General features: G+C 72.4%; 51 protein-coding genes, 2 tRNA genes and 1 riboswitch (2 of these 54 cut by a window edge). Of the genes, 25 read left to right on the forward strand and 28 right to left on the reverse strand.

Annotated elements, in window-relative coordinates; genetic code table 11:
• On the forward strand, positions 1-481 hold the 3' portion of the coding sequence (locus tag ACGFXC_RS25565; RefSeq protein WP_393716466.1) for a Clp protease N-terminal domain-containing protein. It extends 89 nt beyond the left edge of the window; 481 of the gene's 570 nt are visible here — the last part of the coding sequence; its start codon lies beyond the left edge, outside the window; the stop codon is at positions 479-481.
• 54 nt (positions 482-535) lie between these two features.
• Here ACGFXC_RS25565 and ACGFXC_RS25570 read toward each other — a convergent pair whose 3' ends face one another.
• The 3 genes from ACGFXC_RS25570 to ACGFXC_RS25580 form a co-directional block, all read right to left on the reverse strand.
• Positions 536-1,432 carry a helix-turn-helix transcriptional regulator gene (locus ACGFXC_RS25570; protein WP_393716468.1) on the reverse strand — a complete coding sequence of 299 codons (897 nt, stop codon included), beginning with the start codon at positions 1,430-1,432 and terminating at the stop codon, positions 536-538.
• 1 nt (position 1,433) lies between these two features.
• Complete coding sequence (locus ACGFXC_RS25575) at positions 1,434-2,354, reverse strand: DUF4097 domain-containing protein (RefSeq protein WP_393716470.1); 921 nt, start codon at positions 2,352-2,354, stop codon at positions 1,434-1,436.
• A 170-nt stretch (positions 2,355-2,524) separates the two neighbouring features.
• Entirely contained in the window at positions 2,525-3,457 is a 933-nt protein-coding gene (locus ACGFXC_RS25580; protein WP_393716472.1) for a LysR family transcriptional regulator, read from the reverse strand.
• A gap of 214 nt (positions 3,458-3,671) precedes the next feature.
• On the opposite strand from ACGFXC_RS25580, the gene snpA reads away from it, so the two are divergent.
• Complete coding sequence (gene snpA, locus ACGFXC_RS25585) at positions 3,672-4,331, forward strand: snapalysin (RefSeq protein ID WP_393716474.1); 660 nt, start codon at positions 3,672-3,674, stop codon at positions 4,329-4,331.
• A gap of 54 nt (positions 4,332-4,385) precedes the next feature.
• Here snpA and ACGFXC_RS25590 read toward each other — a convergent pair whose 3' ends face one another.
• The 4 genes from ACGFXC_RS25590 to ACGFXC_RS25605 form a co-directional block, all read right to left on the reverse strand.
• Positions 4,386-4,583: a hypothetical protein gene (locus ACGFXC_RS25590; protein ID WP_393716476.1), complete on the reverse strand. Its 198-nt coding sequence runs from the start codon at positions 4,581-4,583 to the stop codon at positions 4,386-4,388.
• Positions 4,584-4,696: 113 nt separating this feature from the next.
• Positions 4,697-5,290 (reverse strand): GNAT family N-acetyltransferase, encoded by a 594-nt coding sequence (locus ACGFXC_RS25595; RefSeq protein WP_393716478.1) that lies wholly within the window; start codon positions 5,288-5,290, stop codon positions 4,697-4,699.
• A gap of 141 nt (positions 5,291-5,431) precedes the next feature.
• On the reverse strand, positions 5,432-6,487 hold the full coding sequence (locus tag ACGFXC_RS25600) for a family 2 encapsulin nanocompartment cargo protein polyprenyl transferase (RefSeq protein WP_393716480.1): 1,056 nt from the start codon (positions 6,485-6,487) through the stop codon (positions 5,432-5,434).
• Positions 6,487-7,893: a family 2B encapsulin nanocompartment shell protein gene (locus ACGFXC_RS25605; RefSeq protein WP_393716481.1), complete on the reverse strand. Its 1,407-nt coding sequence runs from the start codon at positions 7,891-7,893 to the stop codon at positions 6,487-6,489. The genes ACGFXC_RS25600 and ACGFXC_RS25605 overlap by 1 nt, the downstream gene beginning before the upstream one ends.
• Positions 7,894-8,121: 228 nt before the next feature.
• Between ACGFXC_RS25605 and ACGFXC_RS25610 the strand changes: the two genes are divergently transcribed.
• The 4 genes from ACGFXC_RS25610 (at position 8,122) to ACGFXC_RS25625 (ending at position 11,622) form a co-directional block, all read left to right on the forward strand.
• Positions 8,122-8,601 (forward strand): RrF2 family transcriptional regulator, encoded by a 480-nt coding sequence (locus ACGFXC_RS25610; RefSeq protein ID WP_393716482.1) that lies wholly within the window; start codon positions 8,122-8,124, stop codon positions 8,599-8,601.
• A 124-nt stretch (positions 8,602-8,725) separates the two neighbouring features.
• A complete protein-coding gene (locus tag ACGFXC_RS25615) occupies positions 8,726-9,925 on the forward strand; it encodes a globin domain-containing protein (protein WP_393716484.1) in 1,200 nt (399 codons plus the stop codon).
• A gap of 135 nt (positions 9,926-10,060) precedes the next feature.
• Positions 10,061-10,651: an N-acetylmuramoyl-L-alanine amidase gene (locus ACGFXC_RS25620; RefSeq protein WP_393716486.1), complete on the forward strand. Its 591-nt coding sequence runs from the start codon at positions 10,061-10,063 to the stop codon at positions 10,649-10,651.
• Between the two features lie 62 nt (positions 10,652-10,713).
• Complete coding sequence (locus ACGFXC_RS25625; protein ID WP_393716488.1) at positions 10,714-11,622, forward strand: 1-aminocyclopropane-1-carboxylate deaminase/D-cysteine desulfhydrase; 909 nt, start codon at positions 10,714-10,716, stop codon at positions 11,620-11,622.
• A gap of 23 nt (positions 11,623-11,645) precedes the next feature.
• Here the strand turns inward: ACGFXC_RS25625 and ACGFXC_RS25630 are convergent, their stop codons facing one another.
• The gene (locus ACGFXC_RS25630) at positions 11,646-13,226 is read right to left on the reverse strand and encodes a Na+/H+ antiporter (protein ID WP_393716490.1); all 1,581 of its coding nucleotides are present in this window, start codon (positions 13,224-13,226) and stop codon (positions 11,646-11,648) included.
• A gap of 44 nt (positions 13,227-13,270) precedes the next feature.
• On the opposite strand from ACGFXC_RS25630, the gene ACGFXC_RS25635 reads away from it, so the two are divergent.
• The 3 genes from ACGFXC_RS25635 (at position 13,271) to ACGFXC_RS25645 (ending at position 15,170) form a co-directional block, all read left to right on the forward strand.
• The gene (locus ACGFXC_RS25635) at positions 13,271-13,531 is read left to right on the forward strand and encodes a UBP-type zinc finger domain-containing protein (RefSeq protein ID WP_393716492.1); all 261 of its coding nucleotides are present in this window, start codon (positions 13,271-13,273) and stop codon (positions 13,529-13,531) included.
• 215 nt (positions 13,532-13,746) lie between these two features.
• On the forward strand, positions 13,747-14,160 hold the full coding sequence (locus tag ACGFXC_RS25640) for an anti-sigma regulatory factor (protein ID WP_033218654.1): 414 nt from the start codon (positions 13,747-13,749) through the stop codon (positions 14,158-14,160).
• Positions 14,161-14,177: 17 nt separating this feature from the next.
• The gene (locus tag ACGFXC_RS25645) at positions 14,178-15,170 is read left to right on the forward strand and encodes an RNA polymerase sigma factor SigF (protein WP_393716494.1); all 993 of its coding nucleotides are present in this window, start codon (positions 14,178-14,180) and stop codon (positions 15,168-15,170) included.
• A gap of 21 nt (positions 15,171-15,191) precedes the next feature.
• Here the strand turns inward: ACGFXC_RS25645 and ACGFXC_RS25650 are convergent, their stop codons facing one another.
• A complete protein-coding gene (locus ACGFXC_RS25650) occupies positions 15,192-15,653 on the reverse strand; it encodes a hypothetical protein (RefSeq protein ID WP_393716495.1) in 462 nt (153 codons plus the stop codon).
• Between the two features lie 84 nt (positions 15,654-15,737).
• Here ACGFXC_RS25650 and ACGFXC_RS25655 point away from each other — a divergent pair, with 84 nt between their 5' ends.
• The gene (locus tag ACGFXC_RS25655; RefSeq protein ID WP_393716496.1) at positions 15,738-16,703 is read left to right on the forward strand and encodes a diacylglycerol/lipid kinase family protein; all 966 of its coding nucleotides are present in this window, start codon (positions 15,738-15,740) and stop codon (positions 16,701-16,703) included.
• A 320-nt stretch (positions 16,704-17,023) separates the two neighbouring features.
• Positions 17,024-17,281: a WhiB family transcriptional regulator gene (locus ACGFXC_RS25660; protein ID WP_004937597.1), complete on the forward strand. Its 258-nt coding sequence runs from the start codon at positions 17,024-17,026 to the stop codon at positions 17,279-17,281.
• Between the two features lie 150 nt (positions 17,282-17,431).
• Here the strand turns inward: ACGFXC_RS25660 and ACGFXC_RS25665 are convergent, their stop codons facing one another.
• Entirely contained in the window at positions 17,432-18,901 is a 1,470-nt protein-coding gene (locus tag ACGFXC_RS25665; RefSeq protein ID WP_393716743.1) for a sensor histidine kinase, read from the reverse strand.
• Between the two features lie 850 nt (positions 18,902-19,751).
• On the opposite strand from ACGFXC_RS25665, the gene nagB reads away from it, so the two are divergent.
• On the forward strand, positions 19,752-20,537 hold the full coding sequence (gene nagB / locus ACGFXC_RS25670; protein WP_393716498.1) for a glucosamine-6-phosphate deaminase: 786 nt from the start codon (positions 19,752-19,754) through the stop codon (positions 20,535-20,537).
• Between the two features lie 148 nt (positions 20,538-20,685).
• Here the strand turns inward: nagB and ACGFXC_RS25675 are convergent, their stop codons facing one another.
• The 4 genes from ACGFXC_RS25675 to ACGFXC_RS25690 all read right to left on the reverse strand — a co-directional run bounded on the left by ACGFXC_RS25675 (position 20,686) and on the right by ACGFXC_RS25690 (position 25,550).
• Entirely contained in the window at positions 20,686-22,176 is a 1,491-nt protein-coding gene (locus ACGFXC_RS25675; protein ID WP_393716500.1) for a glycoside hydrolase family 3 protein, read from the reverse strand.
• 6 nt (positions 22,177-22,182) lie between these two features.
• Positions 22,183-23,019 carry a carbohydrate ABC transporter permease gene (locus tag ACGFXC_RS25680; RefSeq protein WP_393716745.1) on the reverse strand — a complete coding sequence of 279 codons (837 nt, stop codon included), beginning with the start codon at positions 23,017-23,019 and terminating at the stop codon, positions 22,183-22,185.
• Positions 23,020-23,078: 59 nt separating this feature from the next.
• Entirely contained in the window at positions 23,079-24,092 is a 1,014-nt protein-coding gene (locus ACGFXC_RS25685; protein WP_393716502.1) for a carbohydrate ABC transporter permease, read from the reverse strand.
• A gap of 168 nt (positions 24,093-24,260) precedes the next feature.
• Positions 24,261-25,550: an extracellular solute-binding protein gene (locus tag ACGFXC_RS25690; RefSeq protein WP_351819596.1), complete on the reverse strand. Its 1,290-nt coding sequence runs from the start codon at positions 25,548-25,550 to the stop codon at positions 24,261-24,263.
• 295 nt (positions 25,551-25,845) lie between these two features.
• Here ACGFXC_RS25690 and ACGFXC_RS25695 point away from each other — a divergent pair, with 295 nt between their 5' ends.
• The 6 genes from ACGFXC_RS25695 (at position 25,846) to ACGFXC_RS25720 (ending at position 33,555) form a co-directional block, all read left to right on the forward strand.
• A complete protein-coding gene (locus ACGFXC_RS25695) occupies positions 25,846-26,610 on the forward strand; it encodes a GntR family transcriptional regulator (RefSeq protein WP_393716747.1) in 765 nt (254 codons plus the stop codon).
• A gap of 130 nt (positions 26,611-26,740) precedes the next feature.
• On the forward strand, positions 26,741-29,017 hold the full coding sequence (locus ACGFXC_RS25700; RefSeq protein ID WP_393716504.1) for a carbon starvation CstA family protein: 2,277 nt from the start codon (positions 26,741-26,743) through the stop codon (positions 29,015-29,017).
• Entirely contained in the window at positions 29,014-29,211 is a 198-nt protein-coding gene (locus tag ACGFXC_RS25705; protein ID WP_393716506.1) for a CstA-like transporter-associated (seleno)protein, read from the forward strand. Before ACGFXC_RS25700 ends, ACGFXC_RS25705 begins: the two co-directional genes overlap by 4 nt.
• A 108-nt stretch (positions 29,212-29,319) precedes the next feature.
• Positions 29,320-29,814 (forward strand): GNAT family N-acetyltransferase, encoded by a 495-nt coding sequence (locus ACGFXC_RS25710; protein ID WP_393716508.1) that lies wholly within the window; start codon positions 29,320-29,322, stop codon positions 29,812-29,814.
• Between the two features lie 57 nt (positions 29,815-29,871).
• Positions 29,872-30,002: riboswitch (cobalamin riboswitch) on the forward strand.
• Between the two features lie 143 nt (positions 30,003-30,145).
• Positions 30,146-32,542: a ribonucleoside-diphosphate reductase subunit alpha gene (locus tag ACGFXC_RS25715; RefSeq protein ID WP_393716510.1), complete on the forward strand. Its 2,397-nt coding sequence runs from the start codon at positions 30,146-30,148 to the stop codon at positions 32,540-32,542.
• Positions 32,542-33,555: a ribonucleotide-diphosphate reductase subunit beta gene (locus ACGFXC_RS25720; protein WP_393716512.1), complete on the forward strand. Its 1,014-nt coding sequence runs from the start codon at positions 32,542-32,544 to the stop codon at positions 33,553-33,555. The genes ACGFXC_RS25715 and ACGFXC_RS25720 overlap by 1 nt, the downstream gene beginning before the upstream one ends.
• 84 nt (positions 33,556-33,639) lie before the next feature.
• Here ACGFXC_RS25720 and def read toward each other — a convergent pair whose 3' ends face one another.
• The 8 genes from def to ACGFXC_RS25760 all read right to left on the reverse strand — a co-directional run bounded on the left by def (position 33,640) and on the right by ACGFXC_RS25760 (position 41,335).
• Positions 33,640-34,275, reverse strand: coding sequence for a peptide deformylase (gene def, locus ACGFXC_RS25725; RefSeq protein ID WP_393716514.1), 636 nt, complete (start codon positions 34,273-34,275; stop codon positions 33,640-33,642).
• 67 nt (positions 34,276-34,342) lie between these two features.
• Positions 34,343-35,353, reverse strand: coding sequence for a tetratricopeptide repeat protein (locus ACGFXC_RS25730; RefSeq protein ID WP_393716516.1), 1,011 nt, complete (start codon positions 35,351-35,353; stop codon positions 34,343-34,345).
• A gap of 104 nt (positions 35,354-35,457) precedes the next feature.
• Positions 35,458-36,738: an HD-GYP domain-containing protein gene (locus ACGFXC_RS25735; RefSeq protein ID WP_393716517.1), complete on the reverse strand. Its 1,281-nt coding sequence runs from the start codon at positions 36,736-36,738 to the stop codon at positions 35,458-35,460.
• Positions 36,735-38,321 (reverse strand): HD-GYP domain-containing protein, encoded by a 1,587-nt coding sequence (locus ACGFXC_RS25740; protein WP_393716519.1) that lies wholly within the window; start codon positions 38,319-38,321, stop codon positions 36,735-36,737. Before ACGFXC_RS25740 ends, ACGFXC_RS25735 begins: the two co-directional genes overlap by 4 nt.
• A 182-nt stretch (positions 38,322-38,503) precedes the next feature.
• Positions 38,504-38,806, reverse strand: coding sequence for a mycothiol system anti-sigma-R factor (gene rsrA / locus ACGFXC_RS25745; protein ID WP_136213975.1), 303 nt, complete (start codon positions 38,804-38,806; stop codon positions 38,504-38,506).
• Positions 38,803-39,447 carry a sigma-70 family RNA polymerase sigma factor gene (locus ACGFXC_RS25750; RefSeq protein WP_007266438.1) on the reverse strand — a complete coding sequence of 215 codons (645 nt, stop codon included), beginning with the start codon at positions 39,445-39,447 and terminating at the stop codon, positions 38,803-38,805. The genes rsrA and ACGFXC_RS25750 overlap by 4 nt, the downstream gene beginning before the upstream one ends.
• A 335-nt stretch (positions 39,448-39,782) precedes the next feature.
• Positions 39,783-40,427, reverse strand: a complete 645-nt coding sequence (locus ACGFXC_RS25755) for an alpha/beta family hydrolase (RefSeq protein WP_393716521.1) — start codon at positions 40,425-40,427, stop codon at positions 39,783-39,785.
• A gap of 83 nt (positions 40,428-40,510) precedes the next feature.
• A complete protein-coding gene (locus ACGFXC_RS25760) occupies positions 40,511-41,335 on the reverse strand; it encodes an SOS response-associated peptidase (protein WP_393716523.1) in 825 nt (274 codons plus the stop codon).
• 53 nt (positions 41,336-41,388) lie between these two features.
• On the opposite strand from ACGFXC_RS25760, the gene ACGFXC_RS25765 reads away from it, so the two are divergent.
• From ACGFXC_RS25765 to ACGFXC_RS25780, 4 genes are all read left to right on the forward strand, one after another.
• Positions 41,389-42,102 (forward strand): M50 family metallopeptidase, encoded by a 714-nt coding sequence (locus ACGFXC_RS25765; RefSeq protein WP_393716525.1) that lies wholly within the window; start codon positions 41,389-41,391, stop codon positions 42,100-42,102.
• Positions 42,103-42,155: 53 nt separating this feature from the next.
• On the forward strand, positions 42,156-43,508 hold the full coding sequence (aroA, locus tag ACGFXC_RS25770) for a 3-phosphoshikimate 1-carboxyvinyltransferase (protein WP_393716527.1): 1,353 nt from the start codon (positions 42,156-42,158) through the stop codon (positions 43,506-43,508).
• An 8-nt stretch (positions 43,509-43,516) separates the two neighbouring features.
• Positions 43,517-44,527: a ribosome small subunit-dependent GTPase A gene (gene rsgA / locus ACGFXC_RS25775; protein WP_393716529.1), complete on the forward strand. Its 1,011-nt coding sequence runs from the start codon at positions 43,517-43,519 to the stop codon at positions 44,525-44,527.
• A gap of 91 nt (positions 44,528-44,618) precedes the next feature.
• Positions 44,619-44,942, forward strand: coding sequence for a multidrug efflux SMR transporter (locus ACGFXC_RS25780; protein WP_030225858.1), 324 nt, complete (start codon positions 44,619-44,621; stop codon positions 44,940-44,942).
• On the opposite strand, the gene ACGFXC_RS25785 is transcribed toward ACGFXC_RS25780, so the two are convergent.
• On the reverse strand, positions 44,908-45,513 hold the full coding sequence (locus tag ACGFXC_RS25785; protein WP_393716531.1) for a TetR/AcrR family transcriptional regulator: 606 nt from the start codon (positions 45,511-45,513) through the stop codon (positions 44,908-44,910). The two genes, ACGFXC_RS25780 and ACGFXC_RS25785, sit on opposite strands and share 35 nt — an antisense overlap.
• Positions 45,514-45,650: 137 nt before the next feature.
• Here ACGFXC_RS25785 and hisN point away from each other — a divergent pair, with 137 nt between their 5' ends.
• Positions 45,651-46,454 (forward strand): histidinol-phosphatase, encoded by an 804-nt coding sequence (gene hisN / locus ACGFXC_RS25790; RefSeq protein WP_393716533.1) that lies wholly within the window; start codon positions 45,651-45,653, stop codon positions 46,452-46,454.
• 175 nt (positions 46,455-46,629) lie between these two features.
• Positions 46,630-47,022 carry a cyclic nucleotide-binding/CBS domain-containing protein gene (locus ACGFXC_RS25795; RefSeq protein WP_393716535.1) on the forward strand — a complete coding sequence of 131 codons (393 nt, stop codon included), beginning with the start codon at positions 46,630-46,632 and terminating at the stop codon, positions 47,020-47,022.
• Between the two features lie 71 nt (positions 47,023-47,093).
• Here the strand turns inward: ACGFXC_RS25795 and ACGFXC_RS25800 are convergent, their stop codons facing one another.
• Positions 47,094-48,566, reverse strand: a complete 1,473-nt coding sequence (locus ACGFXC_RS25800) for a catalase (protein WP_393716537.1) — start codon at positions 48,564-48,566, stop codon at positions 47,094-47,096.
• Positions 48,567-48,711: 145 nt separating this feature from the next.
• Here ACGFXC_RS25800 and ACGFXC_RS25805 point away from each other — a divergent pair, with 145 nt between their 5' ends.
• Positions 48,712-49,128 carry a Fur family transcriptional regulator gene (locus tag ACGFXC_RS25805; RefSeq protein ID WP_393716539.1) on the forward strand — a complete coding sequence of 139 codons (417 nt, stop codon included), beginning with the start codon at positions 48,712-48,714 and terminating at the stop codon, positions 49,126-49,128.
• A 137-nt stretch (positions 49,129-49,265) separates the two neighbouring features.
• Here ACGFXC_RS25805 and ACGFXC_RS25810 read toward each other — a convergent pair.
• The 4 genes from ACGFXC_RS25810 to ACGFXC_RS25825 form a co-directional block, all read right to left on the reverse strand.
• Positions 49,266-49,339 (reverse strand) — tRNA-Met (locus ACGFXC_RS25810).
• 70 nt (positions 49,340-49,409) lie between these two features.
• Positions 49,410-51,266: a sel1 repeat family protein gene (locus ACGFXC_RS25815; RefSeq protein WP_393716540.1), complete on the reverse strand. Its 1,857-nt coding sequence runs from the start codon at positions 51,264-51,266 to the stop codon at positions 49,410-49,412.
• 204 nt (positions 51,267-51,470) lie between these two features.
• Positions 51,471-51,544: transfer RNA gene (locus tag ACGFXC_RS25820), tRNA-Met, on the reverse strand.
• Positions 51,545-51,603: 59 nt separating this feature from the next.
• Positions 51,604-54,478, reverse strand: partial view of a UPF0182 family protein gene (locus tag ACGFXC_RS25825; RefSeq protein ID WP_393716749.1) — the 3' portion only. 20 nt of this gene lie beyond the right edge of the window; only the last 2,875 of its 2,895 coding nucleotides appear in the window; its start codon lies beyond the right edge, outside the window; it ends in the stop codon at positions 51,604-51,606.

Raw genomic sequence — 54,478 nt, forward strand, 5'->3', positions numbered from 1 at the left:
GGAACACCTGCTGCTCGCCCTCGTGGACCGGGGGGCACTGGACCCCCTCGGCGTGGACCGCCGGGCCCTGCGGACCCGGCTCGCCGAGTCCCGGCGCCGGGGCGGCATGTCCCGGGCCGACCAGGAGGCGCTCGCCGGACTCGGCATCGACCTCGAAGAGATCGTCGCCCGCGTCGAGGGGACCCACGGGGCGGGCGCCCTCGCGGCCCCGGCCCCGCGCCGCCGGACCCTGGGCACCTCGCTCCGCTCGGCCCTGGGCCGCCCGGAGCCGGACACCGGCGCGGGGCACCGCGTCCGCCTCACGGAAGGCGCCAAGAAGGTCCTGGAGCAGTCCCTGCGCATCGCCCTGGACCGCAAGGACGGCCACATCGCCACCCTGCACCTGCTCCTGGCCCTGCTGTCCCGGCCGGGCGCGGTGTCCGAGGCCCTCACGGACCACGGGGTCACCCGCGCCTCGGCCGAAGCGGCCCTGGCCGCCTGATCCCGGTCCGATCCCGGCCGGCCCGGCCGGCCCGGCCGGCCCGGGGCGGCGGCCCTACGCCCCCGGACGCAGGCCGGCCTCGATGCGGGCGGCGGCCGCGGCCAGGTGGGCGCGGGCCTCGGCCAGCTGGGCCGGGGTCACGCCGTGATCGCGGGCCGCGTCGCGCACGTCGTCGCGGAAGCGGTCCAGCAGCCGGTCGAGGTCCCGGGCCGGATCGGCGCCCGGCGTCAGGTCCTCGGCCCAGGCCGCACCCGAGGGCCCGGGCGCACCGGGCGTCTGCGCCGGTGCGGGGTTCGCGGCGCCCGCTCCGCCGAGCCAGGCTCCGGCCAGACTGCCCAGCCTGCCGCCCGACTTCGCGAACTGTTCCTGGAGCTGGGCGGCGATCCGCTGGACCTCCTCGCGGGCCCGCTCCTGGGCCTCCTTGGCCTGTCGGCGGGCCTGCTGGGCCTCCTCGCGGGCCCGGCGGCTCTCGTCCTTCGCCCGCCGCGCCTGCTCCTTCCACTCCTGCTTCGCCTTGCGGAGCTCCTCCTTGGCGGTCTTCCAGGACTCGTCCTCCACCTGGGTGGCCGTCGCGGAGGCCGCCGCCCGCATCTCGCGGCGCAGGTCGCCGGCGGCGCCGCGCACGTCGTCGCGGATCTCGGCGGCCAGTTCGGAGACGGAGTCGCGGATCTCCAGCTCCAGGTCGGCCAGTTCACCACCGCGGTCGGCCAGTTCGGCGCGCCCCGCCTCGGTGATGGAGTACACCTTGCGCCCGCCTTCGGTGGCGTACGTGACGAGTCCCTCCGCCTCCAGCTTCGCCAGCCGCGGGTACACGGTGCCCGCGGAGGGCGCGTAGAGGCCCTGGAAGCGCTCCTCCAGCAGACGGATCACCTCGTAGCCGTGGCGGGGCGCCTCGTCCAGCAGCTTGAGCAGGTAGAGGCGGAGGCGGCCGTGGGCGAAGACGGGCGGCATGTCAGAGCACCTTCTTGTCGAGCTGGAGGGGGGCGTCGGCGTCGGCCTGCGGGCGGCGCAGGAGGGCGATGGACCCCGAGACCGTGGTGGCCCGCAGGGTGCCCGCGCCGGTGCCGAGGGTGCCGGTGATCCGCTTGGCACCGAGCTGGCCGGAGACGCGCAGGTCCTCGAAGGCGTTGGAGACGCCGCCGGTGGCCGTGTTGGCCTCCACCTTGGCGTCGGCGGGGTGGGGCAGCCGGATGGCGACCTCACCGGAGACGGAGTTGAGGAAGATGTCCACCGGCTTCGGGGCGGCCGGGTCCGGGGCCAGGTCGATGAGCATGTCGCCGCTGACCGAGTCGGCCCGTACGCTGCCGCCCGAACCGTCGACGACCGTCAGGCCGCCGGAGACGGAGTGGAAGCCGAGCTCACCCGTGAGGGACTGCGCCTCGACGCTGCCGGAGACGGTGTGCGCCTTGACCCGGCCGGAGAGCCGTACGAGGGTCGCGTCACCGGAGACGCCGTTGACGTCGGTGGGGCCCGAGATGCCGGAGACGAACGCGGCGGCACTGACGGTGGCCAGCTGCACCCGGGTGGCGGCCGGGACGGTCAGCGTCACCGTGACGCTGCGCTCCCAGGCCTTGCGGCCCCCCTCGGACGAGCCCGACCAGGCCTTCCACGGCTTGCTCTCGAACCATTCCTTCAGCCCCTGGGTGCCGTTCCAGGGCAGGTCCTCGTACGACAGGGTGAGCACGCCCCCCTCCTGCACCACGTGCAGCGGCGGCCCGTCGACCTCGGACACCTCCAGGCGGGCCGGCCCCCCGTCGGCCGCGGCCACCACGTTCACGGTGCCGCCGACGACCCGGACGCGCAGGTCGGTCACCGGCTCCTCGAAGACCAGCTTCTGCGGTGCGGCGACGGACCACGTCATCTGCTCTGCCATGGTGCTGCTCCTCCTCGTGGACGCAACATATCGCGTCTTCTTCAGAACACGATATATCGCGGCAGACGGAAGTCAAGCGGCGCGGCACGCCCGGGCACCGGCCGGGGCGGGCCGGTGCTCCGGGGCCGAGCGGGGCGACGGCGGGCGCCGGAGGGGAACGCGGGAGGGGGCTAGGCCACCAGCAGCGGGCTCGCGTGGTGGCGCAGCCAGGCCCGGTAGGGCGGGGTGCTCAGGGCGGCTTCCCGGTAGGCGTCGCGGAGGTCCTCGTACGCCTCGGCGTGCGCGCCCGGCCGCGTCGCGAGCAGCAGCCGCACCGCGAGCGGGTCCCCGGACAGCGGCCGGATGGCCATGTCGTCACGGGGGCCGGAGGTGGGCTGGCAGGGGGCGACCGCCTCGCCGGAGACGATCAGCGAGGTGGCGGTGTGGTAGTCGGCGTGCAGGACGGGCGGGTCGAGCCCGGCCCCGGCGAAGACCCGGCGCAGGCCGTCCCATTCGCCGTCGACGGAGGGGTCGACCGTCCAGCGGTCCTGCGCCAGGTCCCGTAACTCCACCACCGGCGACCGGGCGGCCGGATGGTCCCGGGACATGGACACGAACTGCGGCTCGCGCTCCATCAGCACGCGCAGCTCCAGCCCCTCCGGGACCCGCAGCGGGCAGCCCTCGACCTCGTGCACGAACGCCACGTCCAGCTGCCCGGCGGCCACCATCCGCAGCAGCGCGTTCGCCGACACGTCGACCACCAGCGAGGTCTCCGTCTCCGGCGCGCGGCGGTGCAGCCGCCGCAGCCATCCCGGCAGCGCCCGGCTCGCGGTCGAGCCGATCCGCAGCCGGGGACCGCGGGCGACCGCCCGCGCCTCGGCGACCAGCGCCGCCATCTCGGCCAGCAGCGGCCGGGCCCGTCCGAGCACCGTGCGCCCGAAGGGGGTCGGCCTGCAGCCGGTGCGTTCGCGCAGGAACAGCTCGCCGTCCAGGGCCCGTTCGATCCGGCGCAACTGGGTCGTCAGTGAGGGCTGGCTCACGCCGAGCTGCCGGGCCGCCTTGTGCAGGCTGCCGGCGTCCGCGATGGCGCACAGTGCGCGCAGGTGCCTCACCTCGAGCTCCATGACCCGAGAGTAGGGCGGGGCCGGTGGACCGCACCAGCCACCGATAGCCCCCCGAATCCCGCCATTCTCACGCCAGTTGCCCTGTCGCAATCTTCCCGATAGGGCGGCGCTATCGGGCGCTGACATCATCCCCCGGCGCCTTCCGCTCCCTCAGACTCCGGTACCGGACGACCCATCCACCCCCCACCGCACCGGCTGAGTAGGAGCCCCCCACATGCGCCACTCCCGCAGGATCACGCTGTCCGCCACCCTGGGCCTCGGCCTCGCCGCCGCCCTCGGCGGCGTGGTCCCCACCGCGAGCGCCTCCCCCGCGCCGGCCGGCAACCCGGCCAGCTACGCCGCGTACGAGCGTTCGGCGGAGAACGAGGCCGCCAACCGCGCCTTCTTCGAGGCCGTGCGCCGCTCGGTCGCCGAGCAGCGGGCCGCCCACCCGGGCCTGCTGGCCGTCACCGTCACGTACAACACCCGCAACGCGCCGACCTTCCGCAGCGTGATCGCCCGTTCCACGCAGATATGGAACGGCTCGGTGGCGAACGTGAAGCTCCAGGAGGTGTCCTCGGGCGGGAACTTCTCCTACTACGAGGGCAACGACTCCCGCGGCTCCTACGCGAGCACGGACGGCCACGGCCGCGGCTACATCTTCCTCGACTACGCCCAGAACCAGCAGTACAACTCCACCCGCGTGACGGCCCACGAGACCGGTCACGTGCTGGGCCTGCCGGACCACTACTCGGGTCCGTGCAGCGAGCTCATGTCGGGCGGCGGACCGGGCACCTCGTGCACCAACCCGAACCCGAACAGCGCCGAGCGCTCGCGCGTCAACCAGCTCTGGGCCAACGGCCTGGTCGCCTCGGGCCTCGACGCCAAGGGCTAGGCCGTACCCGCCCGGCCGCCCGGTACCGTTCCGGGCGGCCGGGCCGGGGCGCGGCTAGGCCGACCCGGTGCCGTGGCGGGGGCAGGCCGGGTTCCGGCAAGGGCCCGGGCCCCACTGGGGTACGAAGATGCCGAGCGACTTGCGCCGCCGGACGACGGTGTCGACGGCGTTCCCGCAGGCCGGGCACGTGTGCTGCGCGTGCCCGGCCCGCGGGGCGACCGTCCCGTGCGCGTGCTGCTGTTCTGCGGCCATGCCTCCACGGTAGGCCGCCCAGCCGGGTTCCCGCGCGGCGCGCGGAAGGGCGTACGGGGTGACGGCCCGGCCGTCGCGGGGGCGGCGGGCCCGCCCGGCCCGGGGGCCCGGCCTCACCCCCGCGGCTTGCGCCACATCGGCCACATCAGCGGGCCGTCCGGCAGCCGCACCGCCGCGCCCGTGAATTCCCAGCCGAGCCGCTCGTAGAGGCGCATGCTGCGCTCGCTGCTCGCCTCCAGGTACGCCGGGACCCCCTCCCGGTCGCAGCGCTCCAGGACCGGTGCGATCAGAGCGCTCCCCAGCCCCTCGCCCTGCCGCCGCGGGTCGACCGCGATCATCAGCAGGTACTCGTGCTCCTCGCCCGTCGGGTGGACCTCCCCGGTCAGCCGCCCGACGAGCTCGCACCGCTCGTTGCCGGGATCGGCCACCGCGCGCATCTTCGCCGGGATCTCGTCCTCGCCCTCCGGTTCGCCCGCCGGGATCCGCAGCCACAGGGCCGCCGCCGAACCGTCGGCCGCGTAGTCGATCCGCCCCTCGGCCAGGGCCACGTCCACGAAGACTCCGAGGAAACGGCCGTGCACGGCGGCCCGGTGCTCCGGATCGGGGAAGACCCAGCTGCTCACCGGGTCACTGCGGAAGGCGACGTCCAGCAGCCGCGCGACGGCGTCCCGGTCCGACTGATCCGCCTGGCGTATCTCCAGCACCACAGGTCACACCCTTCACTCAAGTCTCAACAACCCTGAGTGATCCTAGAGTTGGGGCACCCGAGCGGAAAGGCCCGTTCCGGCGCCTCTCGGCACCGGAACGGGCCTGCGGCCTGCGGCCCGCGCACCTCCGTCTCCCCGCCCTCACTTCGTGCGGCGCGTCACGAACTCCGCCAGCGCCAGCAGCCCGCCCGCCGCCGCCAGGTCCGGGACGGCCCGCGACAGCTCCTGCACCGCCCGCCCCATCCGGTCGGCGGCATGGGCCTGCGCCCAGTCGCGGCCGCCCGCCCGCTCCACCGCCCGCGCCGCCGCGCGTACGTCGTCCTCCTCCATCGGGCCCGCGTACAGGGCGGCCAGCTCGCGTCCGGCCCCGGTGCCCGAGGTGAGGGCGGCCACGACCGGGAGGGACTTCTTGCGGGCGATCAGGTCGGCCCCCGCGGGCTTGCCGGTGTGGCCCGGATCGCCCCAGATGCCGATCAGGTCGTCGATCAGCTGGAACGCCAGCCCGGCCTCCCGGCCGAAGGCGTCCATGGCGTCGACCTCCTCCGGCCCGGCACCCGCGTACAGCGCGCCCAGGGCGCAGGCGCAGCCCAGCAGGGCCCCGGTCTTGGCGGTCGCCATGGTCAGGCACTCGTCCAGCGAGACGTCCGGCCGCCGTTCGAAGGCGCAGTCCGCCTGCTGGCCCGCGCACAGCTCGATCACGCAGGCCGTGAGCCGGGCCGCGGCCGCCGCGGCGGCCGGATGCGGTTCCTCGGCGAACAGCCGCAGCGCGAGCGCCATCATGGCGTCGCCGGTGATGATGGCGTCGGCCGTGCCGAAGACGGTCCAGGCGGTGGGCCGGCCGCGCCGACGGGTGTCGTTGTCGATGACGTCGTCGTGCAGCAGCGTGAAGTTGTGCGCCAGCTCCACGGCCACCGCCGCCCGCACGGCGGCGCGCGCCTGCGGGTCGCCGGCCCGCGGACCGCCCAGGGCCTGCGCGGAGGCCAGGACGAGCGCGGGCCGGATGGCCTTGCCCGCGCTGCCCGCCGCCGGGCGGCCGTCCTCGTCCTGCCAGCCGAAGTGGTACATCGCCACCCGCCGCATGGAGCCGGGCAGGCTCTCGACGGTCCGGCGCAGCTCCGGGTCGACCGTCCGCCTGGTGCGCTCCAGCAGGGCCGCCGCCTCCTGCCCCTCCCCCGCGGCGAGGGCGTTCGCGGTCATCAGCGCCAGCGGCCGATCTCGACGTTCTCCAGGACGCCGAGGGCGTCCGGAACCAGCACCGCGGCGGAGAAGTAGGCGGTGACCAGGTAGGAGATGATCGCCTGCTCGCTGATGCCCATGAAGCGCACCGACAGGCTCGGCTCGATCTCGTCCGGGATGCCGGGCTGGTGCAGGCCGATCACGCCCTGCTCGTCCTCGCCGGTGCGCATGCACAGGATGGAGGTCGTACGGGCGTCGCTGACCGGGATCTTGTTGGACGGGAAGATCGGCACCCCGCGCCAGGCCGGCACCCGGTGGCCGCCGACGTCCACGGACTCGGGGTAGATGCCGCGCTTGTTGCACTCGCGGCCGAAGGCGGCGATGGCCTTGGGGTGCGCGAGGAACAGCTTGGAGCCCCGGCGCATGGCGAGGAGCGCGTCGAAGTCGTCCGGGGTGGGCGCGCCGTCGTGGGGCTGGATGCGCTGGTCGTAGTCGGCGTTGTGGAGCAGGCCGAAGTCGCGGTTGTTGAGCATCTCGTGCTCCTGGCGCTCGCGCAGCGCCTCGACCGTGAGCCGCAACTGCTGCTCGGTCTGGTTCATCGGCTGGTTGTACAGGTCGGCGACGCGGGTGTGCACGCGCAGGACCGTTTGTGCAATGGACAGTTCGTACTCGCGCGGCCGTGCCTCGTAGTCGACGAACGTGCCGGGCAGGACGGCTTCGCCCTGGTGGCCGGCGGAGAGGTCGATCGCGGCCTCGCCGTACTTGTTGGTGCGCTGGGCGGGCATGGCCCGCACCTCGTCCAGGTGCGCGCGCAGCGAGTCGACGCGGTCGGCGAGGAGCTGGAAGTCCTGCCGGGTCAGGACGAGCGCGGTGCCGGAGGTGGCGGCGCGGGCGGTGTACTCCCAGATCGCCTCCGCGTCGGTGAGGGCGCCCTCGCCGAAGAAGGCGCCGTCGGCGACGGTGCGCAGGACGGCGTCCTCGCCGTAGGGGCCGGGGCCGATCTGGTCGATGCGGCCGTGGGCGAGCAGGAAGACCTGGTCGGCGGGGCTGCCGAAGGAGGTCAGTTCCTGGCCGGCCTCGAAGTCGACCTGGCGGCAGCGGGCGGCGAGCTCGGTGAGGGCGTCCTCGTCGTCGTAGTCGCGCAGGACCGGCAGCTCGCCGAGCTCGGCGGGGATGACCTGGACCTGGGTGCCGGTCTTGATGAACTCGACGATGCCGTTGCCGACCGAGTAGCTCAGCCGGCGGTTGACGCGGTAGGTGCCGCCCTGCACCGAGACCCACGGGAGCATCTTCAGCAGCCACCGGGAGGTGATCTCCTGCATCTGCGGCGCGGACTTGGTCGTGGTTGCCAAGTTCCGCGCGGCCGAAGTGCCGAGACTGCGCTGCGGTGTCTGGGCTTCGGATTCGGAACCTGCCTGGACCGACATGTCTTTCCCTTTCGATCACTCCATGGGTCTGCGGAACGGAACACTTCCAGCACGCATCGTGGTGGGACCATTACACAAAAGGGTGGGACTACTCCGTGTGGGTCTGGGCAACCTACGGAGTTCAACGTCGGGGCGCGGCCGCCGCGCCGCTCCCGCCGGTTCCGGCCATCGCGCCGGATCCGGTCCCCATAACTTGTATCTGCGATGCAAGTTTTCTACGCTGCCGTCATGCGGCTGACCCGATTCACGGACCTGGCGCTGCGCGTCCTGATGCGCCTGGCCGTCGAGGACACGGAGCTCCCCACCACCCGCGAGGTGGCGGCGACCATGGAGGTCCCGTACACCCACACGGCCAAGGTGGTCGCCCGCCTGCAGCATCTCGGGCTCGTCGAGGCGCGCCGGGGCCGGGGCGGCGGGCTCGCCCTGACCGCCGCCGGCCGGGCCGCCCGGGTCGGCGCGCTGGTGCGCGAGCTGGAGGGCGCGGGTGACGTCGTGGACTGCGACGGCGCGACGCCGTGCCCGCTGCGCGGGGCGTGCGTCCTGCGCGGCGCGCTGCGCCGGGCGCAGGAGGCGTTCTTCGCCGCACTGGACCCGCTCACGGTGAACGAGCTGGTGGCGGCCCCGACGGGACCGTTGCTGCTGGGCATCTCGGGCGGATCCGCAGGCCGGGCCGAAAGTCCCGGATTCCAGGGCCGGATGGCCGATTAGCTGCGCCGCCGTGCCCGCCTAGGCTGACCGGGGGAAGCCTTCCGAACGAACGTACGCATCTCGACGGCGCCCTCCGGCGGCCAAAAATACGCATCTCAGATACCAATTAAACGAGGAGTTCCGCATGCTGTCCGAGAAGTCGACCGCGACCGTACGCGCCACCCTGCCCGCCGTCGGGGCCGCCATCGGCGACATCGCGGAGCTCTTCTACGAGAAGCTCTTCGCCGCCCACCCGGCCCTGCTCCGGGACCTGTTCAACCGCGGCAACCAGAACGCCGGGCTCCAGAAGCAGGCCCTCGCCGGCTCGGTCGCGGCCTTCGCCACCCACCTCGTGGCCCACCCGGACACCCGCCCCGACGTCATGCTGAGCCGCATCGCGCACAAGCACGCCTCCCTCGGCGTCACCCGCGAGCAGTACCCGGTCGTCCACCGCCACCTCTTCGAGGCCATCGCCGAGGTGCTCGGCGACGCCGTCACCCCCGAGGTCGCCGAGGCGTGGGACGAGGTCTACTGGCTGATGGCGAACGCCCTCATCGCCCTGGAGGAGCGCCTCTACGCCGAGCAGCGGGTCACCGCCGGCGACGTCTGGCGGGAGTGGACCGTGGCCGCCCGCGTCGAGGAGACGGCGGACTGCACCACCTTCCACCTGATCCCCGCCGACGGGGCGCCCGCGCCCGCCTTCAGGCCCGGCCAGTACGTCTCCGTCCAGGTCGAACTCCCCGACGGCGCCCGCCAGATCCGCCAGTACAGCCTCTCCAGCGCCCCCGGCTCCCCGGTCCGCTCGATCACCGTCAAGCGGGTGCACGGCCCGGCCGCCGGCGGGGGTCCCGACGGGGAGGTCTCCGGCCACCTGCACGCCACCGTCCGCACCGGCGACACCCTGCGCGTCTCGGCCCCGTACGGCGACCTGGTGCTGCGGGACTCCGCCGCCCCGGTGCTGCTGGCCTCGGCGGGGATCGGCTGCACCCCGATGCTGTCGATGCTCGAACACCTCGCCGCCACCGGGCACACCGCGCCGGTCACCGTGCTGCACGCCGACCGCACCCCGGCCGACCACGCGCTGCGCGCGGACCACCGGGCCCTGACCCACAAGCTCCCCGACGCCTCGGCCCGCTTCTGGTACGAGGCCGACGCCGAGCCGGGCGACGCCACCGGCCTGCTCGACCTGGAGTCCGTCCCCCTCGCCCCGGGCACCCTGGCCTACCTCTGCGGCCCCCTCCCCTTCATGCGGTCGGTGCGCGCACAGCTGATCGCCAAGGGCGTCCCGGCCGCCGACGTCCACTACGAGGTGTTCGGACCGGACCTCTGGCTCGCCTCGGCCTGAACCCGCGCCCACTGGCCGGATTCGCTCGCACACCGTACGAAGGCCCTAGCGGCGGAACGGCTGCCTCCACTACACCGGTACGTAACGGTCCGGACACGCAGGGTGTCCGGCACGCACCGCAAGAAGGAGGCGGCCATGTCCGCACCCATGTCCGCTGACCGGTTCCTCGCCGCCTTGCGCGCCGAAGGCCTCACCGTCGTCGAGGTCGGCAACTGGCGCACCCACAACCGCAACCACAAGGGCCCCTGGGGGCCGGTGAACGGAGTGATGATCCACCACACCGTCACCCAGGGCACCGCCTACAGCGTGGAGCTCTGCCGCGACGGGGACTCCGCCCTGCCCGGCCCGCTCTGCCACGGCGTCATCACCAAGGACGGCCGCGTCCACCTCGTCGGGTACGGCCGCGCCAACCACGCCGGCGCCGGTGACGCCGACGTCCTGGCGGCCGTGGTCGCCGAACGGCGCCTCCCCCCGGACCACCACGCCGACACCGACGGCAACCGCCACTTCTACGGCTTCGAGTGCGTGAACCTCGGCGACGGCGAGGACCCCTGGCCGGCCGTCCAGCTCGACGCCATCGCCCGGGCGGCCGCCGCCGTCTGCCGGGTCCACGCCTGGGGCTCGCGCTCGGTCATCGGCCACCTCGAATGGCAGCCCGGAAAGATCGACCCCAAGGGCTTCACGATGGACTCGATGCGCAACCGCGTGGCCGAACGCCTCAAGTGAGCGCACCGCACTGCCCGCCGGTGCCCGGCGGGCAGTCCGGCGACGGACCCCACAATGGACGGGTGAACCGTCCCGTGAACCCCGCCCCGCTGCTCGGGCCGCGCCCGCCGTCCCCGTTGCAGGAGGTCCGCGACGAGCGGTTCGAGCGCCACGGCGTACGGCTGCTGCTGAAGCGGGACGACCTCGTGCACCCGGAGCTGCCCGGCAACAAGTGGCGCAAGCTCGCGCCCAACCTCCGGGCCGCCCTGGCGGCGGGCCAGGACCGGCTCGTCACCTTCGGCGGCGCCTACTCCAACCACCTGCGGGCCACCGCCGCGGCCGGCCGGCTGCTCGGCCTCGGCACGGTCGGCATCGTCCGCGGCCACGAGCTGGCCGGGCGGCCCCTCAACGACTCCCTCGTCCGCTGCGCGGCGGACGGCATGCGGCTGCACTTCGCGACCCGCGCCGACTACCGCCGCAAGGCCGAGCCCGCGACCCTGGCCCGCCTGCTGGAGGCGGCCGGGGCGGCCGCCGCCCACGTGATCCCCGAGGGCGGCAGCAACGCCGCGGCCCTCCAGGGCTGCGCGGAGCTCGGCCGCGAGCTGCGCGGAACCTGCGACGTGGCGGCGGTGGCCTGCGGTACCGGGGGCACCCTGGCCGGTCTCGCGGCCGGCCTGGCCCCCGGCCAGCGGGCGCTGGGCGTACCGGTCCTGGCCGGCGGGTTCCTCGCCCCGGAGATACGTTCCCTCCAGGCGGCGGCCTTCGGCGGCCCGGCCGGCGACTGGACCCTGGCCGAGGGCTTCGACCACGGCGGCTACGCCCGCGTCCCGGCGGCCCTGGACGCCTTCGCCGACGACTTCACCGCCCGCCACGGCCTCCCGGTGGAACGCGTCTACGTGGCGAAGCTGCTCTGGGCCCTGACCGCCCTGGCCGAAGCGGGCACCTTCCCCCGCGGCACCGCCCTCGCGGCGGTCGTCACGGGCCGCCCGTAACCCGCCCCCGGGCGTGGCGCCGCCTACGTCTCCTCCCGGTAGGCGGCCGCCTCCTCCAGGTCCAGCCTGCGCAGCAGCCCCCGCAGCATCTCGTCGTCGATCCGGCGCCGGTCGCGCAGGGACACGAACACCTCCCGCTCGGCCGCGATCATCTCCCGGGCGAGCCGCCGGTAGACGTCGTCCGCCGACTCCCCCGTCAGCGGGTTGACCTCCCCCAGCCGCTCCCACACCGCGTTGCGCCGCCGCTCCAGGACCGTGCGCAGCCGGTCCACCAGCGGCGGCGGCAGCGAGCTGTTCGCCGGGGACTCCAGCAGTTCCGTCAGCCGGTCCTCCGCCGCCCGCGAGGCCTCGCTCTGCGCCTGCGCCTCCGCGAGCGTCTCCGCCTGCTGGTCCTTCACCGGCAGCTTCAGCGCCCGGATCAGCGGCGGCAGGGTCAGCCCCTGCACGACCAGGGTCCCGATGACCGTCGTGAAGGTGAGGAAGAGGATGAGGTTGCGGTGCGGCACGCTCATCGGCACCGAGAAGGCGATGGCCAGCGAGACCACCCCGCGCATGCCGGCCCACCCCACGATCACCGGGGCCTTCCAGTCGGTGTCCGGCTCCCGCAGCCGGATCCGCTCCGAGACCCACCGCGGCACGAAGGTCGCCGGGAACACCCACAGGTACCGGGCCGCGACCACCGCGAGGAACACCACCAGCGCGTACCCCGCCGCGGCGAGGCCCTCGTACTCGCCCAGCCCCGTGAGGACCACCGGCAGCTGGAGCCCGATCAGCGCGAAGACCACCGACTCCAGCACGAAGGCGACGACCTTCCACACCGCCTCCTCCTGGAGCCGGGTCGCGAAGTCCACCTGCCAGTTGCGGTGCCCCAGGTACAGCGCGACCACCACCACGGCCAGCACCCCCGAGGCGTGCACCCGTTCGGCCGCCGCGTACGCCACGAAGGGGATCAGCAGCGACAGGGTGTTCTGGAGCAGCGGCTCCGTCAGGCGCTTGCGCAGCTGGTGGATCGGCACCATCAGCAGCAGACCCACCCCGATCCCGCCCACCGAGGCCAGCAGGAACTCCGCGATCCCGCCCGCCCAGCCCGCGCCGGTCCCCACCGCGGCGGCCAGGGCCACCTTGTAGGCGGTGATGGCCGTGGCGTCGTTCACCAGGGACTCGCCCTGCAGGATCGTCGTGATCCGGTTCGGCAGCCCGAGCTTGCGGGCGATCGCCGTCGCCGCGACCGCGTCCGGCGGGGCGATCACGGCGCCCAGCACCAGCGCCACCGGCGGCGTCAGCCCCGGCACCACCATGTACGCCACCCACCCGACGGCCAGCGTCGCGAAGAGCACGTACCCCACCGACAGCAGCGCGATCGGCCGGGCGTTGGCCCGCAGGTCCAGGTACGAGCTGTCCACGGCGGCCGTGTGCAGCAGCGGCGGGAGCAGCAGCGGCAGCACGATGTGCGGGTCGAGGGCGTACGAGGGCAGCCCCGGCACGTACGCCGCGATCAGTCCGACGGCGACCAGCAGCAGCGGCGCGGGCACCGGCGTCCGCCGCGCCAGCCCCGCCACGGCGGCGCTCCCCGCCACCAGCGCCACCAGCGGCAATACCTCCATGCCGATCCCATCCCCACTCGTCGCCCGCCCGTACGCTGGCCATCATGAGCGAGTGCACCCACGTTGCCGAACTGCCGCGCCCCGAGCCTGTCCCGCATGCGCCGACCTGCCCGGAATGTGAGGCGCTGGGGAGTCATCCCGTGCAGTTGCGCATGTGTCTCCAGTGCGGGTACGTGGCCTGCTGCGACTCCTCCCCGTACCGGCACGCCACCGCGCACCACGAGGAGACCGGGCATCCGGTCATGCGCAGCTTCGAACCGGGCGAGAGCTGGCGGTGGTGTTTTGTCCACGGTTCGATCGTCTGAAGCGGGGTAGGTCAACCCTCCGCCGGTTCCCCCGAATTGGGCCCGCACACCCCTAGCCACTGTGCGTACCCGAGGGCTTACCATCAGTCACCTGACCGGGGCAGGCCCGGCCCGGGCGCTCCCCGGACGGGCGCCACGAGGGGTGCCGCGACACGATCGCCCGGATCGCGATAGCGTCACCGGCGAACAGAGCTCGTACCACCTTGGAGGTGAGGGTGTCCCAGATCGCAGGCGAGCCCGGGACCCAGGACTTCGTGGAAGTCCGGCTGCCGGCTGCGGGTGCCTACCTGTCGGTGCTGCGAACGGCCACGGCCGGCCTCGCGGCACGTTTGGACTTCACCCTCGACGAGATCGAGGACCTCCGCATCGCGGTGGACGAGGCCTGCGCGATCCTGCTCCAGCAGGCCGTGCCCGGCTCCGTCCTCAGCTGCGTCTTCCGGCTGATCGACGATTCGCTGGAAGTGACCGTGTCGGCACCGACCACCGACGGGCGCGCCCCGGAGCGCGACACGTTCGCGTGGACGGTCCTGTCGGCGCTGGCCGGCAAGGTCGAGGCGACGGTCGAGGAGAACAAGACAGTGAGCATCAGCCTCTACAAACAGCGCGGCGCGGGGCCAGGCCCGGCGTGAGCGGCGGGGAGATCCCGGTGCGGGGCGGGGATCGGCCCCGGGTACGGCACGAGGTCGACGGGGGCATCCCGGAACAGCAGCACGCCCGGCCGCACCCGGCTGACGCGGATGCGGAAGACGGCTTTTTGGACTCGGCGGAGCGACGGGCGGGCCCTATGAGCGAGAACCAGCACGAGGAACCACAACCATCACAGCCACCGGCGGCCGCCGCCACGGCCCCGGCTCCGGCTCCGGCTCCGGCCGCACTGCCGGACCCGCGGGACCGCAGCGGCGCGCGGGCGCTGTTCTTCGAGCTGCGCGAGCTGCCCGAGGGCTCGCCGCAGCGGGCGGAGCTGCGCAACCGGCTGGTCCGGATGCACCTGCCGCTGGTCGAACACCTGGCGCGGCGGTTCCGCAACCGGGGCGAGCCGCTCGACGACCTCACCCAGGTCGCCACCATCGGCCTGATCAAGTCGGTGGACCGGTTCGACCCGGACCGCGGTGTCGAGTTCTCGACGTACGCCACGCCCACCGTGGTCGGCGAGATCAAGCGGCACTTCCGCGACAAGGGCTGGGCGGTACGGGTGCCACGGCGCCTCCAGGAGCTGCGGCTCTCGCTGACCACGGCCACGGCGGAGCTGTCGCAGCAGCACGGCCGCTCGCCCACGGTGCACGAGCTGGCGGAGCGGCTGGGGATCTCCGAGGAGGAGGTGCTGGAGGGTCTGGAATCGGCCAATGCCTACAGCACGCTCTCCCTGGACGTGCCCGACACCGACGACGAGTCCCCGGCCGTCGCGGACACGCTGGGCTCGGAGGACGAGGCCCTGGAGGGCGTCGAGTACCGCGAGTCCCTCAAGCCGCTGCTGGAGGGGCTCCCGCCGCGCGAGAAGCGCATCCTCCTGCTCCGCTTCTTCGGCAACATGACCCAGTCGCAGATCGCACAGGAGGTCGGCATCTCGCAGATGCACGTCTCGCGCCTGCTGGCCCGCACCCTGGCCCAGCTCCGCGAGAAGCTCCTCGTGGAGGAGTAGCCGGGAGGTGAGGCCCTCGGGCTATCGGGCCCCGTCCGCGGGCCCGATTCCGAGCGCCTCGGTCGCCGTCGGGTTCACCAGGAGCGCGGCGACGGCCACCGCGGCCAGGGCCAGGGCGACGGCGGCGAACCGTACGGCGCCGCCGGTGTTCCACAGGGTCCAGGCGACGGGCAGCGCCATCAGCTGGGTGATCAGTGCCGGGCCGCGGCTCCAGCGGCGGCCCCGGCGCAGTCCGCGCGCCGCGACCAGCGGGAGCACGGCGAGACCGAGCAGGGTGATGCCCCCGGTCTCGGCCTGCTGCGGGGAGTCGGGGCGGCCGGCGATGCCGACGAACAGCATGTAGACGCCGAGCCCGGCCAGGGCCAGGCCCTCCACGGCGGTGAGCACCGCGGCGGCGGTCAGCCGTCCGGGCAGCGGCGCCGCGGGTGCGGCGTCCGAGGGCGTCGGGGCGGCGGGGGTGCGGGGGGTCGGCTGTCTGCTCACCCCAGCAGCGTAGTCGGGTGCCGCCGGGCGCCGACGGTACGGTCGATAGCGATCGCATATGACGGGGTGGGTACTCTGGCGCTCATGCGTGCACTTCTCGTGGCCAACCCAGCAGCGACGACCACCAGTGCGCGCACGCGCGACGTCCTGACCCACGCGCTGGCCAGCGAGATGAAGCTGGAGGCCGTCACCACCGAGTACCGGGGGCACGCCCGCGACCTGGGGCGCAAGGCCGCGCACGACGGCGTGGACCTCGTGGTGGCGCTGGGCGGCGACGGCACCGTGAACGAGGTCGTCAACGGTCTGCTGCACGAGGGGCCCGATCCGGAGCGGCTGCCGCGGCTCGCGGTGGTGCCGGGCGGCTCGACGAACGTGTTCGCCCGCGCCCTCGGACTGCCGAACGACGCGGTGGAGGCGACCGGCGCCCTGCTCGACGCCCTGCGCGAGCGGCGCGAGCGCACGGTGGGCCTGGGTCTGGCCGCGGGGACGCCGGGGACCGAGGACGAATCGGTACCGGCCCGCTGGTTCACCTTCTGCGCGGGCTTCGGCTTCGACGCGGGCGTGGTGGGGCGGGTCGAGCAGCAGCGCGAACGCGGCAAGCGTTCGACGCACGCACTGTACGTACGACAGCTGATGCGGCAGTTCTGGGACGAGCCGAACCGCCGGCACGGGACGATCACCCTGGAAGCGCCCGGCGCGGATCCGGTGACGGACCTGGTGCTGTCGATAGTCTGCAACACCTCGCCGTGGACGTACCTCGGCAATCGTCCGCTTTATGCCTCTCCCGAGGCGTCGTTCGATACCGCGCTTGACGTATTGGCGCTCGACCGTTTGTCAACTCCGGCGGTCGCCCGGTACGCCACGCAGCTCCTGACCTCGACTCCTGAGCGCGGTCCGCACGGCAAGCATGCGGTGTCTCTGCACGATCTGACCGACTTCACCTTGCATTCGAAGGTTCCGCTCCCCTTCCAGATGGACGGGGACCACCTCGGGCTGCGCACCAGCGTTCGGTTCACAGGCGTACGCCGGGCACTGCGTGTGATTGTGTGAGTGGAAGGGCCCAAAGTCCTTTCACTCGAACGTTTACACGCCGGTCCACCCCTAGGAACTAGGGCTGTGACCTAGTCGACACCGACGAATCCAAAAAAACTTTCCGGAAGGGGTTGTATCCCCGTCCGAGGTTTGCGAATCTCTACATGGCGATCGGGACAGCCCGCAGAACCCGGCACCCATACAGACCGCCAGAACCCCTCCACGAATCTTCGGACCCCACCAGGCAACTGGGGGTCGGCCCTTCCCTCACGGGGGGATTCGTGAAAGCGTTCACATTCACAAGCAACCTGCCCGCAATACAAGGAGATGGAGCAGCCATGGACTGGCGTCACAACGCCGTTTGCCGCGAGGAAGACCCCGAGCTCTTCTTCCCCATCGGCAACACCGGTCCTGCGCTGCTGCAGATCGAGGAAGCCAAGGCCGTCTGCCGCCGCTGCCCCGTCATGGAGCAGTGCCTGCAGTGGGCGCTCGAGTCCGGTCAGGACTCCGGCGTCTGGGGCGGTCTCAGCGAGGACGAGCGCCGCGCAATGAAGCGCCGCGCCGCTCGCAATCGGGCGCGCAACGCCACCGCCTGACATCGACTTTCGAGCCTCGAGCCGCAGCGCGTAGTAACCGTATAAGCGCTCAGCAACGTGCTCTTGAGCCCCGGACCGAGAACCTTCGGTCCGGGGCTCAGTGCTGTTCTCGTCACCTTGCGTGACGGAGCGGGGGGCGGCGGGCGCCGGCTACTTCTGCGGGCTCGCCGGTATGTCGAGCACGACCCGGGTGCCGCGCGGCTCGGCGCGGACCATGTCGAAGGTGCCGCCGAGCTCCCCCTCCACGAGGGTCCGTACGATCTGCAGCCCGAGGTTGCCCGCCCGCTGGGGGTCGAAGCCCTCCGGCAGGCCGCAGCCGTCGTCGAGCACCGTGATCAGCAGCCGGGCATCTGCGCGGCCGGTGCCGGAGCGGGCCGCGGACACCTCGACCGTGCCGCCCTCCCCCTGGGTGAAGGCGTGCTCCAGGGCGTTCTGGAGGACCTCGGTCAGCACCATCGACAGCGGTGTGGCGACCTCAGCGTCCAGGATCCCGAAGCGGCCGGTGCGCCGGCAGCTCACCTTGCCGGGCGAGATCTCGGCGACCATCGCGATCACGCGGTCGGCGATCTCGTCGAACTGGACGCGCTCGTCGAGGTTCTGGGAGAGGGTCTCGTGCACGATCGCGATCGAACCGACGCGCCGCACCGCCTCGTTGAGCGCCTCGCGGCCGGTCTCCGAATCCATCCGCCGGGCCTGGAGCCGCAAGAGCGCCGCCACGGTCTGGAGGTTGTTCTTCACCCGGTGGTGGATCTCCCGGATGGTCGCGTCCTTGGTGATCAGTTCACGTTCGCGACGGCGCAGTTCGGTCACGTCGCGGCACAGGACGAGGGAGCCGATCCGGGTCCCCTTGGGCTTGAGCGGAATGGCGCGCAGCTGGATGACCCCGCCGTTGCCCTCGACCTCGGTCTCCCTGGGGGCCCAGCCGCTCGCCAGTTTGACGATCGCCTCGTCCACCGGGCCCCGGGTGGGGGCCAGTTCGGAGGTGGTGGTGCCCAGGTGCTGGCCGACCAGGTCCGAGGCGAGGCCGAGCCGGTGGTAGGCGGAGAGCGCGTTGGGGGACGCGTACGTCACCACGCCGTCGGCGTCGAGCCGCATCAGGCCGTCGCCGGCGCGCGGGGAGGCGTCCATGTCGACCTGCTGGCCGGGGAAGGGGAAGGAGCCCGCGGCGATCATCTGGGCGAGGTCGGAGGCGGACTGGAGGTAGGTCAGCTCCAGCCGGCTCGGTGTACGCACGGTGAGCAGGTTGGTGTTGCGGGCGATGACGCCGAGCACCCGGCCCTCGCGGCGCACGGGGATCGATTCGACGCGGACCGGAACCTCCTCCCGCCACTCAGGGTCACCCTCGCGCACGATGCGGCCCTCGTCGAGGGCGGCGTCGAGCAGCGGGCGGCGGCCGCGCGGCACCAGGTGGCCGACCATGTCGTCCTGGTACGAGGTGGGGCCGGTGTTCGGCCGCATCTGCGCGACCGAGACGTACCGGGTGCCGTCGAGGGTGGGCACCCAGAGCACGAGGTCGGCGAAGGAGAGGTCGGAGAGCAGCTGCCACTCCGAGACCAGCAGGTGGAGCCACTCCAGGTCGGTTTCACTGAGAGCGGTGTGCTGGCGTACGAGGTCGTTCATGGAGGGCACCCGGCGAGCGTACCCCGGGTACGGGGATGACTTTTCCCACGGCCGATACCCAGGAGTACCCAGGAGGGGCCCTGTCCGCGTACTGTTGGAGGAAGTGACGGGATTGCGGACCGCGTCATTGGATGGACAGAACAGATTGGTCTAGTCCACAATTGCATCAGGCTTCCGCCCTCCCCGCACAGGAGGACGGATAGAGGTAACCGCGCGCTCTGCCCTGACCGCGCAGGCACCTCCCAACCGGCCGTCGGGAACCGCACACCCGTCGGGCGGCAAGTACTCCGGGCTACGGTGCCGGGCGGGCTGAGGGTCCCGTCCAGCACCGTGGCCCAGAGGAAATGATCCGTCGCGGAACGTGTGCGGCGCGGGTCGAATTCCCTGATCGAATTCCCCGCCCGTCGCGATGAATGGCCGCGGAATTTCCCCACCGTCCGGATAGCGCCGCCGCCCGGCCGCCGTCCACCGCCGCCCCGCCGCCCGGCGGGGACCGCGGGCCGGGCGCGCACCGCCCCGCCCCCACCGCCTCCGGCCCTCGCCGGGCCGCCCCCCGTCGCCCCCCTGCCGCACCCGCGTGCGCAGGCCGCCGCCCGGCGGGACGGCGCCCGGCGCGTCCCGGGCTGCCCCCAGTGCGCCCTCCAGAGCGCTCTCCGGCCCGCCTGCGGCCACTCCGGGCGCCCGCTGCGCGTCCGCCGCTCCCGGCCGGGCGGGCGGGCGCGAACGGGACCACCATGGATGTGGACCGGATGCGGATCGATGCGGCACGGGCCCGCCACCGACGGGCAGGCTCTGCTAGATTGGTCTATACCACAAGTGTCCACACCCCTCTCAGATCGGCAGGCCCCGCGTGGAAGTTGTCATCGTCCCGGACGCCAAGGCAGGCGGCGAGCTCATCGCGGAGGCCATGGCCGCCCTGGTCCGCCGCAAGCCCGACGCCCTGCTGGGCGTGGCGACCGGCTCGACCCCGCTGCCCATCTACGAAGCCCTCGCCGCCAAGGTCGGGGCCGGCCAGGTCGACGCCTCCAGGGCGCGGATCTGCCAGCTCGACGAGTACGTCGGCCTGCCGGCCGGGCACCCCGAGTCCTACCGCGCCGTCGTGCTGCGCGAGGTCGTCGAGCCGCTCGGGCTGACGGAGGCCTCCTTCATGGGCCCCGACGGCTCCGCCGCCGACGTCCAGGCCGCCTGCGTGGCCTACGACCAGGCGCTCGCCGCCGCGGGCGGGGTGGACCTCCAGCTGCTGGGCATCGGCACGGACGGCCACATCGGCTTCAACGAGCCCTGCTCGTCGCTGGCCTCCCGCACCCGGATCAAGACGCTCACCGAGCAGACCCGCGTCGACAACGCGCGCTTCTTCGACAACGACATAGAGCAGGTGCCGCACCACGTCATCACCCAGGGCATCGGCACCATCCTCGACGCCCGCCACCTGATCCTGCTGGCCACCGGCGAGGGCAAGGCCGAGGCCGTCGCGCAGACCGTCGAGGGGCCGCTGTCCGCGCTGGTCCCCGCCTCCGCGCTGCAGCTGCACCGGCACGCCACGGTCGTCGTGGACGAGGCGGCCGCCTCGAAGCTGAAGCTGGCCGACTACTTCCGCCACGCCTTCGCCAACAAGCCGGCCTGGCAGGGCCTGTAGGCGCGAGGCGCTCCCCCGCGCACCGGCGTACGGCGAAGGGCCGGGCCCCCCTCCACGGGGGCCCGGCCCTTTCCTCATGCCCGTCCGGGACGGACGGCGCCGGGCGACCCCCGTGACGGGTGCCCGGCGCCGCGACCCGGTCCAGCCCCTAGCCCCCGGTGCCGGCCGCGATGACCTCGGCGGCGGCCTGCCCGCAGACGCGGGAGGCGCCGTGGGTGGCGACGTACAGGCCGCCGCGCGGCTCGGCGCGCGGCAGGCCCATCTCGACGACCACGGTGTCGGGCCGGGCCGCGACCAGCGCGTCCAGGACCTCGGTCATCCAGGGGTGGCGATGGGCGTCGCGGACCACGGCGACGACCGTGCGCCCGCCGGCGTCGGCCAGTACCCCGGCCGCGCCGGAGCCTTCGGGGTAGACGCCCGACTCCGTGCCCGGGACCAGGGCGGCGAGCTCCGCGGCCACCCCCCACGGGGTCTCGTCGCCCACCGCGATGTTCGCGACGGGGGCGAGCGTGGCCACGTACGGGGCGGACACGGGGGCCGCCGTGCCCGAGACGAGCAGCGCGCGGCGGGCGGCCGTCAGGCCGATGCCGGACGCGCGGCCCCCCTCCGGTCGCGCGTCCGGCCGTGCCCGGCGGGTCCATTCGGCGAGGGCACGCACCCGGGCGGCGGCGTCGGCGAGCCGTTCCTCCGGGAGCGTGCCCTCGCGTACGGCGGCCACGAGGGCGTCCCGCAGGGCGAGGACGGTCCCCTCGTCGGCCAGTCCCCCGCCGACGCAGATCGCGTCGGCGCCGGCCGCGATGGCCAGCACCGAGCCGCGCTCGATGCCGTACGTCCCGGCGATGGCGTTCATCTCCATGCCGTCGGTGACGATGAGGCCCTCGTAGCCGAGCTCCTTGCGCAGCAGGCCGGTCAGGATCTGCGGGCTGAGGGTGGCCGGGCGGGTCGGGTCCAGGGCGGGCACCAGGATGTGCGCGCTCATGACGGCCTTGCTGCCCGCCTCGATGGCCGCCTTGAAGGGGACCAGCTCGCGGATCTGGAGGGTGTCCAGGTCCACGTCGATGCGGGGCAGCGCGTGATGGGAGTCGACGTTGGTGTCGCCGTGGCCCGGGAAGTGCTTGGTGCAGGCGGCGACGCCGGCGGCCTGGAGGCCCTCGACGTACGCGGCGGTGTGCCGGGCGGCGAGCGCGGTGTCGGCGCCGAAGGAGCGGACGCCGATGACCGGGTTGTCGGGGTTGGAGTTGACGTCCGCGGACGGCGCCCAGTTGAGGTTGACCCCGCACTCGGCGAGACGGCGGCCCAGCTCGCGGGCCACCTCGCGGGTCAGCGCGGTGTCGTCGACGGCGCCGAGGGCCAGGTTGCCGGGGAAGGAGGACCCCTCCCTGACCTCCAGGCGGGTGACGTCGCCGCCCTCCTCGTCGATGGCGACGAGGACGTCGTCCCGCTCGGCGCGCAGCTGCGCGGTCAGCGCGGCGAGCTGGCCGGCGGAGACGATGTTGCGGCCGAACAGACCGACGGAGGCGAGGCCTTCGCCGACCAGGCGCAGCACCCAGGCGGGGGCGGTGGTGCCCTCGAAGCCGGGCTGGAGGACGGCGAGCGCGTCCCGGGTCAGGGTGTCGGTGTGGTGCGCAAGGACAGTCATGGGCCGTTATCCCTTCACGGCGCCGGCGGTCATGCCGCCGACGGCCTTGCGCTGGAGGAAGATGAAGATCAGCAGGACCGGTACGGCGAACAGCGAGGACGCGGCCATGGTGGCGCCCCAGTCGTTGCCGAAGGCGGTCTTGAACTGGGTCAGCCACAGCGGGAGGGTCTGCGCGGTCTTGTCCTTGTTCAGGATCAGGACCATCGCGAACTCGTTCCAGGCGGTGATGAACCCGAAGAGCGAGGTGGACATCAGTCCGGGGGCGAGCAGCGGGAAGATCACCTTGCGGAAGGCCTGGCCGCGGGTGCAGCCGTCGATCTGGGCGGCTTCCTCCAGGGTCACCGGGACGGCGGCGATGAAGCCGCGCAGGGTCCAGATGGTGAAGGGCAGGACCATCACGAAGTAGATCGCGGTGAGCAGCGGGAGGCTGTTCAGCATCTCGCTGTCGCGGGCGATCATGTACATCGCGATGACCATGACCTCCCAGGGGGCCATCTGCGCCATCATCACGGCGAGGACCATGCCCTTGCGGCCCCGGAACCGCATGCGGGCGATGGCGAAGCTCGCGGCGAGGGCGACGAGCAGGGCCAGCAGGACGGCGCCGACGGTGACGACGAGGCTGTTGGTGACGTACGTCCAGAAGTTGTGGACGCCGGTGGCCTTCTGGAAGTTGTCCATCGTCGGGGTGAAGACGAAGACCGGGTCCTTGGTGAGGATCTCGCTCGACGGCTTGAGGGCCGAGGCGAACATCCAGTAGACCGGGAAGAGGAAGAGGAGCGCCAGCAGCAGGGCGCCGAGGTTCTTGGCGACGGTGCCGGGCCGCAGCGGCCGGCGGGTGCGCAGCTGCTGCGCGGGCCGCTGGGTCGGGGCGGACGGGGCCGGCTTGGCGGCGGTGGTGGTGCTCACTGCTCCTCCTCCTGCTTCAGGATCAGGCGGAAGTAGAAGGACATGATGACGATCAGGATCAGGATCGTCAGGACGGAGATCGCGGCGGCGAGGCCGTAGTGCGACTGGCTCTGGCCCTCGACGTAGGCGAAGACCGGGAGGATCTCGGAGGCGCGGTCGGGGCCGCCCTTGTTCATGGCGTAGACCTGGGTGAAGGCCTTGAACACCCAGATCACCTCCAGGAAGGTGGTGATCAGGAAGAAGGGCTTGAGCTGCGGGAAGACGACCCGCCAGAAGGTCTGCCAGCCGTTGGCGCCGTCCATGCGGGCGGCCTCGTACAGTTCGGCGCCGACGGTGGTCAGCGCGGCGTACATGTTGAGGGCGACGAAGGGGATGGAGCCCCAGACCACCAGGACGGTGACGATCGTCAGGGTGGACAGGCCGGTCTCGAACCAGTTGTGCTGCTCGTAGCCGGAGAAGCCGGCGGTGCGCATCACCCAGTTCATGACGCCGAACTGCTCGTCGAACAGCCAGTAGAAGACCTGGACCGAGGCGACGATCGGCATGGCCCAGGCCATCACCAGCGCCATCGACAGGACCAGGCGCATCTTCTTGCCGAGCTTGTTGAGCAGGATGCCGATGAGGCTGCCGATCGCCATGATCAGGACGACGTTGGCGAGGGTGAAGCCGAAGCTGCGCAGGACGACGGTCCAGAAGTTCGAGTCGCCGAGCAGCTGGGTGTAGTTGTCGAAGCCCGCCGAGGGGTACTTGCGCTGGATGAACTCGATCTTGTTGATGTCCTGGAAGGACAGGATCACGTTCTTGATCAGCGGGTACACGAGCAGGACCAGCATGCTGAGCGCCGCGGGCGCGATCAGCAAGTAGGGCAGCCACCCCGTGGGGAGCGGCTTTCTGCCCCCGCGAGGAGACGGATGACGGGGGCCGGGGGCAGGCGCGTCGGGCCGTCCGGCGGACTTCTGTGGTGCGTCCTTCGGAACGGTCGGCGCCGCTCCCTGGGAGTGCACGGTCATGTCTGGGCTTCCTCGCGGTTGACTGTGGAGTCAAATGCGCGACCGGGGGCGCGGCGGGCGCTGCGGGGCGCCTGCCGCACCCCCCGGTGCGATCACACTGCCGGCTGCTGCGGGTGGTACCGGTGACGCGGTGCTGGGTGCCGCGTCACCGGGTGCTGCGGGGCGGGACTACTTGTTGATGCGGTTCGCGATTTCCTTGTCCGCGTCCGCGCCCGCCTTGGCGGCGTCCTCGCCCTTCAGGACCTTGGTCATGAACTCCTTGATGGGGTTCGGCTCGGTCTCGACGTTCGCCCAGCCGGCCGTGACCGGGGTGATCTTGCCGGAGACGGAGGCCTTGGCCATGGCCTCGGCGAAGGAGCCCGGGGCGGCGGCGAAGTTCGCGGCGGCCTGGTTCGGGAGCAGGGCGCCCTCGGTGGCGGCGGCGTACTTGGTCATCTGCTCCTTGCCGGAGGCGAGGGCGAGCCACTCCTTGGCGAGCTCCTTGTTCTTGGAGCGCTCGGCCACGGCGAGGTTCGAGCCGCCGAGGAAGACGGAGCCCGGCTTGTCGGCGGTCTTGCCCGGGATCGGGAAGTAGCCGAAGTCGCCTTCCTTGCCCGCGTCCTTCAGGGCCTTCAGCGCGCCCTGGGCCTCCCAGCCGAGACCGATCCAGGACGAGACGCCGCCCTTGGGAACGATGTCGGTGGACTGCTGCGGGGTGGCCTCGTCCTTGTCCTTGGGGGCGGTGGAGTAGGACTGGAGCTTCTTGTAGAAGTCCATCGCGGAGGCGGCCTGGGCGGTGCCCAGCTGCCCCTTCCACTTGCCGCCGTCCTTGACGGCGAGGTCGCCGCCCTCGTCCCAGACGAAGCCGGCGAGGATGTACCAGCTCTGGCCGGGGAGGTAGATCGGCTGCGAGGCCGGGTCCGAGGCCTTCAGCTTCTCCAGGCCGGCCACCCACTCGTCGCGGGTCTTCGGCGCGGTGATGCCGGCCTTCTCGTAGGCCTTCTTGTCGTAGATGACGACGCGGTTGGCGGCGTACCACGGAGCGGCGTAGAGCTTGCCGTCGACCTCGGCGGAGGACAGCATGCCCTTCGACCAGGCGTCGGCGCCGAGCTTGGACTTGTCGCCGGAGAGGTCGGCGAGGCCGCCGGTGACCGCGTAGCCGACGGTCTGGGTGTTGCCGAGCTCCAGGACGTCCGGCGGGGTGTTCTCGGAGAGGGCGGTGGTGACCTTCTCCTGGATGCCGGTCCACTTCTGCTCTTCGACCTTGACCGTCACACCGGGGTGCTTGGCCGAGAACTCCTTGTTGACCTCGTCGATCCAGGCCTTCGGAGCGGAACCGTCCATCACCCAGACGGTGATTTCCTTGGCCGCGCCACCCGACGCGTCGGCCTTCGCCTTGTCGTCGCCGCCGTTGCCGCACGCCGCGACTCCGACCATCATGCCCACGACACCGACCGCCGCAATGAGCTTGCGCTTCACGCCACCCTCCTCAGGGGGATGCTGCCTGCAACTTCCCTCGCCCGCCGCGGTGACGTACGTACCAAGTACTGCCCGTGGGGCCGGGATCCGATCCATATTGGTTTAGACCAGTACCCGGAGCTTGGCCTAGACCTTTAGGGGTGTCAAGGGTCTAATGAGCGGGTGCTCGGTCCGTTATCGGACCGACACCTGGGGGAGGGAGGAGGCCTGTCCTCCCTCCCGTGTCACGATGTGACCGCACATATCGGAGGAGCCGGTGACGGCAGCGAAACTGGAGTCGGGAAGGCGGGCGGCGATGGCCACCGAAGGGGCGAGCGCGGAGCCGGAAGGCGGGGCGGCCACTCGCACGGCACGCGTGCCCAAGTACTACCGGCTCAAGCGGCACTTGCTCGACATGACCGAGACGCTCCCCCCGGGCACCCCCGTGCCGCCGGAGCGCACCCTCGCGGCCGAATTCGACACCTCCCGGACCACGGTCCGGCAAGCCCTCCAGGAGCTCGTCGTCGAGGGCCGCCTGGAGCGCATCCAGGGCAAGGGCACCTTCGTCGCGAAGCCGAAGGTCTCCCAGCCCCTGCAACTCTCCTCGTACACCGAGGACATGCGCGCCCAGGGCCTGGAGCCGACCTCCCAGCTCCTGGACATCGGCTACGTCACCGCCGACGACACCCTCGCCGGACTCCTGAAGATCACCACCGGCGGACGGGTCCTGCGCATCGAGCGGCTGCGGCTGGCCAGCGGCGAGCCCATGGCGATCGAGACCACGCACCTGTCGGCCAAGCGCTTCCCCGCGCTGCGCCGTTCGCTCGTCAAGTACACCTCCCTCTACACCGCCCTCGCCGAGGTGTACGACGTCCGCCTCGCGGAGGCCGAGGAGACCATCGAGACCTCGCTGGCCACCCCGCGCGAGGCCGGACTGCTCGGCACCGACGTCGGCCTGCCGATGCTGATGCTCTCGCGGCACTCGCTGGACGCCGACGGCGAACCGGTCGAATGGGTACGTTCGGTGTACCGCGGCGACCGTTACAAGTTCGTAGCCCGTCTCCAGAGGCCCGCCTTGTAGAAGACGGTTGACTCCCGTTCGACCCCCGGTGGACGCTCGTACCGCTATGCGGACGGGGGCTTACGTCCACCGGTCGGGCCCCCGTAGATTCCCTGCGCTTACGCAGATGATCAACGAGGGGACGAGGATCATGCCGGAACCGGAAGCAACAGGGACAGATCGGGCGCCAACCTCCGGGAACGCGGCGGGTCCAGGCGTCCGGCCTGGCTCGCCGTCCCCGTCGGGCGGCCCGTCGGATTCCCCGGCGAGCGGGCTCACCCCGCGCTCCATCGCCGTCTGGGTGGGCGTGGCCCTCGTCGGGGCCATCGGCTGGGGCGTGCTGGCGCTGTCCCGCGGCGAGGAGATCTCGGCCGCCTGGCTGCTCGCCGCCGCACTGGGCTCGTACGCCATCGGGTACCGCTTCTACGCGCGCTTCATCTCGGACCGCGTCCTGAAGCTGGACAAGACCCGGGCCACCCCCGCCGAACGCCTCGACAACGGTGTCGACTTCCACCCCACCGACCGTCGCGTGCTCTTCGGCCACCACTTCGCCGCCGTCGCCGGCGCGGGCCCGCTCGTCGGCCCGGTGCTCGCCGCGCAGATGGGCTACCTGCCGGGCACCATCTGGATCGTCGCGGGCGTCATCTTCGCCGGCGCCGTCCAGGACATGGTGACGCTCTTCTTCTCCACCCGCCGCGACGGGCGTTCGCTCGGCCAGATGGCCCGTGACGAGATCGGCCCGGTCGGCGGGGCCGCCGCCCTGCTGGCGGTCTTCGTCATCATGATCATCCTGCTGGCCGTGCTCGCCCTGGTCATCGTGGGCGCGCTGGCGCACTCGCCGTGGGGCGTCTTCTCCATCGGCATGACGATCCCGATCGCCCTCTTCATGGGCGTCTACCTGCGCGTCCTGCGACCGGGCCGGGTCACCGAGGTCTCCGTCATCGGCGTCGCCCTGCTGCTCCTCGCGATCGTGGCGGGCGGCTGGGTCGCGGAATCCTCCTGGGCGGAGTTCTTCACCCTGGAGAAGGAGACGCTGGTCATCTGGATGGTCGCGTACGGGTTCATCGCCTCGGTGCTGCCGGTGTGGCTGCTGCTCGCGCCGCGCGACTACCTCTCCACCTTCATGAAGGTGGGCACCATCGGCCTGATGGCGATCGGCGTGGTCATCGCGATGCCGACGCTGCGGATGCCCGCGGTCACCGACTTCGCCGCGCGCGGCGACGGCCCGGTCTTCGCCGGGTCGATGTTCCCCTTCGTCTTCATCACCATCGCGTGCGGGGCGCTGTCCGGCTTCCACGCCCTGGTCTCCTCCGGCACCACGCCGAAGATGATCCAGAAGGAGACCCAGGTCCGGGTCATCGGCTACGGCGCGATGCTCACCGAGTCCTTCGTCGCCATCATGGCCGTGATCGCCGCCTGCATCATCGAGCCCGGCCTCTTCTTCGCCGTCAACTCCCCCGCCGGCGTCATCGGCACCACCGTGCAGACCGCCTCCGAGGCCGTCACCCACTTCGGCTTCGCCATCAGCCCCGAAGCCCTGGCGCAGGCCGCCAAGGACGTCGAGGAGACCAGCCTGCTGTCCCGTACGGGCGGTGCGCCGACCTTCGCACTCGGGATGTCGGACATCTTCTCCTCCGTGATCGGCGGGTCCGGGATGAAGGCGTTCTGGTACCACTTCGCCATCATGTTCGAGGCCCTCTTCATCCTGACCACGGTCGACGCGGGCACCCGCGTCGGGCGCTTCATGCTCCAGGACACCCTGGGCAACGTGCACAAGTCCTTCAAGGACGTCAGCTGGAAGCCGGGCGTCTGGGCCGCGAGCGCGATCGTCGTCGGCGGCTGGGGCTACTTCCTGTGGGTCGGCGTCAAGGACCCGCTGGGCGGCATCAACCAGCTCTTCCCGCTGTTCGGCATCGCGAACCAGCTGCTCGCCGCCGTGGCCCTCGCCGTCTGCACCACGCTGCTGGTGAAGTCGGGCCGGCTCAAGTGGGCCTGGGTCACCGCCGTCCCGCTCGCGTGGGACGTGGCCGTCACCCTCACCGCGAGCTACCAGAAGGTCTTCTCCGAGGACGTCAAGGTCGGCTTCTTCGCACAGCGCGACAAGTACCAGGGCGGCATCGACGCCGGGAAGGTGCTGCCGCCCGCGAAGAACATGGACGAGATGCACACCGTGGTCACCAACGCCACGGTCGACGGCGTCCTGTCGGCGCTGTTCGCCGTACTGATCCTGATCGTGCTCGCGGACGCGGCCCGGACCTGCTTCAGGGCCGTCGCCGACCCGGGCTCGGTCAGGCTCTCCGAGGTCCCCTGGTCCGAGTCGAGGATCGTCGCCCCGGCCGGCCTGCTCGCGACCCCCGAGGAGAAGGCCGAGCTCGCCGCGGCCGGTCTCGACAGCGGCGGCGGCCGGGTCGGGGAGCCCGTCCGGTGAGCCGCGTCCGCGCGGCGCTGGCGAAGACGCGTCACTACGTACGGGAGTTCTCGGGCGAGGCCGCCTACGACCGCTACGTCGCCCACGCCCGCTCCCACGACCCGGACGCCGAGGTGCTGACCCGGCGGGCTTTCGAGCGGGCCCGCACCGACTCCCGCGAGGCCGACCCCCGCGAGGGCTTCCGCTGCTGCTGAACGCACGCCGCTGAACACACCGTCGCGCACGCACCGAAGGGCCGCCCCGACTCCCCCCGCGGGGAGCGGGCGGCCCTTCGCGCACAGCGGGGGTGCACACTCAAAGCCATGGACATCGAGATCCGGGCGGCCCTGCCCGCCGAATACGAAGAGCTGGGCGAGATCACCGCACGGGCGTACGTGGGCGACGGGCTGCTCGCCTCCGACGCCGCCTTCTACGCCGGCGTGCTGCGCGACGTGGCCCGGCGGGCCGCCGACGGCGAGGTGCTGGTGGCCGTCGCCGAGGACACCCTGCTGGGCGGTGTGACCTTCGCCCCTCCCGGCAGCCCGCTCGCCGACATCGCCGGGCCCGCCGAGGCCGAGTTCCGGATGCTGGCCGTCGACCGCGAGGCGCGCGGACGCGGCGCCGGCGAGGCCCTGGTGCGGGCCTGTCTGGCCCGCGCCCGCGAGCTCCAGGGGGTCACGCACCTGGTGCTCTCCACCCAGCGGGACATGCGGGTGGCCCAGCGGATCTACGCACGGCTCGGCTTCACCCGTACGCCCGAACGCGACTGGGCCCCCGTCCCGGGGCTGACGCTGCTCACGTACCGAGTGGAGCTGTGACACCACGCTGAGCGAGGCCCGACACTACATGTGGGGGCTACCGCATCCGGCCGCCCCCACATGTATGCTCATGCCTGCTGTCGCCGCAGGGGAATCCGGTGCGAATCCGGAACTGTCCCGCAACGGTATGAAGTGCACCCTTTCGTGCTCCGCAAGTCCGAGGACCTGCCGACAGCGCACCCGGCTCGACCGAACCGGGTGCCGACCACGTCCGGGCCTCGCGGTTGGGCCGGTGGACGCCATGCGGTGGGTACGCGTACCCGCCATGCCCGCATGCGCCCGCTCGCCCCGCCCCGCCGATGACCGGGCCGAGCGAGGGAGAGCTCCCCCCGTGACCATCGCGCCCGCCGCACCGCGCGCCGAGTCCGACCAGCCCGCAGCCGCATCCGAGGCCGGGGGCCCCGGGGCCGCGCTGCTGCGCACCCTCACCGAGCTGACGGCCGACCTCCCCGACACCGACCCGGGCCGGGTCGCCGCCGCCGCCCTGCGCGGCCGCAGCTCCGTCGCGGACGAGGCCGAACTGCGCGGGCTGGCCACCGAGGCCGCCGCGGGCCTGATCTCCGAGGACCCGGCGTACTCCCGCCTCGCCGCCCGGCTGCTCACGCTGGCCGTGGCCGACGAGGCCGCGGGCCAGGGGTCCGTCTCCTTCGCCGAGTCCGTCGCCGTCGGTCACCGCGAGGGCCTGATCGCCGACCGCACCGCCGACTTCGTCGCCCTGCACGCCGCCCGGCTCGACGCGCTGGTGGAGCACGCGCTCGCCGAGGGCGCGGACGACCGCTTCGGCTTCTTCGGCCTGCGCACCCTGCACAGCCGCTACCTGCTGCGCCACCCCATCACCCGTCAGGTGATCGAGACCCCGCAGTACTTCATGCTGCGCGTGGCGTGCGGCCTCGCGGAGAACGACTCGGTCCAGGCCGTCGAGGAAGTGGCCTCGCTCTACCGGCTGATGAGCCGCCTCGACTACCTGCCCTCCTCCCCCACGCTCTTCAACTCCGGCACCCGCCACCCGCAGATGTCCTCCTGCTACCTGCTGGACTCCCCGCTGGACGAGCTGGACTCGATCTACGACCGCTACCACCAGGTCGCGCGGCTGTCCAAGCACGCCGGCGGCATCGGCCTGTCGTACTCCCGCATCCGCGCCCGCGGTTCGCTGATCCGCGGCACCAACGGCCACTCCAACGGCATCGTGCCGTTCCTGAAGACCCTCGACGCGTCCGTCGCCGCCGTGAACCAGGGCGGCCGCCGCAAGGGCGCCGCCGCCGTCTACCTGGAGACCTGGCACGCGGACATCGAGGAGTTCCTGGAGCTGCGCGACAACACCGGCGAGGACCAGCGCCGTACGCACAACCTCAACCTCGCCCACTGGGTGCCGGACGAGTTCATGCGCCGCGTGAACGCCGACGGCCAGTGGTCGCTGTTCTCCCCGTCCGACGTGCCCGACCTGGTCGACCTGTGGGGCGACGCCTTCGACGCCGCCTACCGCAAGGCCGAGGCGGACGGCCTGGCCCGCAAGACCATGCCCGCCCGCGACCTGTACGGCCGGATGATGCGCACCCTCGCGCAGACCGGCCAGGGCTGGATGACCTTCAAGGACGCCTCCAACCGCACGGCGAACCAGACCGCCGAGCCGGGCACGGTCGTCCACTCCTCCAACCTCTGCACCGAGATCATCGAGGTCACCGACGACGGCGAGACCGCCGTCTGCAACCTGGGCTCCGTCAACATGGGCGCCTTCGTGGTGGACGGGCAGATCGACTGGGAGCGCCTGGACGAGACCGTCCGCACCGCGGTGACCTTCCTCGACCGCGTCGTGGACATCAACTTCTACCCGACCGAGCAGGCGGGCCGCTCCAACTCCCGCTGGCGTCCGGTGGGTCTGGGCGCGATGGGCCTGCAGGACGTCTTCTTCAAGCTGAAGATGCCCTTCGACTCCCCCGAGGCGAAGGCCCTGTCCACCAAGCTCTCCGAGCGCATCATGCTGGCCGCGTACGAGGCCTCCTGCGACCTCGCCGAGCGCAACGGCCCCCTCCCGGCCTGGGAGCGGACCCGCACCGCCCGCGGCGTCCTGCACCCCGACCACTTCGACGTCGAGCTGAACTGGCCCGAGCGCTGGGACGCCCTGCGCGCCCGGATCGCGAAGTCCGGCATGCGCAACTCCCTGCTGCTCGCCATCGCCCCGACGGCGACCATCGCCTCCATCGCGGGCGTGTACGAGTGCATCGAGCCGCAGGTCTCCAACCTCTTCAAGCGCGAAACCCTGTCGGGCGAGTTCCTCCAGGTCAACGGCTACCTGGTGGAGGAGCTCAAGCAGCTCGGCGTGTGGGACGCTCAGACCCGCGAGGCGCTGCGCGAGTCCAGCGGCTCCGTCCAGGGCTTCGGCTGGATCCCGGCCGAGGTGCGCGAGCTGTACCGCACGGCGTGGGAGATCCCCCAGCGCGGTCTGATCGACATGGCGGCGGCCCGTACGCCGTTCCTCGACCAGGCGCAGTCGCTGAACCTGTTCCTGGAGACGCCCACCATCGGCAAGCTCAGCTCGATGTACGCGTACGCCTGGAAGCAGGGTCTGAAGACCACGTACTACCTGCGCTCGCGCCCGGCGACGAAGATCGCCCGCGCCGCCTCCGGCAGTGCCGTGCCGGCCGCCGCCACCCCCCTCCCGCAGGCCGTCGACGCCGACGCCCTGGCCTGCTCCCTTGAGAACCCCGAGTCCTGCGAGGCCTGCCAGTAATGAGCTCCAACGCCAAGAACCTGCTCGACCCGGGCTTCGAACTGACCCTGCGCCCCATGCGCTACCCGGACTTCTACGAGCGCTACCGGGACGCGATCAAGAACACGTGGACCGTCGAGGAGGTCGACCTCCACTCGGACGTCGCCGACCTCGCCAAGCTGACTCCCGCCGAGCAGCACATGATCGGCCGTCTGGTCGCGTTCTTCGCCACCGGTGACTCGATCGTCTCGAACAACCTGGTGCTGACGCTCTACAAGCACATCAACTCCCCGGAGGCGCGCCTGTACCTGTCGCGCCAGCTGTTCGAGGAGGCCGTGCACGTCCAGTTCTACCTGACGCTGCTCGACACCTACCTGCCCGACCCGGACGACCGCGCGGCGGCCTTCGACGCGGTCGAGGAGATCCCCTCGATCCGCGAGAAGGCGCAGTTCTGCTTCCGCTGGATGGATTCGGTCGAGAAGATCGACCGGCTGGAGACGAAGGCCGACCGCCGCCGCTTCCTGCTGAACCTGATCTGCTTCGCCGCCTGCATCGAGGGCCTCTTCTTCTACGGCGCCTTCGCGTACGTGTACTGGTTCCGCTCGCGCGGCCTGCTGCACGGTCTGGCCACCGGCACCAACTGGGTGTTCCGCGACGAGACCATGCACATGAACTTCGCGTTCGAGGTCGTCGACACCGTCCGCAAGGAGGAGCCGGAGCTCTTCGACGACGCGCTCCAGCAGCAGGTCACCGACATGCTGAAGGAGGCCGTGGAGGCGGAGCTGCAGTTCGGCCGCGACCTGTGCGGTGACGGCCTGCCGGGCATGAACACCGAGTCGATGCGCGAGTACCTGGAGTGCGTCGCGGACCAGCGTCTGGTCCGCCTCGGCTTCCCGGCGGTCTACGGCTCGCAGAACCCGTTCTCCTTCATGGAGCTCCAGGGCGTCCAGGAGCTCACGAACTTCTTCGAGCGCCGCCCGTCGGCCTACCAGGTCGCGGTCGAGGGCACCGTCGACCTGGACGAGGACTTCTAGCCCGCCCGCGCCACGGCGAAGGCCCCGCTCCGGATTCCGGGGCGGGGCCTTCGCGCGTGCGTACGGGCCTGCGGGGTCCGCGGATCAGGCGTTCGGGACGACCTCGTAGCGCGGGGTGCCCTCGTCCATCTGCCGCAGCGCGTCCTTGCGGTCGCGCTTGGAGAGCCGGTCGATGTACAGGTACCCGTACAGGTGGTCCGTCTCGTGCTGGAGGCAGCGCGCGAAGTAGCCGGTGCCGCGGACCTTGATCGGGTTGCCGAGCGCGTCCTGGCCGGTCACCTCGGCGTAGTCCGGGCGGGCCAGCGAGGCGTAGGCGGTCGGCACCGAGAGGCAGCCCTCGTTCGAGTCGTCCAGCACCCGCCCGGCGGCCGGCAGCTCCACCAGCTTCGGGTTGACCACGACACCGGTGTGCCGCTTGCCGTCGTCGTCCGGGCAGTCGTAGACGAAGACCTTGGCGTCCACCCCGATCTGGTTCGCGGCCAGGCCCACGCCCTCGGCGGTCTTCTGGCTCGCGAACATGTCGTCGATCAGCTGCGCCAGCTCCTCGCCGAACTCGGTGACGTCCTTGCACTCCCGGTGCAGCACCGGGTTGCCGACCACCGTGATGGGGCGGGACGTTCCGCGCTCGCGGTGGGCGAGCTCGCGCGCCTCACAGCCCTCGGTGTCCACGACGTAACCCTCGTCATCGACCGGGACCACCTGGTTCTCCTGCTGCGCCATGTCCGCCGTACGCCTTCCGTAGATTCGCCGAGCCACCGATGTGACCGGTACAGCCTACGGCCCGGGCTCAGCAGACTTCTTCGAGATCCCGCCACTCGCGGCTGTCGGGGCTGTCCGCGACCCAGCCGTCGAGCAGCCCGCGCACCAGACCGGCCGGGGCCGCGATGCCGCATTCGCGCTCGGGCACCCACAGGGAGCCCGAGCCGGCCGTCCGGTGGCCGAGCGGGCCGGGGTGGCCCGGTTCGCTGTGGTCGTGCGGGTCGAGGTGGTCCCCCTCGCCCTCGCCGCTGGGCATCTCGCTCTCCGAGCAGGTCCGGCACAGCAGCCGTACCGACGAGGACCAGTCCTCGGCGGCGAAGCCGGCGTCGGAGGCCAGCTGCTCCAGGGCGTCGCGGTCGGCCTCGGTGGCCGCCTCCAGCAGCACCACCCAGGTCGGCACCGGGGAGGGCGCCCACAGCTCGATCTCGTCGAAGACCGGGTACGAGGGTCCGGCGGCGGTGATCCGCTCGCCGTGCGGAACGCCGTCGTGCAGGACGACCTCGCCCCAGCGGCGCCCCGAGGAGGGCAGCGGGATGGACAGGACCTCCATCCGGGCCGGATCGAGCCTGCGGCCCCACACGACCTCGGCCTCCCCCTCCGGGGACAGCCGCACGGCGGCGCTGCCGAGCTCCATGCCGACCGGCTCTCCGCCGTGCCGGCCGTGGTGGGAGGCCGCGCCGTGCGGGTCGCCGGGCACCTTCAGCCCGTACGCCTGCCAGGCCCGGCGGGCCAGCGGCCAGTCCTGCAGGGCGGTCGCCGCGATCCCGACGTTCCACCAGTCCGGGGCGCCGGTCTCGCGGTCCAGCAGGGCCACGGCGCGCAGCCCGGCGGCCCGCGCCTGCTCCCAGTCGTGCCGGAACTTGTGCAGCAGGGCCAGGTTGAACCAGGACTCGGACAGCCAGGGCTCCAGATCGGCCGCCCTGGTCAGCAGCGCTCCCGCGTCCTCGTACCGACCGTCGCCGATCAGCGTGAACGCGCGGTCGGTGGCCTGCCGCCACGAGGCGGAGGGCCGATGCCGTACCTTCCCGAAGATCCTCACGATTCCCGCCTGCCGGTCCAACGGTGCAGCCTCACGGACACCCTCACGGACACTCCTACTGCATCCAACCATGCCCGCTCGGACGGCCGCTCACTACCCATGGGTTACCCCGGCGGAACGGGAACGACTCCGGCCCGCCCGCCGCTGGCCAGAACCCTCGCCAGACACTCCACGACCTCCGGCTGGTAGTCGTGCCCGGTGCCCAGCCGCAGCTGTTCCAGGGCGGCGAGTGAGCCGCCCGGGTGACGGCTCCCGCCGGCCAGGTCGTCGTACGCGTTCACGGCCCGCACGATGCGGGCGGCGACGGGCTGGTCCCGGTACGGCTCGGCCTGCCGCTCCACGATGACCGCGACCTCCGCGGGCACCCCGGTCTGGCGGGCCACCTCGCCGCCGAGCCCCGCGATCCGGCGCGCCTCCTCGGCGGGCAGCCCGGCGGTGGCCCCCGAGGGCACGGGGTCGACCAGCGAGAGCTGGCCGATGTCGTGCATCAGGGCGGCGTACTCCAGCACCGTGAGCTCCCGCTCCGAGAGCCCCAGCTCCCGCCCCACGGCGCAGCTGAGGGCGGCGACCCGGCGGGAGTGCCCCGGCGGGGTGCAACCGGCGATCTCGGTGGCCCGGGCCAGGGAGGTGATGGTCTGGCGGTAGGTGGTGCGGACCGCGGCGATCCGGTGGAAGGACATCTGGGTCAGCAGCAGCGGCACGCTGAACACGGGCAGGGCCCACAGTCCCGCCACGGCCACGCCGAGGGCCATCACCACCCCGGTGGCGCAGATCGCGGCGCCGACCCCGAGCTGGGCGCGCAGCTCGTCGCGCAGCAGCGCCCCGTACGGGCGGCCCGTGCGGGCCCCGGCCAGGGCGGCGGCGAGCACGGCGTCGCACAGGGCGCTGAGGCCGAGCAGGAGCAGCAGGAACAGCACGAGGAAGGGGCCCTGCCCGATCCGGTCCTCCAGCCGGCCGGAGTGGTAGAGCGGCTGGAAGCAGACGGCGGCGAAGGCCACGGTCAGGACCCGGCGGGCGACGTGGTCCAGGGCCGGGCCGCGGCCGCGGGCCACGTGCGGGACGCTCCCGGCGAGGGCGGCCGCGACGACGACGGCGACGGTCTGCAGGACGCCGTGCTGGGTGGGCTGCCCGGCGTCGGGCCCGAGCAGGGCGTACGCGAGGGCTCCGGCGGAACCGAGCGGCGCGGGCTCGCGCTCTCCCCGCGCCGGGTGCCCGGCGGCGCCGCCGCGGTGGTCGGACCGGGCGAGCTCGCCGACGGCGACGAGGGCGCCGAAGGCGAGGGCGGCGCCGGGTTCGTACACGCCGTTCCACAGGGTGTGGCCGATCCCCACGAGGGTGAGCAGTCCGGCGGCGGCCCGCACGGCCCAGGCGGTGGCGCCCCTCACCGGGCGCCCCGCCCCGGACCGGGCCGTCCGGGCGCCGCGGGCCGGTCCGGCGCGGCACGGTCCGGCGCGGTCCGGTCCGGCGCGGCACGGTCCGGCGCGGGCCGGTCCGGCGCGGCACGGTCGGATGCCGGGCCGCCCTCACCCCGCGGGCCGGGGGCCGGGCGCCCGTCCGCCGGGGCCGCCTCCCGGCCCTGGCCCGGCAGCCCCGGCAGGGCGGGCCCGCCGCCGCCCGGGCCCGGGCCGATCACCTGGAGGTCTTCGTCGGAGGTGACCACGGGGTGCCAGCCGTGCCGCCCGATGGCGTCGACCAGCGCCCGCACCACGGCCGGATCGAACTGCGCCCCGGCGCACCGCTCCAGTTCCGTCAGCGCCACCGGCACCGGCCGGGCCCTGCTGTAGGAGCGGGTCGAGGTCATGGCGTCGAAGGAGTCGGCCACCGCCACCACCCGGGCCAGCACCGGGATCTGCTCCCCGCTCAGCCCGTACGGGTAGCCGCGCCCGTCGACCCGTTCGTGGTGGTGCAGGATCGCGGAGCGGGCCTCCCCCAGGAACCCGATGCCCCGGACCATCTCGTGCCCGTACTCGGGGTGCAGTTCGATGATCCGGCGTTCCTCGGGCGTCAGCGGGCCGTCCTTGCGCAGCAGCCTGGTCGGCACGCCGAGCTTGCCGACGTCGTGCAGGATCCCGGCGATGCGGACGACCTCCAGCCGGTCGGCGGCCATGCCCAGCTCGCGGGCGATCATCGCGGAGGCCTGGCCGACGCGTTCGCTGTGTCCGCGCGTGTACCGGTCCTTGATGTCGACGGCCTGGACCAGGGCCCGGATCGTGGCCCGGTGGGCGGCGCGCTCGTGGTGGTACTGGGCGAAGACCCAGCAGGAGATGTACATCGGCAGCAGGACCAGCAGGGCCGCGGGGATCCCGTACGGGCTGCGCCAGAGCACGGCCATCATCAGTCCGGCGAGGCCGTGCACGCAGTGCGGGGCCAGGGAGCGGGCGAGGAGCCCGTGCCAGGCGGTGGCGGCGGGCCGGCGTTCGGCGGCGGCCAGGACGCCGCCGTCGAGCGCGGTGAGCACCAGGCAGAAGACCACGGCCGCGGCGGTGGCCGGGAGCATCACGTACGGGAAGCCGGCCACCCAGGCGGACGGGTCCGCGCCCGGCCCGGCGCCCGCGGCCCCCCGCGATCCGGCGAGCGCCGCACGGCCGCCGAGGAGTCCGTAGGCCCCGCCGGCCGCCCACGCCGCGAGGGCCTGCTGCGCGGCGTGCCACACCCGGCGCACCCCGGCGGGACGGGTGACGACGGCCTGGGCGAGTCCGCCGGGCACGGCCACGAGCGCGGCGGCGGCGGGCGGCAGCAGGAAGACGGCGGCGGTCAGGACGGGGAAGAAGGAGCCGAGCCCCTCGGGCACCCGGGCGCCCGTCAGGGGGCAGGTCCGCAGCAGTTCGCAGCCGAGGTAGAGCGCGGCCAGCAGGGCGACGGCCGCCCAGGGCGTGGCGGGATCGGCGAGGGCGGGGGCGGCGCACGCGGCTGCCGCGAGCACGGCGGCGAGGACGTACGCGCGGGCCGCCGGCGGAAGTGCCCGCATGGCGCTCTCCTCCCCCTGTGCCGTGGCACGCCGGGCACCGGATCACACCGGTACCGAGAGGGGAGGATAGGTCGGCCCCCGCGGAAAGCAGGGGACATTTCCGCATTGCGCCGTACGGAGGCCCCCGGATTAGCACCTTCGGGTGAATGAAGTGGCTTTCCGGGGGCCGTTGTTCAAGCGTTTCAGCCGGGCGCGGGACCGGCCGTCACATCGTGGTCGGGCACGGCCTGGCCCGAGCGGATCAGCTCGATCCGGCCCATGACCTTGGAGCGTAGATCGCTCGGCACGTCGTCCGAACCGCAGCAGCGCTTCACCAGCTTCTTCACGGCCTGCTCCAGGCCGTACTTCTCCAGACAGGGATTGCACTCGCCGAAGTGCGTCTCGAACTTCGTGCAGTCACTGTCGGGCATCTCGTGGTCCAGGAACTCATAGAGATGGTCCAGGACCTCCGCGCACTCCGTCTCGTGCGGCTCTCCGCAGCTCATGAGCCCGAGCCTTTCAGGTCGTTCGACTCTCCCGCGCCCGCGGGGACCAGCCCGCGCTCACGGGCGTAGTCCTCCAGCATTCCGCGGAGTTGACGGCGGCCACGGTGCAGTCGCGACATGACCGTACCGATGGGTGTACCCATGATGTCCGCGATCTCCTTGTACGCAAAGCCCTCCACGTCGGCAAGATAGACCGCGATGCGGAACTCCTCCGGAATGGCCTGCAGCGCTTCCTTCACGTCGGAATCGGGCAGGTGGTCGAGCGCCTGCGATTCCGCGGAACGCAAACCCGTGGACATGTGCGACTCGGCGCGCGCGAGCTGCCAGTCCTCGATCTCCTCCGCGGCGCTGCGCTGCGGCTCGCGCTGCTTCTTGCGGTAGGAGTTGATGAAGGTGTTGGTCAGAATGCGGTACAGCCACGCCTTGAGGTTGGTGCCCTCGCGGAACTGGTGGAAGGACGCGTACGCCTTCGCGTACGTCTCCTGGACCAGGTCCTCGGCGTCGGCCGGGTTGCGCGTCATGCGCAGCGCGGCGGAGTACATCTGGTCGAGGTAGCCGAGGGCGTCCCGCTCGAACCGCGCGTTGCGCTCGGCGGTCGTCTCCTGCGCCTGGCCTTCGTCGGTCCCAGCGACAGGACCCACCTCCTCCGACAGCGTGGCGGCTCCGAAAGCGGATCCGCTCGAATCGGAGAATAGTCGACCATCCCGGCCCTCCGCCGCCCGGAGCGAAGCGCTCTTGGGCGCGGGCAGCACCGTCCAGTCCAGGTCAGCGGCCTGCCGACGGTTCTGACTGATGACCTGGGTCATGCGCTCCCTCTCCTCCGACGATTCCCCTGCGTTGCGACACTCCGCACAACAGGCGGCCCGGGCAGGGCATTCCCGGGCGCGCCAAGGGTTTGCGCGGCCGCCGGGGCGCCGCGCGGCGGCGGGTGAGCGGGATCACTGCGCAATCCGTCAGGTCGCCGCGGGACCGGCGGTCACCCGATGAGCCGGTCGAGCCACGCGCCCACCGCCCCGGTGATCACGGCGAGCGCCTCGTCCTGGGTCGGGGCACCCCTCTTCGGCACCGCGAAGCCGTGGTCCCCGCCCGGCACCTCCACCAGTTCGTACGGGTCCGCGCCGGCCGGCCGCGGGAACTCCCCCGGGTTCCCGAACGGGTCCCGGCCGCCCTGGAGGACGAGGGCGGGCCGCCCGGCGTCGAGCAGTTCCCCGGCCCGGGACTTCTCGGGGTGGCCCGGCGGGTGCAGCGGGAAGGCCAGTGCGAGCACCCCGGCCGCGTCGAGCCCGACGGCGGTGCGGCAGGCCACCCGGGCCCCGGCGCTGCGCCCGCCGGCCACCACGGGCGGGCCGGGCCGCCGCAGCGCGGGCCACACGGCCCGCCAGCCCTCGTCGAGCACCTTGGGGGCGGCGGCGACCTTCTTGCCCGCGACCCGCCAGGGCTGCTCCACCAGGGCGACGGTGACCCCGCGCGCGGGCAGCGCGGCGGCCAGGGCCATCAGGTCCCGGGCCTCGATGCCGCCCCCGGCGCCGTGGCCGAGGGCCAGTACGAGCCGTGCGGCGGGGGCGGTGTGCCAGGTGACGCGGGCCTCGCCCGCCGGGGTGTCGACGCTCTCGGTGGTCATCCCCCGATGATGCCGTCCGCCCGGCGCCGCGGAGCGCGGACCCGCAGGTCACGCGGGCCGGGCGGGCCGCGTACGGGCCCCGGTCAGAAGAGGGTGGCCTCCTCGGGCGCGGCCAGCTCGGTGAGCAGCTCCGGCCCGTTGTTGCGCACGTTGCTCACGGCGGTGGACACCGGGTAGGCGCGCATCAGCCCGCCGGGCGGCGGCGCGAGCAGGCCCCGCAGCTCGTCCTCGTCGGTGCGGGCCGGGTCCAGCCAAGCGTCCCAGCGGTCCGGGGTCAGCATGAGCGGCATCCGGGGGTGGATCTCGGAGAGCGAACGCGGCCCCTCGGCGGGCCCGGCGGGCGGTCCGGCCAGCGGCCCGGTCTCGGCCTCCGCGGTGATCACCGAGCAGGTCGCCCACCAGGCCAGCGGGTGCTCGGCGGGCAGCGCCGGGTCGCGCCAGAACTCGTAGATGCCGGCCATCGCGAAGACGGAGCCGTCGGCGGGCAGGACGAAGTACGGCTGCTTGCGCGCCCGCTTCTTCCTGCCCTCCACCTCCAGCTCGCGCTCGTCGTGGGCGGTGACCCACTCGTAGTAGCCGTCGGCGGGCAGGATGCAGCGCCGCTGGGCGAAGGGGCGGCGGAAGGACGGCTTCTCGTGCAGGGTCTCGGACCTGGCGTTGATCATCCGGGCGGCGCCCTCGGGGCTCTTGGCCCAGGAGGGGACCAGCCCCCATTTCAGGACCCGCAGCTGACGAACCGGACGCGGGTCCCGCGCGTCCTTCAGGGGACGGTCCAGGACGACGTGGACCTCCTTGGTCGGCGCCACGTTCCAGTCCGGCGCCGGCGCCTCCAGCGGCTCCCACCGCTCGACCCCGAATATCCCGGCCAGCTCCTCCGGCGTACGACTCGCCGCAAACCTTCCGCACATGGCTGACACACTGCCATGGCAGCCGCCCCCCACCGCAAGGAGTCCGCCACTCCATGGACACCACCACGACAGCCGGCCTCTGGGACCGGCTCACCGGCATACAGACCGAGCCCGCCTGGTGGCTGGTGGCCCTGACGGGCCTGGCGGCCCTGGTGGCGGTGGGACCCCGGCCGGTGTGGCTGCTGTCGCGCAACGCGATCACCATCGCGCACGAGGGCGGCCACGGGCTGCTCGCCCTGCTCACCGGGCGCCGGCTCGACGGCATCCGGCTCCACTCGGACACCAGCGGGGTCACCGTCAGCCGCGGCAGGCCCACCGGGCTCGGGATGGTCCTGACGGCCGCCGCCGGGTACACGGCCCCCTCGCTGCTGGGCCTGGGCGGGGCGGCCCTGCTGTCGGCCCACCGGATCACGCTGCTGCTGTGGGCGGCGACCGCGCTGCTGCTGGCGCTGCTGGTGATGGTCCGCAACGCGTACGGGCTGATGACGGTGCTGCTGACCGGGGCCGCCTTCGTCCTGGTCTCCTGGCTGGCCCCGTCCGGAGTACAGGCGCTGTTCGCGTACGCGGTGGTGTGGTTCCTGCTGCTCGGCGGGGTCCGGCCGGTGTTCGAGCTCCAGGCCAAGCGCCGCCACGGCGGAGCGCCCGATTCGGACGCCGATCAGCTGGGGCGGCTCACGCACGTGCCCCCGCTCGCGTGGCTGCTGCTGTTCCACGCGGTCGCGCTGTGCTCCCTCATCGGCGGCGGCCGCTGGCTTCTCGGGCTCTGAGACGGGCCCGCGATCAAGATCTGAGCCGGGCGCGAGCCACTAAAGTGGTGGCCATGACCGAGACCCCCGCGCTCCACGCCCTCTGGCCCGCTCCGCTCGCGGACGGGGCCGTCCACGCCACCGTCACCGTGCCCGGGTCCAAATCGGTCACCAACCGCGCCCTGGTCCTCGCCGCCCTCGCGTCCGAGCCCGGCTGGGTGCGCCGCCCGCTGCGCTCGCGCGACTCCCAGCTGATGTCGGACGCCCTGCGCGCCATGGGCGTCGGCATCGAGGAGACGGTCTCCTCCAGCTCCGCGGGCGAGGGCGCCGGCGGAGAGGCCTGGCGGATCATCCCGGCCGCCCTGCACGGCCCGGCCACCCTCGACGTCGGCAACGCGGGCACGGTCATGCGCTTCCTGCCGCCCGTCGCCACCCTCGCCTCCGGCGACATCCGCTTCGACGGCGACCCGCGCTCCTACGAGCGCCCGCTCGGCGAGGTCATCAAGGCCCTGCGCGTCCTCGGCGCCCGGATCGACGACGACGGCCGCGGCGCGCTGCCGATGACCGTCCAGGGCGGCGGGGCCCTGGAGGGCGGCACCGTCGAGATCGACGCCTCCAACTCCTCCCAGTTCGTCTCGGCGCTGCTGCTGTCCGCCCCCCGCTTCAACCAGGGCGTCGAGGTCCGGCACACCGGTGCGACGCTGCCGTCCATGCCGCACATCCTGATGACGGTGGACATGCTGCGCGCCGCGGGCGCCCAGGTGGACAGCCCGGAGGCGGGCGGCGAGCCGAACGTCTGGCGGGTCTCCCCGAGCGCGCTGCTCGGCCGCGACCTCGTCGTGGAGCCGGACCTCTCCAACGCGCAGCCCTTCATGGCCGCGGCCCTGATCACCGGCGGCACGGTGACCTTCCCCGACTGGCCGGCGCGCACCACGCAGCCCGGTGACGCGCTGCGCGAGATCTTCACCGAGATGGGCGGCTCCTGCGAGCTGACCGACGCGGGCCTGGTCTTCACCGGCAGCGGCAAGATCCACGGCATCGACGTGGACCTGGGCGACCTGGGCGAGCTGACCCCGGGCATCGCGGCGGTCGCCGCCCTGGCCGACTCGGAATCGGTGCTGCGCGGCGTCGCGCACCTGCGGCTGCACGAGACGGACCGGCTGGCCGCGCTCACGGCGGAGATCAACGGCCTCGGCGGCGACGTCACCGAGACCGCGGACGGCCTGCGCATCCGCCCGCGCGCACTGCACGGCGGCGTCTTCCACACCTACGACGACCACCGGATGGCCACCGCGGGCGCGGTGATCGGCCTCGCGGTGAAGGGCGTGGAGATCGAGAACGTGGCGACGACCGCGAAGACCCTGCCGGACTTCCCGAAGATGTGGACGGACATGCTGGAGCGGACTCCGCGGATCGCGGGAGCGTAGGGCCGGTCATGCGCAGGTACGGCAAGCACACCGACGAGGACGACATCCGCCAGCGCCCGAACCCCAAGGGCAACCGGCCGCGGACCAGCATCCGCCCCAAGCACGAGGACGCGGCCGAGGGCTTCGTCCTCACCGTGGACCGCGGCCGGCTGACCTGTCTGGTCGAGGACCGCACGGTGCACGCGATGAAGGCCCGCGAGCTGGGCCGCAAGGCGGCGGTGGTCGGCGACCGGGTCTGGATCGTCGGGGACCTGTCCGGCAAGAAGGACACCCTGGCCCGGATCGTGCGCATCGAGGCGCGGCGGTCCGTCCTGCGGCGCACCGCCGATGACGACGACCCGTACGAGCGGGTGGTCGTCGCCAACGCCGACCAGCTGGCCATCGTCACGGCCCTGGCGGACCCGGAGCCCCGGCCGCGCATGATCGACCGCTGTCTGGTGGCCGCGTACGACGCCGGGCTGGAACCCCTGCTGGTGCTCACCAAGTCCGACCTGACCTCCGCCGACAAGATCCTGGAGATCTACTCGACGTTCGGTCTGAACTACGTCGTCACCAACCGCGAGGAACTGGCGACCGGGGACGCGGCCGAACGGGTGCGCGAGCGGCTGAACGGCCGGATCACCGCCTTCGTCGGGCATTCGGGCGTCGGCAAGACCACCCTGGTGAACTCGCTGGTCGCCGAGGGCCGCCAGCGCGCCACCGGCGTGGTCAACGCGGTGACCGGCCGCGGCCGGCACACCACCACCTCGGCGCTCGCGCTCCCGCTGCCGGGCGGGGACGGCTGGGTCATCGACACCCCGGGCGTGCGTTCCTTCGGCCTGCACCACGTGGACCCGTCCCGGGTGATCCTGGCCTTCCCGGAGCTGGTGCCCGGCACCGAGGGGTGTCCGCGCGCCTGCAGTCACGACGAGCCGGACTGCGCGCTCGACCAGTGGGTGGAGGACGGTCACGCGGACCCGGCGCGGCTGTACTCGCTGCGCCGGCTGCTCCAGACCCGGGAGCGTCGCGAGGGCGACTGACCGGCCGCCGGGGTTTGCAGGACGCCCTGTCTGGTAAATGCATCATCGCACCAAGTGACGTGACGTCACGCGAGGCGGGGAGGCAATCGACATGGCGTGGCTGCTGGTCGTGGTCGCGGGGATCCTGGAGACCGGTTTCGCGGTCTGCCTGAAGCTGTCCCACGGTTTCACCCGGCTGTGGCCGACGATCGCCTTCGCCTGCTTCGCGCTGGGCAGCTTCGGCCTGCTGACCCTGGCCCTGAAGAAGCTGGACGTCGGCCCGGCGTACGCGGTGTGGACGGGCATCGGGGCGGCCGGGACGGCCATCTACGGCATGGTCTTCCTCGGCGACCTGGTCTCCACCCTCAAGCTCGTCTCGATCTCGCTGGTGATCCTGGGCGTCATCGGACTCCAGCTGTCCGGTTCGGCGCACTGAAGGGCGCCGCCCCGGCCAGCCGCAGCAGCTCGGCCGGCCCGCGCTCGCGCTCCGCGCCCCCGGCCGCGTCCTCCCCCGGGGCTATCACGTAGGACAGAGCGAGGCGTACGGCGAGCTCGCAGCGCCAGGCCGGTTCCGGGCTCAGCGCGGCCACGGCCCGGTCCCGTACCGCCCGGGCCAGGTCGCCCGGCGCGAGCGCCTGCCGGTTGCCGGGCGGCGGCGGCACGGGCAGCGCGAGGTCCCAGCCGCCGGTGAGCAGGGCCCGTACGAGGGGCTGGGCGCGGGCGGCCCGTACGGTCCACTCCGCCAGCTCGGCCAGCCGCCCCTCCGCGTCCGCCCGCCCGGGGCGCGCTCCGCTCTCCAGCGCCCGGTCGACGCCCTCCAGGTACCCCTGGGCCGCCCGGCGCACCAGGGCCCGCCCGAGGCCCTCCTTGCCGCCGAACTCGTTGTAGAGGGTCTGCCGTGACACGCCCGCGGCGGCCGCCACCTCCACCATCCGCACGGACGGCCAGGGGCGCGCGGACAGCGCCGCCTCGGCCGCTTGCAGCAAGGACTCCCGGCCCGCCGGCATCGTCGCCTCCCCGCTGTGGGTCTCCCGCTGGGTCCCCCGTCAGAGTTGACGGGCCGACAGATCCTGTCAAGGGCGCGTCCCCGGCCGCACTGTGGACGCCGTTCGCCGGGCCGCGGGAGTGTCGATACTGTTCGGACATGCCCGAGTATGACGATGACCTGCGCCTCGCCCTCGAACTCGCCGACGCCGCGGACGCCGCCACGATGCAGCGGTTCCGCGCCCTCGACCTCCAGGTCGAGACGAAGCCGGACATGACCCCGGTGAGCGAGGCGGACAAGGCGGCCGAGGAGATCGTCCGGGCCGGCATCCTGGCCGCCCGCCCCGGCGACGCCATCCTGGGCGAGGAGTACGGGCTCCAGGGCGACGGCCCGCGCCGCTGGGTCGTGGACCCGATCGACGGTACGAAGAACTACGTCCGCGGGGTCCCCGTCTGGGCGACGCTGATCTCGCTCATGGCCGAGGGCGCGGACGGGGTGTTCCGTCCGGTCGTCGGCGTGGTCTCGGCCCCGGCGCTGGGACGGCGCTGGTGGGCCGCACAGGGCTCGGGCGCCTTCTCGGGCGGCGCGCTCGGCGAGCCGGCCCGGATCGGGGTCTCGAAGGTCCCGGCGCTGGGCGACGCCTCCTTCGCGTACTCCTCGCTGAGCGGGTGGGAGGAGCAGGGGCGCCTGCCCGGGTTCCTGGACCTGACCCGCGCCTGCTGGCGGACGCGCGGCTACGGGGACTTCTGGCCGTACATGATGGTCGCCGAGGGCTCCCTGGACCTGTGCGCCGAGCCCGAGCTGAACCTGTGGGACATGGCGGCCATCGCCGTCGTGGTCCAGGAGGCGGGCGGCAGCTTCACCGACCTGGACGGAGTGGCGGGCGTGCACGGCGGGAACGCGGCGGCCTCCAACGGCCTGCTCCACGAGGAGATGCTGGCGCACCTGCGCCCCCGCGCCTGATCCCCTTGCGCGGGGGCGGCGCCCGACACGCCCCTCGCGTGCCTCCTTGCTGACCCTCCGTGTCCGTGGGACGCTGAGGATCCCTCCGCTTGTGCGTTTGTGAAGCGATTCTCCAAGGGGCGCTCACGAGTGCACCCACCCAAGCGGGGGACTCACCCAGGAGGTGGCTCTCTTCATGCTCGTCCGTGACGCCATGAGCACCGTGATCCTCACCCTCGGACCCGCGCACACCCTTCGCCAGGCGGCTTCCCTCATGTCCGGCCGGCGCGTCGGCGCGGCCGTCGTCCTCGATCCCGACCACAGCGGCATCGGCATCCTCACCGAACGCGACATCCTCAACTCGATCGGCGCGGGCCACGACCCCGACCGGGAGTCGGTGGGCGCGCACACCACGAACAACGTCGTCTTCTGCACCCCCGAGGCCACCGTCCAGGAGGCGGCCGAGGCCATGGCCCTCGGCGGGTTCCGGCACCTGATCGTGCTGGAGGACGGCGGCCCGGTGGGCATCGTCTCCGTCCGCGACGTCATCCGCTGCTGGGTGCGGGCCCGGGGCCCCGTCCCCGCCTGACGCGACGACGGCGGGCCGGGCCCCCCGAAGGGGAGCCCGGCCCGCCGTCCTGCCACGACAAGCGGCCGGTACTAGCCGCGGAGGGCCTGGACCGCGGCTTCCAGCCGCTTGCCGAAGTCTTCGTCCGCCCGGCGGAAGTTCTCGATCGCCCGCTCGGCGATGTCGTCACGGGAGACCTTGGCGATGAAGCCGGACAGGTTCTCGACCAGCCGCGCCTTCTCGTCCTCGGAGAACAGCCGGTAGAGGTCGCCCGCCTGGACGAAGTCGTCGTCCTCGGCGTGCGCCGGGGTGGCGTGGTTGCCCGTGCCGCCGGTGACGGCGGCGGGCTGCCACAGCGGCCGGTCCGTCTGGATGGGGCCGCCGAAGCTGTTCGGCTCGTAGTTCTTCGCGCCCCGGTGGCGGCCGTCGTACAGGAAGCCGTCGCGCGAGTTGGTGCGCGCCTCGGTGGCGTGCGGGCGGTTCACCGGCAGGTGGTCGGCGTTGATGCCGACGCGGTAGCGGTGGGCGTCGCCGTACGCGAAGAGGCGGCCCTGGAGCATCTTGTCCGGGGAGGGACCGATGCCGGGGACGAAGTGGGCCGGGCTGAATATGGACTGCTCGACCTCGGCGAAGACGTTCTCCGGGTTGCGGTTCAGCTCCAGCTTGCCGATCTCGATCGGCGGGTAGTCCTCGTGCGGCCACACCTTGGTGAGGTCGAACGGGTTGAAGCGGTAGGCGGCCGCCTCGGCCGCGGGCATGATCTGGACCTGCACGGTCCAGCTCGGGAAGTCGCCGCGCTCGATCGACTGGCGCAGGTCGCGCTGGTGCGAGTCGGGGTCCTCACCGGCGAGGGCGTTCGCCTCGGCCTGGGTGAGGTTCTTGATGCCCTGGTCGGTCTTGAAGTGGTACTTGACCCAGAAGACCTCGCCGGCCTCGTTGTTCCACTGGAACGTGTGCGAGCCGTAGCCGTTCATGTGGCGGTAGGACGCCGGGATGCCGCGGTCGCCGAACAGCCAGGTCACCTGGTGGGTGGACTCGGGCGACAGGCCCCAGAAGTCCCAGACGTTGTCCGGCTCCTGCGAGCCCGTGTACGGGTCGCGCTTCTGGGTGTGGATGAAGTCGGGGAACTTGATCGCGTCCCGGATGAAGAAGACCGGGGTGTTGTTGCCGACGAGGTCGTAGTTGCCCTCTTCGGTGTAGAACTTCAGCGCCCAGCCGCGCGGGTCACGGCGGGCGTCCGCGCCGCCGAGGCTGTCGGCGACGGTGGAGAAGCGCAGGAAGGTCTCGGTCTCCTTGCCGACCTCGGAGAGGAACTTCGCCCGGGTCCACTGCGTCACATCACGGGTGACGGTGAAGGTGCCGTAGGCACCGGCGCCGCGGGCGTGCACCACGCGCTCCGGGATGCGCTCGCGGTTGAAGTGGGCGAGCTTCTCCAGCAGCAGCTGGTCCTGGACGAGGACGGGCCCGCCGACGCCAGCGGTCTCGCTGTTCTGGTTGTCGGCGACCGGAGCCCCGGCCTCCGTGGTGAGCGGTCCCTGCTGCGTCACGTGCGCCTCCTGCGTCATTTCCTGCGGGTCCTGTCCTCGGCGTGCCAGAACCTTGGCGTTTGCCAGAACCGATCCTACGATGGACTTTGTCTAAGTCAAGCAAGCATCCAAGTCCACACCGGTTCGGGAACTGCACCGAATCCCCACTGTTAGGCTGGCGTGTATGAGTGACCTGCTGGAACGACTTCGCGGACGCGGCTGGCGCATGACGGCGCAGCGGCGCGTCGTGGCCGAAGTGCTCGACGGTGACCACGTACACCTGACGGCCGACGAGGTCCACGCCCGGGCCGTGGGCAAGCTGCCCGAGATCTCCCGCGCGACGGTCTACAACACCCTGGGCGAGATGGTGACCCTCGGCGAGGTCCTGGAGGTCTCCACGGACCAGCGCGCCAAGCGGTACGACCCGAACGCCCACCGGCCCCACCAGCACCTGGTCTGCGCCCGGTGCGGCGCCATCCGCGACGTTCACCCGGCGGGCGACCCGCTGGCCGACCTGCCCGACGGCGAACGCTTCGGCTTCGTGGTCTCGGCGGTCGAGGTGACGTACCGCGGACTGTGCCCGGGCTGCGCGGGCGTCTGACGCGGATCCGGCGCGACGCCGGACCGGAGAAGGGCCGGGGGCACGAGCCTCCGGCCCTTTTCCGTCGCTCGTCGCGCGTTCGCGGGCAGAAACGACTCAAGGCCCGGATCCATGGGATCCGGGCCTCGGGCCTTCAGTAGCGGGGACAGGATTTGAACCTGCGACCTCTGGGTTATGAGCCCAGCGAGCTACCGAGCTGCTCCACCCCGCGTCGGTAAACACGACTGTACGTGAGCCTGCCCGGCAGATGCAAATCAGTGAACGGGCCGCCGCCGCGGGGCTCAGGCGGAGAGCTCCTCGGCCAGCGCGTCCCGCAGCCGGGCCGCCCGCTCCGACACCTCCGCCGGACCCAGCTCCATGGCCCGCACGCACCACTTCTGCCCCTCCGACAGGTCCCCGTGCCGGGCCGCCAGCAGCCCCAGCCGCAGCGCCGCCCGGCCGTGCCCGGCCACCGCGGCACGGGTCCACCACAGGGCCGCCTCGGGCTCGTTGCCCTCGCGGGCCAGCAGCAGCCCCAGGTTGAAGGCGCCGTTGCGGGAGCCGGCCTCCGCCGCCTCCCGGTACCACCGCGCGGCCACCACGAGGTCGCCCCGGGCGGCGGCCAGCATCCCGACCCGGACCTGCGCCCGCCGGTGACCCTGCTCGGCGGCGCGCTCGTACCACTCCTCGCTCTCGGTGCGCGCGACCCCGCCCAGCGGCTCGCCCAGCGCCACCGGCTCCGGCGGCGGGGCCAGCGACTCCAGCAGCGAGGCCAGCCGGAACGCCGCCTCGGCGCTGCCGCCGCCCGCCGCGCAGCGCAGGTGCCGCTCGGCGGCCCGCTCGGCGCCGTCGCGCACCAGGGCGATGCCGACCTGGAGAGCCGCGTCGGTGTGCCCGGCCGCGGCGGCGCGCTCGTACCACTTGAGCGCGGTGCGGTCCTCGTCCCGGCTGGCGAAGAGGATCCCGAGGTTGAAGGCGGCGTCCACGCTGCCCGCCTCGGCCGCCTTGGAGAACCACGGCTCGGCGCCGGCCGCGTCCCCGCCCTGGAGGAGCAGGATCGCGAGGGCGTTGGCGGCCTCGCGGTGGCCCGCGTAGGCCGCCCGGCGGTACCACTGCTCGGCCTGGGCGGTCCGCTCCTGCGCGGCGCACAGCAGCGCGAGGTTGTACGCCCCGTTCTGGTCGCCGGCGTCCATCGCGGCCCGGTACCACTTCTCGGCCGTCTGGGTCTCGCCGCGGGCGGCGTGCAGCGCGCCCAGGGCGTTCGCCGCGTTGCCGTCGCCGTCCTGGGCGGCGCGCAGCCACCAGGAGGCCGCGCTCTCCTCGTCCCCGGCGTCGCGCAGCAGGAAGCCCAGCGCGCAGGCGGCCCGGGCCTCGCCCTGCTTCGCCGAGCTGAGGTACCAGCGCCCGGCCTCCTTGAGCTCGCCGCGCGCCTCCAGCAGGGCGCCCAGGTGCAGCCCGGCGCGCCGGTGCCCGCGCGCGGCGGCCTGCCGGTACCACTGCTCCGCCTCGGCCGGGTCGCCCTTGCGCAGGTGCCGGGCCAGGCGGTACGCCGCCTCGCGGTGCCCCTGCTCGGCGGCGGCCCGGAACCAGCGCTCGACGCCCTTGTCCCCCCGGTGCTCCAGCAGGTCGGCCAGTCCGAACGCACCGAGGGCGTGGCCGGATTCCGCCGCCTGGCGCAGCCAGTACTCGGCGGCGGGCTCGTCGCCGCGCTCGCGGTAGTGGCGGCCCAGGGCGTGCGCGGCCGGGGCGGACCCGGCGACGGCGGCGACCCGCCACCACCCGGCGGCCTCGTCGGGGTAGCCGCGCTGGTGCAGCAGGACGCCGAGGTTGTTCGCGGCCGCCCGGTCGCCCGCAGCGGTGGCTCCGCGCAGATAGGGCTCGGCACCGGTCAGCTCGCCGCGGCGCAGCAGGAGCGCGCCGAGCACGCTCATGGCCCCGGCGTCGCCCCTGTCGGCGGCCACCCGGTGGCGCGCCTCCAGCTCGGCGTCGGTGGCCCCCTCGGCCTCTCCGAAGGCTTCTTCCGAGAACCCCGCATCGGTCAGTGCGGTCTGCGCGTTGACAGCCTGAGCCGCCTCAGCGGACTCCGTACCCGACTCGGCCTCCGCCCTCACAAACCGCCCTGTCTCCAGCAGAGTTGACCTGTCCCCCATAAATCCCATCGTCGCATCACCTGCTACCCGCGTACACCTGGTATGTCGCAGCCAGTGAGGTCACTACAGCGTTTTGTCGACATGCCCACAGAGAGACAAGTCAAACACGCTCATACCCCAACTCACCCGCCCCAGTGACCTCGTGTCGCCCAGGTCCTTCTTCCGGACATGACGAAGGCCCGGATCCCATTGGATCCGGGCCTTCGTCTTCAGTAGCGGGGACAGGATTTGAACCTGCGACCTCTGGGTTATGAGCCCAGCGAGCTACCGAGCTGCTCCACCCCGCGTCGGTGAAACCACAGTATCACGACGCGGGACGGAGCCATGACCACGTTTGCGCCGGCCCCTAGCCTCCCGGCTTGGGCGACGTCAGCTTCGCCTCGGCGTCGAGTGCCCGCTTCAGCGCCGCCTTGATGTCGTCCTGCGCCTTGCCGAAGGCCGTCCAGTCGCCGGACTGCCTGGCCTTCTCGGCGGCCTCGACCGCCTTCTGGGCGTCGTCCAGGGCCGCCTTGACCGTCGGGTCCTGGCTGGTGGGCGGAGTGGTGGTGCCCTCGCCCGGCGGGGTCGTCGTCGGGGGCGTCGGCGTGGTGGGCGTGGTCGGGGCCTCGGCCCCGAAGACCACGTTCAGCGCCTTCTCCAGGGTGTCCTCGAAGGCCGTCTGGCCGCCGTAGGTCACGAGCACCTTGCGCAGCAGCGGGTACTTCAGCCCGGAGCTTCGGACGTACACCGGCTCCACGTAGAGCATGCCGCCGTCCAACGGGACCGTGAGCAGGTTCCCGTACTCGACCTCCGAGTCACCGCCGCGCAGCAGACGGATCGACTCCGCGATCTTCGGTTCGGAGTTGAACTTGCTCTGGACCTGCTTGGGGCCGTCCACCGGGCTGCTGGTCGGCAGCTTCAGGAGTCTGATCTTCCCGTAGTCCGTGGTGCCCGGATCGGCGTTGACCGCCATGAAGGCGCTCAGGTTGTCCCGGCCGTTCGGCGTGAAGGTGGTGGTCAGGGAGAAGACCTGGTCCTTCTCCTTCTGCTCCGGCATCTTCATCGACAGGTAGTACGGCGGAACCGCCGTGCCGGCCTTGGTCGTCGGGTCGTCCGGGACCTGCCAGGCCTCGCTGCCGCTGAGGAAGGTCTGCGGGTCGGTGACGTGGTACCGGGTGAGCAGCTCGCGCTGGACCTTGAAGAGGTCCTGCGGGTAGCGCAGGTGGTCCATGAGCGACTTGTCGATCGCGCTCTTGGGCTTGACCGTGCCGGGGAACGCCTTCATCCAGGTCTTCAGGACCGGGTCCTCGGTGTCCCACTGGTACAGGCTGACCGTGCCGTCGTACGCGTCGACGGTGGCCTTCACCGAGTTGCGGATGTAGTTGACCTGGTTCTCCTGGGCCACCACCGCGCGCTGGCTGTTGGTGAGCGAGTCCGCGGTGCTGTCGCCCAGGGTGGTGCGGGAGGCGTACGGGTAGCCGTTCGTCGTCGTGTAGGCGTCGACGATCCACTTGATCCGGCCGTCCACGACCGCCGGGTACGGGGCCCCGTCGATGGTCAGCCAGGGCGCGACGGCCTCGACGCGCTCCTTCGGGGTGCGGTTGTAGAGGATCCGCGAGCCCTCGCCGATGGCGCCCGAGTACAGGATCTGCGGCTCGCTGAAGGCGAGCGCGTACGCGGCCCGGTTGACGGGGTTGTCGAGGTTGACGCCGGAGCCGCCCTTGTAGCTGGTCTCCTTCTCGCCCTTGTCGTCCGAGTAGTCGAGCTCCTTCTGCGGACCGCCGACGATCGAGTACTGCTTCGTCTGCTCGCCGTAGTAGATGCGCTGCTCGAAGTCCGTGCCGAACATGCCCTTCGAGGGCAGGTCGTACTGGGTGAAGTCGGGGGCGCCCTTGTCGGTGGCCGTGTTGCCCTTGGCGGCGACCACGCCGAAGCCGTGCGTGTAGCGGAAGTGGTCGTTGATCCAGTTGTTCTTCGGGATGCCGCCGATGTTCAGCTCGCGGAGCCCGATGACCGTGTCCTGGCCGCTGTAGCGGTCCACGGCGAGCGTGGACGGGAAGGCGTAGTAGCCCTTGACCTGCTGGAGCTGCTGGAAGGCCGGGGAGACGATGTTCGGGTCGAGGAGGCGGACGCTGGCGGTGGTGTCCGCCGTCTTGCGCAGCTCGTCCTTGTTCGTGCCCGCCTTGGGCACGCCCGGGTAGTCCTTGACGTCGGTCCCGGCGATCCCGTAGGCGTCGCGGGTGGCCTTGATGTTCTTCTCGACGTACGGGGATTCCTTGGCCTGCTCGTTCGGCTGGACCTGGAACTTCTGCACGATCGCCGGGTAGAGGCCGCCGATGAGGATCGCCGACAGGACCATCAGGCCGAAGCCGATGACCGGCAGCTGCCAGGTGCGGCGCCACAGGGTGGCGAAGAACAGCACCGCGCAGATCGCCGCGATGGCGACGAGGATCGTCTTCGCGGGCAGGTAGGCGTTGGCGTCGACGTAGCGCAGGCCGGTCCAGTTGTCGGCGGCCTTGAAGTCGCTGGACTTCACGGCGAGGCCGTACCGGTCGAGCCAGTACGCGATCGCCTTGAAGGTGACGAAGAGGCCGAGCAGGACCGACAGGTGCCCGGTGGCCGCCGCGGTGGCCCGGGCTCCCGGGCTGGTGACGCGCAGTCCGCCGTACAGGTAGTGCACGACGACGGCGGCGATCACCGAGAGCACGACGGCGGCGAAGCCGAAGCCGAGCAGGAAGCGGTACCAGGGCAGGTCGAAGGTGTAGAAGGACACGTCCAGACCGAACTGGGGGTCCTTGCGGCCGAAGGGCACGCCGTTGACGTACATCAGCCAGGTCTTCCACTGGCCGGCGGCGGACGCGCCCGCGATCAGCCCGACGACCGCGGAGATGGCGAGCAGCAGCCACTTCTTGTACGCGGCGACGCTCATCCGGTAGCGGTCGAGGCTCTGCTGCTCCATCGACATCGCGCTGAGCGGCGGCCGCAGCCGGTGCGCCAGCCAGATGTTGAACCCGACGGCACCGGCCATCAGCAGACCGAAGACGGCGAACAGCCCGATCTTGGTCCACAGGGTGGTGGTGAAGACGGTGGAGTACTTGACGGAACGGAACCAGAGCCAGTCCGTCCAGAAGCCGGCGAACATGATGAACGCCATGGCCAGGACGGCCAGGACTCCCAGGGTCATCAGAAGAGTCCGGGCGCGCCGGGAGGGGCGGCCGACTCTCATCCGTGGCCCGGAAGGG

Origin of the sequence: Streptomyces sp. NPDC048507, from assembly GCF_043199995.1 — a bacterium.
GTDB lineage: Bacteria > Actinomycetota > Actinomycetes > Streptomycetales > Streptomycetaceae > Streptomyces.

Excerpts from the sequence above, each read along its gene's own strand:
- ACGFXC_RS25570 (WP_393716468.1), bottom strand. The coding sequence starts at position 1,432 with ATGCCGCCCGTCTTCGCCCACGGCCGCCTCCGCCTCTACCTGCTCAAG.
- ACGFXC_RS25575 (WP_393716470.1), bottom strand. The coding sequence starts at position 2,354 with ATGGCAGAGCAGATGACGTGGTCCGTCGCCGCACCGCAGAAGCTGGTC.
- ACGFXC_RS25580 (WP_393716472.1), bottom strand. The coding sequence starts at position 3,457 with ATGGAGCTCGAGGTGAGGCACCTGCGCGCACTGTGCGCCATCGCGGAC.
- snpA (WP_393716474.1), top strand. The coding sequence starts at position 3,672 with ATGCGCCACTCCCGCAGGATCACGCTGTCCGCCACCCTGGGCCTCGGC.
- ACGFXC_RS25590 (WP_393716476.1), bottom strand. The coding sequence starts at position 4,583 with ATGGCCGCAGAACAGCAGCACGCGCACGGGACGGTCGCCCCGCGGGCC.
- ACGFXC_RS25600 (WP_393716480.1), bottom strand. The coding sequence starts at position 6,487 with ATGACCGCGAACGCCCTCGCCGCGGGGGAGGGGCAGGAGGCGGCGGCC.
- ACGFXC_RS25605 (WP_393716481.1), bottom strand. The coding sequence starts at position 7,893 with ATGTCGGTCCAGGCAGGTTCCGAATCCGAAGCCCAGACACCGCAGCGC.
- ACGFXC_RS25610 (WP_393716482.1), top strand. The coding sequence starts at position 8,122 with ATGCGGCTGACCCGATTCACGGACCTGGCGCTGCGCGTCCTGATGCGC.
- ACGFXC_RS25615 (WP_393716484.1), top strand. The coding sequence starts at position 8,726 with ATGCTGTCCGAGAAGTCGACCGCGACCGTACGCGCCACCCTGCCCGCC.
- ACGFXC_RS25620 (WP_393716486.1), top strand. The coding sequence starts at position 10,061 with ATGTCCGCACCCATGTCCGCTGACCGGTTCCTCGCCGCCTTGCGCGCC.
- ACGFXC_RS25630 (WP_393716490.1), bottom strand. The coding sequence starts at position 13,226 with ATGGAGGTATTGCCGCTGGTGGCGCTGGTGGCGGGGAGCGCCGCCGTG.
- ACGFXC_RS25635 (WP_393716492.1), top strand. The coding sequence starts at position 13,271 with ATGAGCGAGTGCACCCACGTTGCCGAACTGCCGCGCCCCGAGCCTGTC.
- ACGFXC_RS25655 (WP_393716496.1), top strand. The coding sequence starts at position 15,738 with ATGCGTGCACTTCTCGTGGCCAACCCAGCAGCGACGACCACCAGTGCG.
- ACGFXC_RS25660 (WP_004937597.1), top strand. The coding sequence starts at position 17,024 with ATGGACTGGCGTCACAACGCCGTTTGCCGCGAGGAAGACCCCGAGCTC.
- ACGFXC_RS25665 (WP_393716743.1), bottom strand. The coding sequence starts at position 18,901 with ATGAACGACCTCGTACGCCAGCACACCGCTCTCAGTGAAACCGACCTG.
- ACGFXC_RS25675 (WP_393716500.1), bottom strand. The coding sequence starts at position 22,176 with ATGACTGTCCTTGCGCACCACACCGACACCCTGACCCGGGACGCGCTC.
- ACGFXC_RS25685 (WP_393716502.1), bottom strand. The coding sequence starts at position 24,092 with ATGACCGTGCACTCCCAGGGAGCGGCGCCGACCGTTCCGAAGGACGCA.
- ACGFXC_RS25695 (WP_393716747.1), top strand. The coding sequence starts at position 25,846 with ATGGCCACCGAAGGGGCGAGCGCGGAGCCGGAAGGCGGGGCGGCCACT.
- ACGFXC_RS25700 (WP_393716504.1), top strand. The coding sequence starts at position 26,741 with ATGCCGGAACCGGAAGCAACAGGGACAGATCGGGCGCCAACCTCCGGG.
- ACGFXC_RS25710 (WP_393716508.1), top strand. The coding sequence starts at position 29,320 with ATGGACATCGAGATCCGGGCGGCCCTGCCCGCCGAATACGAAGAGCTG.
- ACGFXC_RS25720 (WP_393716512.1), top strand. The coding sequence starts at position 32,542 with ATGAGCTCCAACGCCAAGAACCTGCTCGACCCGGGCTTCGAACTGACC.
- def (WP_393716514.1), bottom strand. The coding sequence starts at position 34,275 with ATGGCGCAGCAGGAGAACCAGGTGGTCCCGGTCGATGACGAGGGTTAC.
- ACGFXC_RS25740 (WP_393716519.1), bottom strand. The coding sequence starts at position 38,321 with ATGCGGGCACTTCCGCCGGCGGCCCGCGCGTACGTCCTCGCCGCCGTG.
- rsrA (WP_136213975.1), bottom strand. The coding sequence starts at position 38,806 with ATGAGCTGCGGAGAGCCGCACGAGACGGAGTGCGCGGAGGTCCTGGAC.
- ACGFXC_RS25755 (WP_393716521.1), bottom strand. The coding sequence starts at position 40,427 with ATGACCACCGAGAGCGTCGACACCCCGGCGGGCGAGGCCCGCGTCACC.
- ACGFXC_RS25760 (WP_393716523.1), bottom strand. The coding sequence starts at position 41,335 with ATGTGCGGAAGGTTTGCGGCGAGTCGTACGCCGGAGGAGCTGGCCGGG.
- ACGFXC_RS25765 (WP_393716525.1), top strand. The coding sequence starts at position 41,389 with ATGGACACCACCACGACAGCCGGCCTCTGGGACCGGCTCACCGGCATA.
- aroA (WP_393716527.1), top strand. The coding sequence starts at position 42,156 with ATGACCGAGACCCCCGCGCTCCACGCCCTCTGGCCCGCTCCGCTCGCG.
- rsgA (WP_393716529.1), top strand. The coding sequence starts at position 43,517 with ATGCGCAGGTACGGCAAGCACACCGACGAGGACGACATCCGCCAGCGC.
- ACGFXC_RS25780 (WP_030225858.1), top strand. The coding sequence starts at position 44,619 with ATGGCGTGGCTGCTGGTCGTGGTCGCGGGGATCCTGGAGACCGGTTTC.
- ACGFXC_RS25785 (WP_393716531.1), bottom strand. The coding sequence starts at position 45,513 with ATGCCGGCGGGCCGGGAGTCCTTGCTGCAAGCGGCCGAGGCGGCGCTG.
- hisN (WP_393716533.1), top strand. The coding sequence starts at position 45,651 with ATGCCCGAGTATGACGATGACCTGCGCCTCGCCCTCGAACTCGCCGAC.
- ACGFXC_RS25795 (WP_393716535.1), top strand. The coding sequence starts at position 46,630 with ATGCTCGTCCGTGACGCCATGAGCACCGTGATCCTCACCCTCGGACCC.
- ACGFXC_RS25800 (WP_393716537.1), bottom strand. The coding sequence starts at position 48,566 with ATGACGCAGGAGGCGCACGTGACGCAGCAGGGACCGCTCACCACGGAG.
- ACGFXC_RS25805 (WP_393716539.1), top strand. The coding sequence starts at position 48,712 with ATGAGTGACCTGCTGGAACGACTTCGCGGACGCGGCTGGCGCATGACG.
- ACGFXC_RS25815 (WP_393716540.1), bottom strand. The coding sequence starts at position 51,266 with ATGGGATTTATGGGGGACAGGTCAACTCTGCTGGAGACAGGGCGGTTT.